The 57,671-nt window shown below is 72.4% G+C and carries 42 protein-coding genes (2 of these 42 only partly in view); 27 read left to right on the top strand and 15 right to left on the bottom strand.

Going from position 1 to position 57,671, the window contains the following annotated elements; genetic code table 11:
• Positions 1-1,227 carry the 5' portion of a transglycosylase domain-containing protein gene (locus PS271_RS23370; RefSeq protein ID WP_398384336.1) on the bottom strand. 705 nt of this gene lie to the left of the window's left edge, so only the first 1,227 of its 1,932 coding nucleotides appear in the window; it begins with the start codon at positions 1,225-1,227; its stop codon lies off the left edge, out of view.
• Between the two features lie 301 nt (positions 1,228-1,528).
• On the opposite strand from PS271_RS23370, the gene PS271_RS23365 reads away from it, so the two are divergent.
• Positions 1,529-1,942, top strand: a complete 414-nt coding sequence (locus PS271_RS23365; RefSeq protein WP_398384334.1) for a BlaI/MecI/CopY family transcriptional regulator — start codon at positions 1,529-1,531, stop codon at positions 1,940-1,942.
• Between the two features lie 192 nt (positions 1,943-2,134).
• Here PS271_RS23365 and PS271_RS23360 read toward each other — a convergent pair whose 3' ends face one another.
• From PS271_RS23360 to PS271_RS23345, 4 genes are all read right to left on the bottom strand, one after another.
• Entirely contained in the window at positions 2,135-3,961 is a 1,827-nt protein-coding gene (locus PS271_RS23360) for a phospholipase C (RefSeq protein ID WP_398384333.1), read from the bottom strand.
• Positions 3,962-3,979: 18 nt separating this feature from the next.
• A complete protein-coding gene (locus tag PS271_RS23355) occupies positions 3,980-5,197 on the bottom strand; it encodes a Dyp-type peroxidase (protein WP_398384332.1) in 1,218 nt (405 codons plus the stop codon).
• Positions 5,194-6,372 carry an imelysin family protein gene (locus PS271_RS23350; protein WP_398384330.1) on the bottom strand — a complete coding sequence of 393 codons (1,179 nt, stop codon included), beginning with the start codon at positions 6,370-6,372 and terminating at the stop codon, positions 5,194-5,196. Before PS271_RS23350 ends, PS271_RS23355 begins: the two co-directional genes overlap by 4 nt.
• Before the next feature lie 748 nt (positions 6,373-7,120).
• Positions 7,121-7,843 (bottom strand): NERD domain-containing protein, encoded by a 723-nt coding sequence (locus PS271_RS23345; protein WP_398384329.1) that lies wholly within the window; start codon positions 7,841-7,843, stop codon positions 7,121-7,123.
• Between the two features lie 264 nt (positions 7,844-8,107).
• On the opposite strand from PS271_RS23345, the gene PS271_RS23340 reads away from it, so the two are divergent.
• Positions 8,108-9,700, top strand: a complete 1,593-nt coding sequence (locus PS271_RS23340) for an alpha/beta hydrolase (RefSeq protein WP_398384328.1) — start codon at positions 8,108-8,110, stop codon at positions 9,698-9,700.
• 153 nt (positions 9,701-9,853) lie between these two features.
• On the opposite strand, the gene hemQ is transcribed toward PS271_RS23340, so the two are convergent.
• Complete coding sequence (gene hemQ / locus PS271_RS23335; RefSeq protein ID WP_398384327.1) at positions 9,854-10,570, bottom strand: hydrogen peroxide-dependent heme synthase; 717 nt, start codon at positions 10,568-10,570, stop codon at positions 9,854-9,856.
• A 5-nt stretch (positions 10,571-10,575) separates the two neighbouring features.
• Positions 10,576-12,036 carry a protoporphyrinogen oxidase gene (gene hemG, locus PS271_RS23330; protein ID WP_398384325.1) on the bottom strand — a complete coding sequence of 487 codons (1,461 nt, stop codon included), beginning with the start codon at positions 12,034-12,036 and terminating at the stop codon, positions 10,576-10,578.
• Positions 12,037-12,243: 207 nt separating this feature from the next.
• On the opposite strand from hemG, the gene PS271_RS23325 reads away from it, so the two are divergent.
• The 8 genes from PS271_RS23325 (at position 12,244) to PS271_RS23290 (ending at position 20,116) form a co-directional block, all read left to right on the top strand.
• Positions 12,244-13,437 carry a thiolase family protein gene (locus PS271_RS23325; RefSeq protein ID WP_398384323.1) on the top strand — a complete coding sequence of 398 codons (1,194 nt, stop codon included), beginning with the start codon at positions 12,244-12,246 and terminating at the stop codon, positions 13,435-13,437.
• A gap of 96 nt (positions 13,438-13,533) precedes the next feature.
• Positions 13,534-14,724, top strand: coding sequence for a 4-hydroxybenzoate 3-monooxygenase (locus tag PS271_RS23320; RefSeq protein WP_398384321.1), 1,191 nt, complete (start codon positions 13,534-13,536; stop codon positions 14,722-14,724).
• A 54-nt stretch (positions 14,725-14,778) separates the two neighbouring features.
• Positions 14,779-15,546: a protocatechuate 3,4-dioxygenase subunit beta gene (pcaH, locus tag PS271_RS23315; protein ID WP_398384320.1), complete on the top strand. Its 768-nt coding sequence runs from the start codon at positions 14,779-14,781 to the stop codon at positions 15,544-15,546.
• Complete coding sequence (gene pcaG, locus PS271_RS23310; protein WP_398384318.1) at positions 15,546-16,091, top strand: protocatechuate 3,4-dioxygenase subunit alpha; 546 nt, start codon at positions 15,546-15,548, stop codon at positions 16,089-16,091. Before pcaH ends, pcaG begins: the two co-directional genes overlap by 1 nt.
• Before the next feature lie 41 nt (positions 16,092-16,132).
• The gene (locus PS271_RS23305) at positions 16,133-17,509 is read left to right on the top strand and encodes an FAD-dependent oxidoreductase (protein WP_398384317.1); all 1,377 of its coding nucleotides are present in this window, start codon (positions 16,133-16,135) and stop codon (positions 17,507-17,509) included.
• Positions 17,510-17,676: 167 nt separating this feature from the next.
• Positions 17,677-17,796 carry a keywimysin-related RiPP gene (locus PS271_RS23300; RefSeq protein WP_398384315.1) on the top strand — a complete coding sequence of 40 codons (120 nt, stop codon included), beginning with the start codon at positions 17,677-17,679 and terminating at the stop codon, positions 17,794-17,796.
• 14 nt (positions 17,797-17,810) lie between these two features.
• Positions 17,811-19,694, top strand: a complete 1,884-nt coding sequence (locus PS271_RS23295; RefSeq protein WP_398384313.1) for an asparagine synthase-related protein — start codon at positions 17,811-17,813, stop codon at positions 19,692-19,694.
• On the top strand, positions 19,691-20,116 hold the full coding sequence (locus tag PS271_RS23290; RefSeq protein ID WP_398384311.1) for a lasso peptide biosynthesis B2 protein: 426 nt from the start codon (positions 19,691-19,693) through the stop codon (positions 20,114-20,116). Before PS271_RS23295 ends, PS271_RS23290 begins: the two co-directional genes overlap by 4 nt.
• A 73-nt stretch (positions 20,117-20,189) precedes the next feature.
• On the opposite strand, the gene PS271_RS23285 is transcribed toward PS271_RS23290, so the two are convergent.
• Positions 20,190-20,546: a hypothetical protein gene (locus tag PS271_RS23285; RefSeq protein ID WP_398384310.1), complete on the bottom strand. Its 357-nt coding sequence runs from the start codon at positions 20,544-20,546 to the stop codon at positions 20,190-20,192.
• Between the two features lie 386 nt (positions 20,547-20,932).
• Here PS271_RS23285 and PS271_RS23280 point away from each other — a divergent pair, with 386 nt between their 5' ends.
• Complete coding sequence (locus PS271_RS23280; RefSeq protein ID WP_398384308.1) at positions 20,933-21,835, top strand: nitroreductase/quinone reductase family protein; 903 nt, start codon at positions 20,933-20,935, stop codon at positions 21,833-21,835.
• A 9-nt stretch (positions 21,836-21,844) separates the two neighbouring features.
• On the top strand, positions 21,845-22,447 hold the full coding sequence (locus PS271_RS23275; protein WP_398384307.1) for a nucleoside deaminase: 603 nt from the start codon (positions 21,845-21,847) through the stop codon (positions 22,445-22,447).
• A gap of 18 nt (positions 22,448-22,465) precedes the next feature.
• On the opposite strand, the gene hemE is transcribed toward PS271_RS23275, so the two are convergent.
• Positions 22,466-23,530: a uroporphyrinogen decarboxylase gene (gene hemE / locus PS271_RS23270; RefSeq protein WP_398384306.1), complete on the bottom strand. Its 1,065-nt coding sequence runs from the start codon at positions 23,528-23,530 to the stop codon at positions 22,466-22,468.
• 90 nt (positions 23,531-23,620) lie between these two features.
• Between hemE and PS271_RS23265 the strand changes: the two genes are divergently transcribed.
• The 5 genes from PS271_RS23265 to PS271_RS23245 all read left to right on the top strand — a co-directional run bounded on the left by PS271_RS23265 (position 23,621) and on the right by PS271_RS23245 (position 30,897).
• Positions 23,621-24,340 (top strand): DUF3000 domain-containing protein, encoded by a 720-nt coding sequence (locus tag PS271_RS23265; protein ID WP_356273847.1) that lies wholly within the window; start codon positions 23,621-23,623, stop codon positions 24,338-24,340.
• An 827-nt stretch (positions 24,341-25,167) separates the two neighbouring features.
• Complete coding sequence (locus PS271_RS23260; protein WP_030369345.1) at positions 25,168-25,830, top strand: response regulator transcription factor; 663 nt, start codon at positions 25,168-25,170, stop codon at positions 25,828-25,830.
• Positions 25,831-25,986: 156 nt separating this feature from the next.
• On the top strand, positions 25,987-27,264 hold the full coding sequence (locus PS271_RS23255; protein WP_398384304.1) for an HRDC domain-containing protein: 1,278 nt from the start codon (positions 25,987-25,989) through the stop codon (positions 27,262-27,264).
• 286 nt (positions 27,265-27,550) lie between these two features.
• Positions 27,551-28,771: a thiolase family protein gene (locus PS271_RS23250; RefSeq protein ID WP_356273855.1), complete on the top strand. Its 1,221-nt coding sequence runs from the start codon at positions 27,551-27,553 to the stop codon at positions 28,769-28,771.
• Positions 28,768-30,897 (top strand): 3-hydroxyacyl-CoA dehydrogenase NAD-binding domain-containing protein, encoded by a 2,130-nt coding sequence (locus PS271_RS23245; protein ID WP_398384301.1) that lies wholly within the window; start codon positions 28,768-28,770, stop codon positions 30,895-30,897. The genes PS271_RS23250 and PS271_RS23245 overlap by 4 nt, the downstream gene beginning before the upstream one ends.
• A 48-nt stretch (positions 30,898-30,945) precedes the next feature.
• Here PS271_RS23245 and PS271_RS23240 read toward each other — a convergent pair whose 3' ends face one another.
• A complete protein-coding gene (locus tag PS271_RS23240) occupies positions 30,946-31,155 on the bottom strand; it encodes a DUF397 domain-containing protein (RefSeq protein ID WP_398384299.1) in 210 nt (69 codons plus the stop codon).
• Positions 31,139-31,975, bottom strand: a complete 837-nt coding sequence (locus PS271_RS23235; protein WP_398384297.1) for a Scr1 family TA system antitoxin-like transcriptional regulator — start codon at positions 31,973-31,975, stop codon at positions 31,139-31,141. The genes PS271_RS23240 and PS271_RS23235 overlap by 17 nt, the downstream gene beginning before the upstream one ends.
• A gap of 136 nt (positions 31,976-32,111) precedes the next feature.
• On the opposite strand from PS271_RS23235, the gene PS271_RS23230 reads away from it, so the two are divergent.
• Both PS271_RS23230 and PS271_RS23225 read left to right on the top strand, forming a co-directional pair.
• The gene (locus tag PS271_RS23230; RefSeq protein ID WP_398384295.1) at positions 32,112-32,291 is read left to right on the top strand and encodes a hypothetical protein; all 180 of its coding nucleotides are present in this window, start codon (positions 32,112-32,114) and stop codon (positions 32,289-32,291) included.
• Between the two features lie 70 nt (positions 32,292-32,361).
• Complete coding sequence (locus tag PS271_RS23225; protein WP_398384293.1) at positions 32,362-32,967, top strand: mycothiol-dependent nitroreductase Rv2466c family protein; 606 nt, start codon at positions 32,362-32,364, stop codon at positions 32,965-32,967.
• 37 nt (positions 32,968-33,004) lie between these two features.
• On the opposite strand, the gene PS271_RS23220 is transcribed toward PS271_RS23225, so the two are convergent.
• Positions 33,005-35,875, bottom strand: a complete 2,871-nt coding sequence (locus PS271_RS23220) for an NACHT domain-containing protein (protein ID WP_398384291.1) — start codon at positions 35,873-35,875, stop codon at positions 33,005-33,007.
• 248 nt (positions 35,876-36,123) lie between these two features.
• Entirely contained in the window at positions 36,124-37,149 is a 1,026-nt protein-coding gene (locus PS271_RS23215; RefSeq protein ID WP_398384289.1) for a hypothetical protein, read from the bottom strand.
• 222 nt (positions 37,150-37,371) lie between these two features.
• On the opposite strand from PS271_RS23215, the gene PS271_RS23210 reads away from it, so the two are divergent.
• The 5 genes from PS271_RS23210 (at position 37,372) to PS271_RS23190 (ending at position 43,096) form a co-directional block, all read left to right on the top strand.
• Positions 37,372-39,609, top strand: a complete 2,238-nt coding sequence (locus tag PS271_RS23210) for a HAMP domain-containing protein (protein ID WP_398384287.1) — start codon at positions 37,372-37,374, stop codon at positions 39,607-39,609.
• A gap of 3 nt (positions 39,610-39,612) precedes the next feature.
• A complete protein-coding gene (gene pgsB / locus PS271_RS23205; protein WP_398384285.1) occupies positions 39,613-40,890 on the top strand; it encodes a poly-gamma-glutamate synthase PgsB in 1,278 nt (425 codons plus the stop codon).
• Positions 40,887-41,369, top strand: coding sequence for a poly-gamma-glutamate biosynthesis protein PgsC/CapC (locus PS271_RS23200; RefSeq protein ID WP_030365939.1), 483 nt, complete (start codon positions 40,887-40,889; stop codon positions 41,367-41,369). The genes pgsB and PS271_RS23200 overlap by 4 nt, the downstream gene beginning before the upstream one ends.
• A 25-nt stretch (positions 41,370-41,394) precedes the next feature.
• Complete coding sequence (locus PS271_RS23195) at positions 41,395-42,483, top strand: NlpC/P60 family protein (RefSeq protein WP_398384282.1); 1,089 nt, start codon at positions 41,395-41,397, stop codon at positions 42,481-42,483.
• A 97-nt stretch (positions 42,484-42,580) separates the two neighbouring features.
• Positions 42,581-43,096, top strand: a complete 516-nt coding sequence (locus tag PS271_RS23190; RefSeq protein ID WP_398384280.1) for a nuclear transport factor 2 family protein — start codon at positions 42,581-42,583, stop codon at positions 43,094-43,096.
• A 49-nt stretch (positions 43,097-43,145) separates the two neighbouring features.
• Here PS271_RS23190 and PS271_RS23185 read toward each other — a convergent pair whose 3' ends face one another.
• Complete coding sequence (locus PS271_RS23185; protein WP_398384278.1) at positions 43,146-45,215, bottom strand: tachylectin-related carbohydrate-binding protein; 2,070 nt, start codon at positions 45,213-45,215, stop codon at positions 43,146-43,148.
• Positions 45,216-45,719: 504 nt separating this feature from the next.
• Between PS271_RS23185 and PS271_RS23180 the strand changes: the two genes are divergently transcribed.
• Positions 45,720-55,493 (top strand): restriction endonuclease fold toxin-2 domain-containing protein, encoded by a 9,774-nt coding sequence (locus PS271_RS23180; RefSeq protein ID WP_398384276.1) that lies wholly within the window; start codon positions 45,720-45,722, stop codon positions 55,491-55,493.
• A gap of 15 nt (positions 55,494-55,508) precedes the next feature.
• A complete protein-coding gene (locus tag PS271_RS23175; protein WP_398384275.1) occupies positions 55,509-55,874 on the top strand; it encodes a hypothetical protein in 366 nt (121 codons plus the stop codon).
• 252 nt (positions 55,875-56,126) lie between these two features.
• On the opposite strand, the gene PS271_RS23170 is transcribed toward PS271_RS23175, so the two are convergent.
• On the bottom strand, positions 56,127-57,215 hold the full coding sequence (locus PS271_RS23170; protein ID WP_398384274.1) for a PLL family lectin: 1,089 nt from the start codon (positions 57,213-57,215) through the stop codon (positions 56,127-56,129).
• 163 nt (positions 57,216-57,378) lie between these two features.
• Here PS271_RS23170 and PS271_RS23165 point away from each other — a divergent pair, with 163 nt between their 5' ends.
• Positions 57,379-57,671: the 5' portion of a PIN domain-containing protein gene (locus PS271_RS23165; protein WP_398387016.1), read on the top strand. Its footprint extends 88 nt past the window's final position; only the first 293 of its 381 coding nucleotides appear in the window; its start codon is at positions 57,379-57,381; its stop codon lies beyond the right edge, outside the window.

Below are 57,671 nucleotides of genomic sequence, written 5' to 3'. Positions count from 1 at the left end.
GCCGTCGTAGACGGTGGACGCGGAGACGGGCGTACGGGGCTTGCCGCGCTCCAGCTGCACGCCGTCGCGCAGGGCGGCCGCGTAGACGAACGGTGCGAAGGCGGTGCCCGCCGGGACGACGGAGGAGTTCGCGTCGTTGAACCCCTGCTTGAGGTAGCCGGGGCCGCCGTAAAGGGCGACGATGCGGCCGTCGGTGGTGACCGACGCCGCGCCGATGCGCACGTCCTTGTCGGCGTCGCGCTTCTCGGGGTCGAGGCGGCCCTTCACCTCGTCGGCGGCCTTCGTCAGCGCCGCCATGGACGGCTTCTCGAAGGTCGTCCGGATCTGGTAGCCGCCCAGGTCGAAGTCCTTCTCGGTGACGGGCGTGTGGGCGCTCACGTACGCCCGCGCCGTGTCCACCAGATAGCCCGTCTGCCCGGTCAGGCCGGCCGGCTTGGGCGGGGCCTTGGGCTCCGGGAAGGTGGTGTAGCGGGCCCGCTCCTCCTTCGACAGCTTGCCGGTGGCGACCATCCGGTCCAGGATCCACTTCCAGCGCTCCACCGCCCGCTCGTGGTTCTTCGGGCCCATCGCCGGGTCGTAGAGGGCCGCGCCCTTGAGCAGCGAGGCCAGGAAGGCGCCCTCGCTCGCGTTGAGCTGCGAGACGTCCTTGTCGTAGTAGGCGTGGGAGGCGCGCTGGATGCCGTACGTGCCGCGGCCGAACCAGCTGGTGTTGAGGTAGCCCTCCAGGATGTCGTCCTTGCTCATCCGGTTGTCCAGCTTGATCGCGATGAACATCTCGGTGAGCTTGCGCGTGAAGGTCTGCTCCTGGTTGAGGTAGGCGTTCTTCACGTACTGCTGGGTGATCGTGGAGCCGCCCTGGGTGCTGCCGCCGGTGATCATCTTGGAGACGGCGCGGACCATGCCGCTCGGGGAGACGCCGCTGTCGGAGTAGAAGGTCTCGTTCTCGGCGGCGAGGGCGGCCCAGCGCACCTTCTCGGGGACCTTGTCCAGGTCGGTGTCCTGCCGGTTGACCTCGCCGGTGCGGGCCATCTCCGTGCCGTCGGCCCAGTAGTAGACGTTGTCCTGCTGGGTCGCGAAGGCGTTGAGGTCGGCGGGTATGTCCGTACGCGCGTACATGATCGCCACGAGTGCGGCGACGGCGCCCACGACGGAGGAGCAGAGGCCGAGGACCTGGCGCCAGGACGGTATCCAGCGGCGCCAGCCGCTGCGGCCGGGGCGGGGGTACACGGGGCGGAGGCGGCTCAGCCGGTTCAGCCGGGCCGCCCGGGCGAGCCGGCTCAGGCCGGCGAACCCGCTCTTGCGGGGGGCGGCGCGTCTACGGCGGGCAGGGCCGGAGGACCGGCTGCCGGCCGGAGCGGATAGTTTCCGGGCATGCGTGGCACGCGCCCCTCTTCGTCGCCCTTTTCGTCGTTCGAACACCGCTCGACCCTATGGGGTGCGCACCCATAGCGTAATGTTTTACTTCCTTGTAAAAGCATTAAATCTTGGGTCATACCCCGCGAAACAAGCGAAGGACCGCCGGAACACCATGGAAACAGCCACACCGCCCGTCGTGGTGCGCCTCCCCCGACGCCGCGCGAACGGGGCGCTGGAGGGCGAGGTCCTCGCCGCGCTGCAGCGGGCGGAGGGGCCGCTGACCCCGCGCGAGGTGCAGGCGCGGCTGTCCGGCGAGCTCACGTACAGCACGGTGGTGACGATCCTCTCCCGGCTCCTCAGCAAGGAGGTCCTCACCCGGACCCCGCGGGGGCGCGCGTACGCGTACGCACCGGTCACGGACGAGGCGGGGCTGGCGGCGCGCCGCATGTGCCGCATCCTCGACGGCCTCCCGGACCGCGAGGTGGTCCTGGCCCGCTTCGCCTCGGAGCTCCCCCCGGAGGACGCCCTCCTCCTCCGAGCGGTCCTGTCGGACGGCCTCGGCATCGTGATCCCGTCCCCGAGGTAGGGAGGGCGCCCGGCGGCCGGGAGCAGCCTCCTTGCCGCAGGCAAGGAATGTCCGCCGCGACGGCGAAAAACCACGACGGCGCACCCCGGCGGTGCCGGAACCACCCCAGGTCGGCTCGGCGCCGCCGGACGCCGCCGTGGTGGTTGATCACCGCCGCGGCGGAGGGATGTCGCGGGAGCCGGAGATCGCACGTCACACCCTGCGTCGTGCGCGGCGGCGCAGCAGCAGCGCCGTCGCCCCGCACGTCACGGTGCTGGTCGCCGCCAAGGCGACCGGGTCGGTCGGGTCGTCGTCCGGGGCGTCGCCGTCGACGATGTCCGTCATCACGGGATCGACCTTGCGGATGTCGCCGACCGACCGCACCGACCCGTCCGCGTTCAGCAGCACCCGCTTCCCGTTCGGGTGGGCGAAGTCGAACATGCCGAGCAGCGAGCCGGCGCGCGTGTCGAAGGACGAACCGCCGACCGGGTCGGTGTCCCAGTTCCACTCGATGAACTTCAAGATCGACGTCTGCTCGGTCGGCGTGTGGTCGATCGCGTTGACCTTGCTGTAGGGCGAGATCACGAGCAGCGGCTGCCGCGGCCCCGGCCCGCACCGCCCCGCGTGCCCGCCGGCCGCCGCGGGCGCCGCCCGGCAGGCCGGCCCGTCCAGACTCTTGCCGTGCGGGCCCTTGCCCGCGAGCCGGGAGCCGTTGCGCGGCGCCGCGTAGGCGTGGTCGTACCAGCCGTCGGAGTCGTCGTAGGCGACGACGACCGCGGTGTCCTTCCACTGCGGCGCGTTCTGGATCTTGTTGATCCACTCCACGAGGAACCGCTGTTCGTCGAGCGGCCCGGAGTAGCCCGCGTGCCCGTCCCGCGCGGCGGGGGCCTTGAGGAAGCTGACGGCGGGCAGCCGCCCCGCGCGCAGGGCGGCGTCGAAGTCGGTCAGGTCGTACTGGTGGTTCGCCCGCCCGGCGTGGCCGATCTCGGCGACGGAGCGCGGCGGGAGGTGGTGCGGGTTGGCCGTGGAGCGGTAGTACTGGAACGGCTCGTGGTGCGGGCTGTAGTCGATCACGCGCGCGCCGCCCGCGTTGGTGTGCGTACGGCCGGAGCAGCGCGCGTGGTGGCCGGGCCGGCCGTCCCAGGGGGTGCTGGGGCGGAAGCCGCCCTGGAACCAGCCCCAGGAGACGTCCTCGTCGGTGAGCACGTCCCCGATGGTGCGGCCGGTCATCTCGGCGAGGGGGCTGTGCCCGCTGCGGTCCTTGTTCGAGCAGTCGTCGTAGGCGGGCTCGGGGTCGGCGAGGACCGTGCCGACGCCGTCGGCGTCCGGCGCGGTCACGACGCGTGGATCCGGCGAGGCGGTCCGCTCGGGCCGCTCCGTGCCGGAGGCGGGGTCGGTGGAGACGACGCCGTGGGTCTGCCCGGAGACGAGGTTGAGCGCCCCGGGCGTGGACGGCCCGTACGTGGTGCTGAAGGAGCGGTCGTTCAGGGCGTAGTGCTGGGCGTAGTTCCACAGGGCGGTGACGGTGTTGCCGTCGTAGTAGTCCATGACGAGGCCGGGCTCGCCGAAGAGCCGGCCCGAGCACTTCCCGGAGTCGGTGTTCTGCACGTAGCGGTCGGCCTTCCCGCCGTTGGCGGCGTACTGCTCCGGGCCGTAGGAATGGTTCTGGTCGCAGGTGAGGGCCTGCCGGGCGGACAGCCGGCGCGGCGGGTACTGGTTGGGGTTGCGTTGCAGGAGCCCCGCCGTGCGCAGGTTGTCGACCTTGGCGGGGGTGCCGCGGGCGGCGGTGAAGCGCGTGCCGTCGGTGTTGGCGGCATGCGGGTACGTGGCGAAGTAGTGGTCGAAGGAGACGTTCTCGTCGAAGACGACGACGAGGTGCTCGACCGGGGACTCGGTCGCGCTCCAGTCGCCGGGGAGCGGGGAGCGGGCCGCGGCGGGGGACGCGCCGAGGACGGCGGTGGTGGCGAAGGCGGCGGCGAGGGCGGCGCCTCTTCTCGTACGGGTACGGGTACGGGTACGGGTGCGGCTACGGGTGCTCATGCGTGGTGGTCCTCCGGTTCAGGCCAGCAGGGCGCGGCCGTACCAGTCGGCGCGGTCCCGCACACCGGGCAGGGCGAAGAAGTACCCGCCGCCGAACGGGGTGACGTAGTCGGTGAGCGGCTCCCCTGCGAGGCGTTTCTGCACGGCGGTGAACTGGCGCACGGGGTCGCGCTGGTAGCAGCAGAAGAGCAGGCCCTGGTCGAGGGTGCCGTTGCTGTCGGTGCCGCGGTCGTAGCTGTACGAGCGGCGCAGCAGCCGGTGCGCCTCGCTGCCGGGGGTGCGGGGGTGGGCCAGGCGGATGTGGCTGTCGAGGGGGGTCACCTCGCCCGTGGGGTCGTGGGCGTAGCGGGGCGCGTCGCTCTCGCGGGCGCCGTCGAGGGGCGCGCCGGTGTCGCGGCTGCGGCCGATGACGCGCTCCTGCTCGGAGAGCGGGATGCGGTCCCAGAACTCCGTCAGCATGCGGATGAGCCGGACGACCTGGTAGCTGCCGCCGGCGGCCCACGGCGGCTCGCCGGCGTCCGGGCCGGTCCACACGAGGCGGTCCATGAGGCGGGCGTCGCGGGGATCGGGGCCGGAGGTGCCGTCCTTGAAGCCGAACAGGTTGCGGGGGGCGCCCGTGGGGCGGGGCGGGGCGGTGTGGCCGTTGATCCGCCAGCGGATCTGGAGCGCGCCGCGGGTGTGGCGGGTGAGGTCGCGCAGGGCGTGCAGGACGGTGTCGAGGCTGTCGGCGCAGAGCTGGACGGCGAGGTCGCCGTGGCACCAGGCGGGGTCGGGGTCGTCGTCAGGGAAGACGGGCATGGGGCGCAGCAGGCGGGGGGCGCGGCCGGCGAGTCCGTAGCGGTCGTCGAAGAGGGAGGCGCCGGCGGAGAGGGTGACGGCGAGGCCGCCGTCGGAGGGGAGGTCCGGGCCGAGGAGGCCGGAGTCGGGGGGCGGGGCGGTGATGCCGGTGGGGTCGGGGGTGCCGCCGGTGGTCAGGAAGCGGGCGCGGTCGGTGAGGGTACGCAGGAGGTCGGCGAGTTCGCGCCGGTCGGCGGCGGTGACGTCGAAGGAGGTGAAGGCGGTGGCGCGGGCGGGCGGGGTGAGGACGGCGGCCTGGTGGGGGCCGTGGAAGCGGGGGACCGCCGGGGGGCGGGGGGTGCCGGCGGCGGCCGGTGCCGCGAGGGCGCCGGCGGCGCCCGCGGCCAGGGCGCCGCGGAGGAGGCCGCGGCGCGGGACGCGGCGGGGGACGGGCCTCACAGCGTCCTCCGGACGTCGCAGAGCGCGGCGACGGACGCGAGGCGCTCGGTGAGGTCGCCGACGGCGGCGTCGATGCGGGCCCGTTCCGTACGGCTGAGGCGGGACAGGGGCGTCCAGCCGCCGTGGTGGGCGTGCGCGTGGGCGTCGAGGGTGCGGGCGAGGCCGCCGAGGCGGCGGTCGAGGGCCGGGAGCTCCGGGTAGCGGGTGCGGAGGAAGGGGCGGAGGCGGTCCAGGACGGCGCGGGTGGCGTCGACGTGGGCGCGGGCGGTGGCGAGGCCGGTGCCGCTGCCGTAGTCGGTGCGGCCGGTCAGTTCGGCGCGCAAGGTGTCCTCCAGGATCTCGTGCGCGCGGCGGCCGAGGTCGGCGGGGTCCATCCGGGTGCCGGCCCAGGCCGTGCGCAGGGCGCGGACGTCGCGGGCGAGGCGGTCGGTGGCGGGGATGAGGGTGCCGGGGCGCTCGTGGTGCCAGAGGCCGTGTTCGACGCGGTGGAAGCCGGTGAAGTCCGGGTCGCGCAGGCCGCGGGGCAGGCCGGCGGTGGTGCGGTCGACGGCTGCGCCCGCGTCGCCGAAGGCGTCGTAGGCGGCGCCGAGGCGGGCGTAGGCGAGGTGGGCGGTGAGCCAGCGGGTGCGGGCGGTTCGGAGGTCGCCGGTACGAACTGCTGCGTGGACGGCTGCGCGCAGGGCGTCTGTCGCTGCGGCGAGGCGGGTCATGCGGGTGGTCACCCAGTGCTGGTAGTCCAGGGTGGGCGGGATGAGGTCGTGGGCGGTGAGGGGGACGGCGGCGGGGGCGAAGCCGGCAGCCGTGCGGCCCGGGATGCGGACGGCGGGGCCGGTGACGGGGTCGGCGTCCTCGCCGAAGCACACGAACGCGTACGTGCCGGCGCCGAGCCGCGCTCGCATCGTCCGGACGGCCCCGGGCGCGATCCCTTCGGCCTCGCCGAACACGGCTCCTGTGCGGGGGTCGGTGAGCTGGACCTCGGCGGCGGTACCGGAGGTGTTGTGCAGGGTGAACGTGTGCGTACCGGGGCGGGGGTGCCGGCCCCAGCCGTGGCCGCAGCGGTGCGGCGACGCGTCGACGCGGTCGCCGGGGGGCTCCGCCCCAGCGCACCCGGCAAGGGAGAACAGGGCCCCGCCGACGGCCACAGCGGCGACGCGCGCCACCCGACCACGCCTCATCGACCGCCTCCTCCATCCCGTCCGTCCGGCACCGCCGGACACCGCCGCGGTGGTTGCACACCGCCGCGGCGGACAGTTGTTGCGCGGCAACAGCGCACGCTCAGCGGAGCGCAGCAATCACAGGAGCCGACGCCCACACCACGCCCTCCGGCACCGCCGCGGAGGGCCTTGCCGCCTCAACAATCCAAAGCACCCGCACCTCCCACCCGCCGCAACGGCGCGCAACCAACAACCACCATCCCGGCGGTGCCGAACCAGCCGAGCCTGTAGGGCACCGCCGGACACCACCGCGGTGGTTGCACACCGCCGCGGCGGAAGGAGCGTTGCCACCGCAACAGCGCAGGAGCCGACTCCCACACCACGTCCTCCGGCACCGCCGGACACCACCGCGGTGGTTGCTCGCCGCCGCGGCGGAAGCGACGTTGCCGCAGCAACAAGTGCGGGAGCCGAAGCCCGCACCACGTACCACCGGCACCGCCGGGCACCGCCGCAGCGGATACGGCCGCCAGGCCGTATCCGCCCCGCGCCCGCGCAAAGGCAAACGCGGTCGAGTTACAGGGCGGCCGCCGCGCGCGAGCGCGTCCGGCGGTGGGGCGCCCCGGAGGGAGCCCCTCATCCCCGAGCGTCCGCCGGACACGACGTACCGCACCGCAGCCACCCCGTGGTCCTCGACCGCATGATCAAGGCTAGGGGCGGATCGCCGCCCCGGTCGGGAAATACGCCCATACGTCACTCGTTTGACGCACCGTCACGCCCACAGCCATACCCGCCGGTTCCGCGCGACCGTATGGACCCGCCGCGAGCGATCAGGGTGCAGCACCCCGCCGAACGCACCCAGCCCCGGCACGTCCCGCTCCCCCAGCACCCGGACGTCGTCCAGCTCCGGCGAGACCTCGACGCTCCGCGCGCCCACGAGCACCAGCACCGGCCGCACCTGCACCAGGAACCCGCAGCCGCGCGAGAGGACGAGCGACGCCCGGGCCGCGTCGTGCCGGGCCTCGCGGACGTACGGCTGCGGATGCCGCTCGCGGTCCGTCCGCACCTCCGACACCCCGACCCGCACCCGCGCCCGAGCCGCCGGCCGTGAGGCGATGCCGAAGACCCCGCCGGGCCCGATCAGCAGGTGGGAGACGATCGCGTCCCCCGGCAGGACGATGGAGTGCACCACGTCCCAGCCGCCGCCCGCGAGCCCTTCGAGCGCCGCGCCGACGCACTGCTCGGCGCCCAGCGCCCGGCGCCACGCGTCCTCCACGGGCCGCCGCCCGAGCAGCCGGGCGAGCACGAGGCGAGCGCGGCCGGACGGCCCGGCAACGCCGGAGCCGTCAAGGCGAGCGCGGAGCGTCTCGCCGGGCCGGTTCGGCGCGAGGTCGTCGTCGGGCGGCAGGAACAGCCGCTCGGGGTCGAACTCCTTGCCGTTCGCGCTCCTCTTGCCGTCCGGCCGCTCCCGCACGCAGACCACCCCCTCCGCCATACTGCCGCAGAAGCGCGGGAACCAACCCGTCCGGCGGACCGTTCCCCTGACAGAGGCCCCGCGACATCCCCCCGATCGCGGGGCCTCGTCCATTCCCTCCCCGGCGCGCGCCCTTGGCCCGTCCGGCCGCGCCGCTTGGCCCGTCCGGCCGTATCCGGCCTCATCCGGCCCCATCGCGGCGACACCCGCCCCCGGTGCTTTACATCGTCAAACACCCCACGAATCATCCCTTTTGTCACATTAAATGCCGGGAAGGGATGGTCAGTGAGAGCACTCACCTTGTACGGAGCCCTGGGATCGCTGGTGCTCACCACGCTCGCCGTCGCCCCGGCCGACGCCATCGCCCCGGACCGCACCCACGCGCCCGGCGGCTACGCCGAAGCGCTCGGCGCGGAGGAAGCCGCCCGGGAAGCCGCCTCGGCGGGCATCCGCTTCGGCACGTGCCCCGAGGCGGAGGGCCTGCCCGAGCCCTTCGAGTGCGGCACCGTCTCCGTCCCGCTGGACTACGCCCACCCCCACGGCAAGCACATCAGCCTCACCGTCAGCCGCGGCCGCGCCACCGGCCCGGAGTCCGGCCGGCAGGGCGCGCTCGTCTACAACCCCGGCGGCCCGGGCGGCTCCGGCATGTTCTTCCCGCTGCTCGCCGCGATCCCGCAGTGGCAGAACCTGGCGAAGGCGTACGACTTCGTGGGCTACGCGCCCCGCGGCGTCGGCCGCTCCGCGCCCCTGTCGTGCGTGTCCCCCGCGAGCTTCGTGAAGGCCCCCACCGACGCGCCGGAGCACCCCTCCCCCGCGTACAAGCGCAAGAAGGTCGCCGAGGCGCGCGCCTACGCGCAGAGCTGCGCGCGCCTCGGCGGCTCCGATCTCCAGCACTTCACCAGCCTCAACAACGCCCGCGACCTGGACGTCCTGCGCGCCGCGCTCGGCGAGCGGCGGCTCACGTACATGGGGGCGTCCTACGGCACGTACTTCGGCGCGCTCTACGCCACGATGTTCCCGGGGCACGTGCGGCGCATGGTCTTCGACAGCGTGGTCGACCCCGACCCCAAGAAGATCTGGTACGGCAGCAACCTCAGCCAGTCCGCGGCGTTCGAGACCCGCTGGAGCGACTGGCGGCGCTGGGTCGCCCGGCACGACCGCGTCTACCACCTGGGGCGCACCGCGAAGCGGGTGCTCGCCTCCTACGAGCGCGCGAGCCGCCGGCTGGCCCGCAAGCCCGCGGGCAAGGTCGGCCCCGGGGAGCTCCAGGCCGCGTTCCTCCAGGTCGGCTACACCGACAGCTACTGGGCACGCAGCGCGAGCGCCCTCTCCGCCTACCTGCGGGGGGACGCGAAGTCGCTGCGCGCCCTCGCCGAGCCGGACGCGAACGGCGCGGTGGCCGCTGAGAACTCCAACGCCGTCTACACGGCCGTCGAGTGCAACGACGCGCGCTGGCCGCGCTCCTGGAAGAAGTGGGACCGCGACAACACGCGGCTCGCGCGGCGGGCGCCGTTCGAGACGTGGCAGAACGCGTGGATGAACCTGCCGTGCGCCTTCTGGAAGGCGCCGTCGCAGCGGCCGCTCGACGTGCGGGCGGCGCGCGGCGCGCTCCCGCCGACGCTGCTGCTGGCGGCGGAACGGGACGCGGCCACGCCGTACTCGGGCGCGCTGGAGCTGCGGCGGCGATTGGCCGGCTCGGCGCTGGTGACCGAGCGGGGCGCGGGCACGCACGGCATCGGCGGCGGCCCGAACACCTGCGTGAACCGCCACCTGGAGAACTACCTGCTGAACGGCGCGGTCCCGGCCCACGACGCGTCGTGCGCTCCGCGCCGGGAACCGACGGCGCGGGCGGGCAAGAACCCGGCCCACCGGCGGTAGCGCCTGGCCGGCGCGGCCCGATCCGGTCTACGGCCCCGCGGGGCACCGCCGGGGGCCACGGCCCGTACGGCACCGCCGACCACCTACGACATGGTTTCTCGCCGCTGCGGCGGAAGAAAGATGCCGCTGCAACGGCGAGAAGCCGGTACAGGACTACGCCAGCCCCGCCACCAGGTCCGCGACCGCCTTGCGGCGGCCCGTGTAGAACGGGACCTCCTCGCGGACGTGCATGCGGGCCTCGGACGCGCGCAGGTGGCGCATGAGGTCGACGATGCGGTGCAGGTCGTTCGCCTCGAAGGCGAGGATCCACTCGTAGTCGCCCAGGGAGAACGAGGCGACCGTGTTCGCCCGGACGTCCGGGTAGCCGCGGGCCATCTTGCCGTGGTCGGCGAGCATGCGGCGGCGGTCCTCGTCGGGCAGCAGGTACCAGTCGTAGGAGCGGACGAAGGGGTAGACGCTGACGTAGTCGCGCGGGGTCTCGTCGGCGAGGAACGCCGGGATGTGCGACTTGTTGAACTCGGCGGGGCGGTGCAGCGCCATGTTGGACCACACCGGCTCCAGCGCACGGCCGAGCTTCGTCCGCCGGAAGAGGCTGTACGCGTCCTGGAGGGCGTCCGAGGTCTCGGAGTGCCACCAGATCATGACGTCGGCGTCGGCGCGCAGCCCGGAGAGGTCGTACGTGCCGCGCACGGTGACGTCCTTCTGCGCGAGCTGCGCGAACAGCTCCTCGACCTCGTCGGCCCAGCCGGCCCGGTCCTGCGGCAGGACGTCGCGGAGCTTGAACACCGACCAGAGGGTGTAGCGGATGACCTCGTTGAGGTCCTTGGCCTTCTTGCCGGCGTTCGGGATCTTCTGCGCGTCGTCAGTCATGGTTCCTATTCTCCCCTGCCGTCCCCGGCGCCCTCGGCCAGGGTGGCGAGTACGGCGAGTACGGCGTCGGCGGCCCGGTGGGCGCTGGAGACGCAGGCGGGGATGCCCACGCCGTCGTAGACGGCGCCGCACACGGCCAGGCCGGGCACGCGGCCGACGGCCTCGCGGATGCGGGCGACGCGGTCCAGGTGCCCCACGGGGTACTGCGGCAGGCCGCCGTCCCAGCGGGTGACGCGCGTCTCGACCGGGGCGGCCGCGAGGCCCACCGCGTCGCCGAGGTCCTTGAGCGAGGCCGCCACCAGCTCGGCGTCCTCGCGTTGCAGGAAGGCCTCGTCGCCGTACCGGCCGATGGAGGTCCGCAGGACGAACAGCCCGGGGCCGGCGTCGGCGTTCCAGCGCCATTTGTTGCTGCTGAAGGTGGAGGCCTTGATCGTCCGGCCGTCGACGGGCGGGACGAGGAAGCCGCTGCCGTGCAGCAGGCCCTCCACGTCGGAGCGCCGGAAGGCCATGGTGACCAGGGCCATCGAGGCGTACTCGACGGCGGCGAGCCCGTCGGCTGCCGCGGGCGCGGCGCCGCGCAGGAGCCGCGCGGCCTCGGCGGCGGGCGCGGCGAGGACGACGGCGCCGGCGGTCAGGGTCCGCTCGCCCGTGCGGACGGTCCATCCCGTGCCGTCGCGGCGGAGCTCGTCCGCGCGCGTACGGGTGAGGATCTCGCCGCCGGCGGCCCGTACGGCGTCCGCGACCGCGAGCGGCAGCCGTCCGACGCCGCCCTCGATGCCCATGAAGACGGGGCCGGTCTGCTGCCGGGCGGCGGCGCGGGCCTGGAGGTCGCGGACGCCTTCGCCGAGGGAGCGGTGGGCGCGGGCGGCCTCGAAGAGCGGCGGGGCGGCGGCGCGCAGGGAGATGCGGTAGGCGTCGCCCGCGTAGACGCCGCCGAGGAGCGGTTCGACCAGCCGGTCGACGACCTCGCGGCCCATGCGCTCGGCGACGTACGTGCCGATGGCGACGTCCTCGCCGGGGTCGGTGTGCGGCAGCTCGGCGTCCCGGGCGACGCGCGCGAGGCCGTCGGCGGACAGGATGCCGGAGGCGGCGAGCGGGGCGAGGTCGCCGGGGACGCCCATGGTGTGGCCGGTGGGGAGGGGGCGCAGCTCGCCGCGGGTCCAGAGCATGGCGGTCGCGGCGGGCGGCTGCAAGGAGTCGCCGAGCCCTGCGGCCCGGGCGAGCTCGACGGCTTCGGGGCGCCGGGCGAGCACCGACTCGGCGCCGAGGTCCACGGGCATGCCCGCGATCTCGCCCGCGTGGAGCTTGCCGCCGACGCGGTCGCTGCTCTCCAGGAGCGTGACGCGGACGCCCGCGCGCGCGAGCCGGAGGGCCGCGGCGAGGCCCGAGATCCCGCCGCCGATGACGACCGCACGCTGCCTGGAGGAGGCCGCCGCGGAGACGGCCGGGGAGTCCGCTGCACTCATGGGACCACTCTCTCAAACGGCCTCAAACGCCCCTCCGCCGCCCTCCGCCCACGCCCCGCCGCGCCTCCCGACCGACCGATCGGCCGGTTGCCCATTGACAGCGGCCGGAGGCAGCCCGAAGACTCGGCAGCGGCCGGCCAGGACAGCAGTTCAGGAACAGCAGTTCACACGGCGGCCCCGGTCGCGGGGCCCCGCGGGAGGAGTGCCATGAACGACCGCATCCGGGACGTCTACGTCGTCGACGCCGTGCGCACCCCGGTCGGCAAGTACGGCGGGGCGCTCGCCTCCGTGCGCCCCGACGACCTCGCCGCGCATGTCGTCCGCTCGGTCGTCGGCCGCAGCCCCGCGCTCGACCCGGCCCGGATCGACGACGTCGTCTTCGGCAACGCCAACGGTGCCGGCGAGGAGAACCGCAACGTGGGCCGGATGGCCGTGCTGCTGTCGGGGCTGCCGGTGACGGTGCCGGGCGTGACGGTCAACCGGCTGTGCGCCTCGGGCCTGGAGGCCGTCGTCCACGCGTACCGGACGATCGCCCTCGGCGACGCGTCGGTGGTCGTGGCGGGCGGCGTGGAGTCCATGACCCGCGCGCCCTACGTCCTGCCGAAGCCCGAGCGGGCCTTCCCCTCGGCCCACCAGGAGCTGTACTCGACCACGCTCGGCTGGCGGATGACCAACCCCGCGATGCCGGAGCGGTGGACGACGCCGCTGGGCGAGGGCGCCGAGCTGATCGCGGACAAGTACGGCATCACGCGCGAGCGGCAGGACGCCTACGCGCTGGCCAGCCACCGGAAGGCCGCGCGGGCGTGGGCGGAGGGCGCGTACGACGCCGAGGTCGTCCCGCTGCCGGGCGTGGAGCTGCCGCGGGACGAGACGATCCGCGACAACACCTCCCTGGAAGCCCTCGCCCGCCTGAAGCCGGCCTTCCGCAAGGACGGCGGCACGGTCACGGCGGGCAACGCCTCGCCCCTCAACGACGGCGCGGCGGCGCTGCTGCTGTGCGATGAGGAAGGGCTGCGCGAGACGGGCCGCGAGCCGCTCGCGCGGATCCGGGCGTCCGCGGCCACCGGCATCGAGCCGGAGCTCTACGGGCTCGGGCCCGTGGAGGCCGTGCGGCGCGTCCTCGCCAAGGCCGGGCGCTCCTTTGCGGACGTGACATATTTCGAGCTCAACGAGGCCTACGCGGCCCAGGTCCTGGGATGCTTCGAGGAGTGGCCGGACCTCGACACCGGGATCGTCAACCCCCGTGGCGGCGCGATCGCCATCGGCCACCCGCTGGGCTGCTCCGGAGCGCGCCTCGCGGGGTCGGTCGCCCACCAGCTCGCCGCGGCGGGCTCGGGCACGGGGCTGGCCGCACTGTGCATCGGCGTGGGGCAGGGGCAGGCACTGGTCCTCGAACGCTGAGGGCCGCGGTCCTCGAAAGCCGGGGGCCGCCCGCCCGGAATCGCGCGCACGCCGAGGACGCGTACGGCGCTCGCTCTCCGGGGAGGTTGCCCGCACATGCGTACCACCGTCGGCATCATCGGGGCCGGGCCGGCCGGCCTGCTGCTCGCGCGGCTGCTGCACCAAGCGGGCGTGGACTGCGTCGTCCTGGAGGCCCGCGACCGCGCGTACGTCGAGCGGCGGCAGCGCGCCGGGATCCTCGAACAGGGCTCGGTGGACGTCCTGCGGGCGTGCGGCGCGGGGGACCGCCTGGACCGCGAGGGGCTGACCCACCGCGGCTTCGAGCTGCGCTTCGAGGGCGAGGCGCACCGCGTGGACCTGCCGTCCCGGACCGGCGGCCGCACCGTGACGATCTATCCGCAGACCGAGGTGGTCAAGGACCTGATCGCCCTTCAGCTGGCGGGCGGGCCGCCGCTGCTGTTCGGCACGCGGGTGGTCGCCGTCGAGAAGGCCGACGGCGAGCAGCCGCTCGTCCGCTTCGTCCGGGGAGGGCAAGAGGGGCGGGGCGGCCAGGAGGGCACGCTGGAGTGCGAGTTCGTCGCGGGCTGCGACGGCTCGTACGGGGCCTCCCGCCGCGCCCTGCCCGCGGGTGCGGTGCGGATGCACGCGCGCACGTACCCGTACGCGTGGCTCGGCATCCTCGCGGACGTGCCGCCCTCCAGCGACGAGCTGCTGCTCGCCGGCCACGAGCGGGGCTTCGCGCTGCACAGCATGCGCTCCCCCACCGTCTCCCGGCTCTACCTCCAGGTGCCCGACGGCACCGACCCGCGCGACTGGCCGGACGACCGCATCTGGGACGAGCTGGACGTCCGGCTGGCCGCCGGGGACTGGCGGCTGCGGCGCGGCCCCGTCCTCTCCAAGTCGGTCAGCGGCCTGCGCAGCCAGGTGATCGAACCGATGCGGTACGGGCGGCTGCTGCTCGCCGGGGACGCGGCGCACATCGTGCCGCCGAGCGCCGGCAAGGGCCTCAACCTGGCCTTCGGGGACGTCGTCACCATGGCCCGGGCGTTCACGCACTGGCACCGCACCGGCTCGGCCGCGCTCCTCGACCGGTATTCGGACAACTGCCTGCGGCGCGTGTGGCAGGCGCAGTTCTTCTCGCACGAGCTGACGACGATGCTGCACGCGGCGCCGGGCGCCGACGCGTACGACCGCGCCATGCAGCTGGCGTGGCTGCGCCGGGTCACGGGCCCCACGGCGGCCGCGGCGGAACTGGCCGAGAACTACGCGGGCGCGCCGCTGGTCTGACCTGACGGCAGGCCGGGCGGGATCACCGGGGACGCCCCGGGGTAGGTCAGGGCCATGGCTCTTTCTGAACCCGCACCTCATCCCCCGCAGGAACAGACGCAGGAACAGACGCAGGAGCAGATACACCCCGCAGACGCCGGGGACAGCGCCTTCGCCGCCGCGCGAGCCGTCGCCCTCCGCGCCCCGCTCAGGCCGGCCGTACCCGTGCCCCTGCCCCTCGCGCCGGGGACCGCCGAGCTGACCGGCCCCGTCTTCGGGGCCGCCGACGTCGGGCCCCTCGACCACGACCTCACCCGGCAGCACCACGGCGAGCCGATCGGCGAGCGCATCGTCGTCGCCGGGCGGGTCACGGACCGCCGGGGCCGCCCCGTGCGCGGCCAGCTCGTGGAGGTGTGGCAGGCCAACGCCGCGGGCCGCTACGCCCACCCGCTCGACCGCCACCCCGCCCCGCTCGACCCCCACTTCACCGGCGCGGGCCGCTGTCTCACCGGCGACGACGGCCGCTACCGCTTCGTCACGATCCGGCCCGGCGCCTATCCGCTGGGCAGCCCGGACGACGCCTGGCGCGCCTCCCACCTGCACTTCTCGCTCTTCGGCACGGCGTTCACGCAGCGGCTCGTGACCCAGATGTACTTTCCCGGCGACCCGCTCCTGCCGGCCGACCTGATCCGGCGCACCGTCGGCGACGCGGCGGGCCGCGCCCGGCTGGTCAGCACTCTCGACCGCACGCTGGGCGAACCGGGCCGCTCCCTCGGCTACCGCTGGGACATCGTCCTGGACGGCCCGTCCGCCACCTGGACCGAGACCGGAGGGGCCCGCTGATGCTGCTGCCGCCGACCCCGTCCCAGACCATCGGCCCGTACTACGGCACCGCCCTGCCCTTCCCGGGCGGCGGCGACGCGGCCCCGGCCGGTCACCCCGCCGCCGTGACCCTGCACGGCCACGTCCGCGACGGGGAGGGCGCGCCCGTGTCCGACGCGCTCCTGGAGTTCTGGCAGGCCGCCCCGGACGGCTCGCTCACCGGCGCGCCGGGCAGCCTGCGCCGCGACGGGGCGACGTTCACCGGCTGGGCCCGCGTGCCCACAGACCGGGACGGGCACTACGTCCTGCGCACGCTGCGGCCGGGCGGCGCGCCGTACCTGGCCCTGTGCGTCCACGCGCGCGGGCTGAACCAGCACTTGTTCACCCGGGTGTACGTCACCGAGCCGCCGCCCGGAGGCGACGCCCTGCTGGCCGCGCTGCCGGCTGACCGGCGCGCCACACTGCTGGCGAGGCCCGAGGCCGGGCGGCGGGAGACGTACCGCTTCGATGTGAAGCTTCAGGGAGAAGGCGAGACGGTCTTCCTGGACTGGAGTGCAGGAGACTGACGGGAACTCACAAAGGGTTCCGGGACCGAGAGGAGCGGCGTATGGCCGCACAGCGGCTGGTGGTCGTCGGGGGCGACGCGGCAGGCATGTCCGCCGCGTCCCGGGCGCGCAGGCTCATGAAGCCGGACGAGCTGGAGATCGTCGCGTTCGAGCGCGGCCGGTTCACGTCGTATTCCGCGTGCGGCATCCCGTACTGGGCGGGCGGCGTGGTGGACGGCCCGGACGAGCTCGTCGCCCGGACGCCGGAGGAGCACCGCGCCCGCGGCATCGACGTACGGATGCGCACCGAGGTGACCGGGCTCGACCTCGACGGGCAGCACGTCCTCGTGCGTGACCTGGAGTCCGGGGAGGAGCGCCGGCACGGCTTCGACCAGCTCGTCCTCGCGACCGGCGCCCGCCCCGTCCGGCCGCCCCTGGAGGGCATCGACGCGCCGGGCGTGCACGGGGTGCAGACGCTCGACGACGGCCGGGCGCTCGTCGACGCGCTGGACGGCGGCGCGGCCGGCCGCAGGGCGGTGGTGGTCGGCGCGGGGTACATCGGCGTGGAGGCGGCGGAGGCACTCCACCGGCGCGGCTGGGCGGTGACGGTGATCGAGCGGTCCTCGCAGCCGATGGCGACCCTCGACCCCGACATGGGGGCGCTCGTGCGCGACGCCATGACCGGCATGGGCATCGAGGTGGTGACGGACACCGAGGTCACCGCCGTACGGACCGGCCCGGACGGCCGGGTCCGCGCCGTCGCCACGGCCGGCCGCGAACACCCTGCCGACGTGGTCGTCCTCGGTCTCGGTGTCCGCCCCGAGACGGTTCTGGCCCGGGAGGCGGGCCTGCCGCTGGGCGCGTCGGGCGGGCTGCTCACCGACCTGGCGATGCGGGTGCGCGGCCACGAGAACGTCTGGGCGGGTGGCGACTGCGTGGAGGTCCTCGACCTCGTCTCCGGCCGCACCCGTCACATCCCCCTCGGCACGCACGCCAACAAACACGGCCAGGTCATCGGCACCAACGTGGGCGGCGGCTACGCGACGTTCCCCGGCGTGGTGGGCACGGCCGTCAGCAAGGTCTGCGACCTGGAGATCGCCCGGACCGGCCTGCTGGAGGCCCAGGCGCGGGCCGAGGGCCTGCGCTACGTGACCGCCACCATCGAGTCCACGAGCCGCGCCGGCTACTACCCCGGGGCGCGCCCGATGACGGTGAAGATGCTCGCCGAGCGCGGCACGGGGCGGCTGCTGGGCGTGCAGATCGTCGGGCGCGAGGGCGCGGCGAAGCGGGTGGACGTCGCGGCGGTGGCCCTCACCGCACGCATGACGGTGGATCAGATGACCGCTCTGGACCTGGGGTACGCCCCGCCGTTCTCGCCCGTGTGGGACCCGGTGCTGGTGGCGGCCCGCAGGGCGGCGGCGGCCGTCAAGGACGCTTGAGAGGGCCTGGGGAGCGACCGGGGACGCAATGCGACACGCACGAAAGCCGGAAAATTCACCCGATTGTGCGTATGCCCGGACACTTGCGCATTCCGGAATTACGGCGTGATGCTGACGACAGGCCCCAAAGGGAGGCCTGAACTCCGGTCAGGACCGAGGTGAATCCCGTGGACGAGAAGAAGACCTACGAATCGCCCGAGCTCATCGAGATCGGCACCTTCGAAGAGGACACGCAGGGCTGGTGGGGCAATCGGTGGGACGGCTTCAACGGCTGGCGTGACTGGTAAGGGCGGGTAGCGGGATGTCCGGCCGCAGTGCGCGCTGGTTCGCGGTGCTGCCCGACAGCGAAGCCGGCAGCATGGCGGCCGGACTCCTGCGCCCCCTCGCCGCCCGGTCCGTCCACCATGCGTCGGGACGGCCGTGGCTGCTGGGCCACTGGAGCGCGGACGAGGTCGTGGTCGGCGAGGCGGGCAGTGCGAGGCTGGCGGTGATCGGGCAGTGCCCGGTCACCGCAAGCCGGTTGAACCGGCTGGCCGCGGGGCTCGGCACGGGCATGGCGCACCTGGACCGGATCGGCACGGTCCTGCCGGGAAGCTTCCACGCGGTGGCCGCGGCGGGCGGCAGGCTCCGGGTCCAGGGCAGCGCGTCGGGGCTCCGGAGGGTCTTCTTCACGCCGCTGGCGGGCACCGTGGTGGCGGCCGACCGTTCCGACGCCCTGGCCCGCCTGACCGGAAGCGGTCCGGACCGGCAGTGGCTCGCGGCCCGGCTGCTGGACCAGCCGGTGCCGCATCCGGCGGCCGACGCCCCGCCGTGGCAGGGGGTGCGGGCGGTGCCGCCGGGTCACTGCCTGCTGATCGAGGCCGACGGGCGCGGCCGCACCGCGCGCTGGTGGCATCCGCCCGAGCCGGAGCTGCCCCTGTCCCGGGGCGCCCCGCTCCTGCGCGACGCGCTGGCCACGGCGGTGGCGTTCCGCGTCGAAGCCGCGGAGGCCGCGGGAACAACGGGCCCCGGCCCCGGCATCGGCTGCGATCTGTCGGGCGGCCTGGACTCGACGTCGCTGTGCTTCCTGGCCCACCGGCACCGGCCCGGCCTGACCACGCTGACGTGCACCGGAGCCGACGAGAGCGACGACGACGCGGCGTGGGCCGACCTCGCCGCCCGCGACCTGCCCGGCGCCCGGCGCCTCGTCGTGACCCCCGGGCAGCGCCCTCCGCAGTTCGCGGACCTCCTGCACCCCGCCGGCACCGACGAGCCGAACCCGGGCCTGCGCGGCCAGGCCCAAGTGCTCGCGCTCGCCGGGCTCCTGGCGGCCGAGGGCTGCCGCGTACGGCTCAGCGGGCACGGCGGCGACGAGGTGGTGTGGGCCCGCCGCGCGTACCTCCACGACCTGGCGCGCAGCCACCCGCGCACCTGCTGGCGGCACGCTCGCGCCCACCGGATCCTGCGCCGCTGGTCCGGCCGCTCCGTCCTGGACATGCTGCGGGACCGCCGGGACTACGGCACGTGGCTCCGTGACCAGGCCGCGGCCCTCACCTCGCCGCCCGGCCGGGACGGCCCTTCCGGCTGGGGCCCGGACCTGCGCATGGTCCCGTGGGCCACGGCGGAAGCCGCCGAAGCGGCCCGCGTCCTGCTCGGCGTGGCCGCGGAGGACGCCCGGCCGCTCGCGGGCTCGCGCGGCCGGCACGAGGCCGTCGTGCTGGCGCAGACCGCCGGCCGCTGCTCCCGCATCGACGGACAGGTCGTCGCGGGCACCGGCCTGACCGCGGCCTACCCCTTCCTCGACGACCGCGTGCTGGAGGCGTGCCTGGCCGTGCGCCTGCACGAACGCACCACCCCCTGGCACTACAAGCCCCTGCTGACGGAGGCGATGCGCGGCATCGTCCCCGATGCCGTGCTGCGCCGCACGACCAAGGCGGACACGGACGCGGAGGTCTCCGCGGGGTTCCGCCGCCACCGCACGGAACTGCTCGCCCTGTGCGACGACCTCCTGCTCGCCCAGTACGGCCTGGCCGACGCCGCCCGGCTGCGGGCCGCCGTCGCCGAGGCGTGCGCCGAGGGCGTCGTACGCCCCGCGCTCGTACAGACCCTCGCCACCGAGGCGTGGCTGCGGGCGGCGGCGGGCGGCACGGGCAGGGCACGCGCCGCCGGCGTCGCGGGTTCGGGGACGTGGACGGTGCGGGCATGAGCGGCCCCGTCGTCCTCCCCCGGGGCCCGAAGCCGCCGCTGCGCGAGCGGGCCGCGGCACACGTGGCGATCGGCGCGGCCCGCCTGATCGCCCGCCTGCCGCCCCGTCACGTCCGCGCCCTGCTGGGCGCGCTGCGCACGGGGGCCGTCCCCGCGACGTACGACCAGGCGCTCGCCGCCCGCACCACGGTCACCGGCACCAGCCCGCACTGCGCCGGCCCGTACTGCGTGCCCCGCTCCCTGGCCACGGCGCTGCTCTGCCGGCTGCGCGGCACGTGGCCCACCTGGTGCACCGGGGTCCGCACGGGCCCCTTCGCCGCGCACGCCTGGGTCGAGGCCGGCGGGCGGCCTGTGGGCGAGCCGGCCGGCTCGGGCTGCTTCAGCACCCTGGTCTCGGTCCCGCCGCGGGAGCGCAAGGGGTAATCACCCGGACGGCAGTGCGCCCCGGGCAGGGATCCCGCCCGGGGCGCACTGGATGGTCCATCCACGTCCTGGGTCAGCGCCACTGCTTGATGCAGGCGCTGGGGACCCAGCCCCGGTGCCCGCCGTAGCTCAGGATGACCCAGCTGTTGTCCTTCTTCCCGCAGAGGTTGTAGGACTGGCCGCTGATGCCGGTGCCGGTCGGGTCGCAGCCGCGGCCGGACTTGCCCTTGGGGAGCAGGCCGACGGCTGTGGCGTTCAGCTTCCGGTCCGTGCGGATCTTCACGCTCTCCAGCGCCGTCAGGGTGTCGTAGCTACAGGACGCGGCGGCGGAGACGCGCGCGTCGGCCGCGGCGACGCCGCCGGTCAGGACGGCGCCGCCCGCGAGAACGGCGGCGGTGACGGCGGTGGCCGCCAACTTCCTTATGTGCATGGGGGTTCCCCGTCGTGGTAGGTAACGGTGATCACCACGCTATCCAGGCATGAGCATGACATGCAAAGCGACGCGTACACCCGTCGCTCTCCGGTTTTGACGCGAGCCGGACCGGCAGGTGTAATGAGCAACGTGGCGCGTGGCGCCGGCCAAAGAGAAGTGGGCCGGCCGGCAGCCGGGCGACCACCCGTAGTGCAGGGGTCCTTCCCGTGAATTCACCCTCCGCAGGCTGAGCCTGACGCAAGCGGCGCGCTCGTACGCGCACGCCCGGCGCTCTGTGCGCCCTTTTCTTCCTTGCCTCCGCTTCGCGCGGATCCCCATCTCCAGGAATGCGCACGCCCATTGACGGCGGCCGCGATCCTGCACTTCCCGGAAAGCCCACACGCATGTCTTCCTTCAACCAATCCGTCATCGACGAGTTCCGTGCCAACGGCGGAAAGGTCGGCGGCCCGTTCGAGGGCGGCGATCTGCTCCTGCTGACCACCACGGGCGCGAAGTCCGGCACGGAACACACCACGCCGCTCGGCTACGTCCGCCACGGCGGACTGCTGCTGGTCGTCGGCTCCAACATGGGCGCGCCCCGGCACCCCGACTGGTACCGGAACCTGCTGGCCCACCCGCTCGTCCAGGTGGAGATCGGGACCGAGCGGTACGGCGCGGTGGCGGTGCCCGCCGAAGGGGCGCGACGCGACCGGCTGTTCGCCCATGTGGTGAGCGCGGCGCCGGGGTACGGCGCGTACCAGGCGAACACCTCGCGCCGTCTGCCGGTCGTGGTCCTGGAGCGCACCGGCAGCACCGACGCGCCGCCGGTCAGGACGCTCGCCGACAAGGTCATGGAGGTCCACACCTGGCTGCGCGCCCAGCTGAAGCACGTACGCGCCGAGGTCGAAGCCCACTTCGCCGCCGCGCCGGGCGACGAACGGCGGATTCCGGGGCTGGGGTTGCAGATCCGGCAGCACTGCCTGGCGTTCTGCCAGTCGCTGGAGTTCCATCACGCCGGCGAGGACCAGCACTTGTTCCCCGCGATGGAGGCCCACCACCCGGAGCTCGGCGCCGCCTTCGAGCGACTTCGGGCCGAGCACCGGACCGTGGCGCGGTTGCAGCAGGAGCTGAGCGCGCTGCTGGCGGACATCGCGGGCGCCGACCCCGTACGCTTCCGCGCCGAGCTGGAGCGGATGTCGGAGGAGCTGACGGCGCACCTCGCCTACGAGGAGGAGATCCTGCTCCCGCCGCTCGCCGGGATCCCCTTCCCGCCCCGGGTCCTGTCCCGGCCGTCACCCGCCTGCTAGAAAGCCCGGGTGACTTCTTCCGACTCGTCGCGCCGCCGCTTCCTTTCAGGGGCGGCGGCCGCAGCCGGCGGCGCCCTGCTCGCCGCGGCACCCGAAGCCCGGGCCGAAACCCGTACCCGTACGCCCGCCCGTGTGCGCGTCCGGACCGGCACCTGGCCGCCGGGCCTGGAGGCCGCGGTCCGCCGCGCCATGCCGGACGCCGTCGACTACGCCCGCGCGGCCGGCCGGTGGCCCTACGGCGCGGTGCTCGTCGACGTCGCCGGCGGGAACGTCGTGACCGGGGCGAGCAACGACTCCGGCCACGACCCCACGGCGCACGCCGAGGTCGCCCTGCTGCGCAAGGCGGCCGCGGCGGGCCTGCACCTCCCGGACCACGCCGTGGTCACCACGGCCGAGCCGTGCGCGATGTGCGCGGGCGCGCTCCTGTGGAGCCAGGTGCGGGCCGTCGCCTACGGGACGTCCGTCGAGAAGCTCATCTCGTACGGGGTCCCGCAGATCGACATGTCCTTCGCCGAGATCGCCGGCAGGTCGCTCCTGCCGCGTCCCCCGGCGCTGGCCGGTGACGTCCGCTGCGACCTCACCGACCCCCTCTACCGCGACCTGATGCGATAGCCGGCCTCAGCCGGCAGATCAGCGGGCCGTGCGCTCGTGCACGTACTCCACGAGGCGCGTCAGCGCGTCCGGGTCCGTGTTCGGCAGGACGCCGTGGCCCAGGTTGAAGACGTGGCCCTCCAGTCCGGCCGCCGCGTCCAGCACCTCCTGGGCCTTCGTCTCGACCGCGCCGCGGCCCGCGAAGAGCACGGCCGGGTCGAGGTTGCCCTGGAGGGCCTTGCCCGGGCCGACGCGGCGGACGGCCTCGTCCAGCGGGACGCGCCAGTCGACGCCGACGACGTCCGCGCCGGCCTCGCCCATGAGGCCGAGGAGCTCGCCCGTGCCGACGCCGAAGTGGATGCGGGGCACGCCGTGGTGCGCGACCGCGTCGAAGACCTTGGCCGAGGCCGGCATCACGAAGTTGCGGTACTCGGCCGGGGCGAGGGCGCCCGCCCACGAGTCGAAGAGCTGGACGGCGGAGGCGCCGGCCCGGATCTGGACGTCCAGGAAGGCGGACGTGATGCCGGCCAGGCGGTCCACGAGGTCGGCCCAGAGCTCCGGGTCGCCGTACATCATGGCCTTGGTGTTCTCGTACGTGCGCGAGGGCCCGCCCTCGATGAGGTAGCTCGCCAGGGTGAACGGCGCGCCCGCGAAGCCGATCAGCGGGGTCGCACCGAGCTCGCCGGTGAGCTGGCGGACGGCCTCGGTCACGTAGGGCACGTCGGAGGCGTCGAGCGGGCGCAGGCGCTCCAGGTCAGCGCGGGTGCGGACCGGCTCGGCGACGACCGGGCCGACGCCCGGCTTGATGTCCAGGTCGATGCCGACGGCCTTGAGCGGCACCACGATGTCGCTGAAGAAGATCGCGGCGTCGACGCCGTGCCGGCGGACCGGCTGCAGGGTGATCTCGGTGACGAGGTCGGGCCGCATGCAGGAGTCGAGCATCGCGATGCCCTCGCGCACCTTGCGGTACTCGGGGAGCGAGCGGCCCGCCTGCCGCATGAACCAGACCGGAGTGTGGGGCACCGGCTCGCGCCGGCACGCCCTCAGGAACGCCGAGTCGTGTGCGGCGGTACGGCCTGTCTGCTGCTGGCTGCGCTCACTCATGCCCCAAATCTTCGCACGGGCCGAACGAGTGACCCGCCCGTGTGGGTGTCCTACCCGGAACCGCGCTTCGTTCCGCCTAGTCTTCCGGGCATGGCTGCGGCGCAGGGACACCTCTCGGACGGTCCGGACGACGCGGATGGGGAGGGCTCCCCGTCCGTCTTCCGGCAGGCGGTCGCCGGGCTGCAAGGGGTGCGCCTGCGGCCGGAGATCGAGCTCGACGCGACGCCGCCGCCCCAGCGGCTCGCCCCCTTCTCGTACGCGCTGGAGGCCGCGGTCGTCGTCGACGACCAGGAGCTGGCCGACGGCCGGCTGATCCTCCTGCACGACCCGGCCGGGCACGACGCCTGGGGCGGTACGTTCCGGCTCGTGACGCTGGTGCACGCGGACCTGGAGCCGGAGATGGCGGCGGACCCGCTGCTCCCCGAGGTCTGCTGGTCCTGGCTCACGGGCGCGCTGGAGGCGCGGCGCGTGCCGTACGCGGCGCCGAGCGGGACGGTCACGCGGGCCGGGTCCCACTACTTCGGGGGCCTCTCCGACCGGGAGCCGTCGACGCGGATCGAGATCCGGGCCTCCTGGTCGCCGGTCCCGCCGGCGGCGGCGAAGCCCGTACGGGCGGTCCGGGGCGGGAAGGGGGGCGGCGGCGGCCCCGCCGCGGAGCCGCCGGAGGAGGCGGGGGTGCCGGACACTGCGGCGCACCTTGCCGCGTGGTGCGACCTGCTGTGCCAGATCGCGGGCCTCCCCCCGGGCGGCGCCCCGGACGCGGGGGTGGTCACCCTCCCCCAACGGCGCGACCCCCAAAGCCGCCGCTAGGCCGCGGCGCGGCGCAGCCCGGTCAAGGATGCGCAGCATCCTTGAACCCGCCGCGACGGCGACCAGCCACAGCGGCGCTGTCCGGCGGTGCCGTACGAGCCGAGGCGGGCCCGGCACCGCCGAAGACGTCCACTTCGGCTGATCACCGCTGCGGCGGAAATGAAGGGCCGAGGCCCCTTCACCGGCGAACCGCAACGCCGAACCCGCGGCGGATCGAAAGGGCCAGGCCCCTTCACGGCCGACCCCAGCCGGCACAGGCCGGTCAAGGATGCCCCGCATCCTTGAACCCGCCGCGACGGCGACCAGCCGAAGCGGCGCTGTCCGGCGGTGCCGTACGAGCCGAGGCGGGCCCGGCACCGCCGAAGACGTCCGCTTCGGCTGATCACCGCTGCGGCGGAATTGAAGGGGCCGGGCCCCTTCACAGCCGGTCCAGCCGGTCCAGGACGCCCCGCACCCTTGGAACCGCCGCCGCGGCGCTCCGCCGCAACGGCGCACCCCGGCGGTGCCGGAGCCACCCGGACCCGTACGGCACCGCCGAACCCGTACGCACCGCCAAGCCCCGCGCAGCGGACCCCGCGGAACGGTCACCCGGATGCCGTATCCATGACCGAATTCGCCCGCTCGCCGACACCGTTTCGGTCGGCAACCTGATCGGTTGCCGACCGTTCGCATCCGAATTGCCCGAATTGTTACTCACCAATTCGTGATCATTCCCTAAAGCCGGGACGCTTCGGTGCCGAAGAGGCTTGTGACCCTTCCCATACGGATTACCCCGGCTTACCCCCAAAGCCGGAACCGTCCCCCCGCCACTCCCCCCTGGAGGCTTGGTGTCCGTTCTCCTCGAGCAACCTGCGAGCCTCGCCTACCGGCCCAATAAACCGACGGCCATGGTCGTCGTAGCCGACCCCCGTGTCCGCTCCACCGTCACCCGGCACCTGTGGGCACTGGGCGTGCGAGACGTGATCGAGGCGTCGTCCATCGCGGAGGCCCGCCCCCGCGTCGGCAATCCGCGCGACATCTGCGTGGCCGACGTCCACCTCCCGGACGGCTCCGGGCTGACCCTCCTGTCCGAGACCCGGGCCGCGGGCTGGCCGAACGGCCTGGCCCTGTCCGCCGCCGACGACATCGGCGCCGTGCGCAACGCCCTCGCGGGCGGCGTGAAGGGCTACGTCGTCACCGGCACCCGCACCAACCTCGGCGTTCCGGGCCGCCCCGGCGCCGCCCCCATCGGCTCCGCGGCCGCTGCCCGGCTGCACCGCCGCCCGCCCGGCGCCCCCGGCCACCCCGGCGGCTACCGCGAGCTGTCCGGCCGCGAGGTCGAGGTGCTGCGGCTCGTCGCGGAGGGCCAGTCCAACAAGGCGATCGGCGTGTCGATGGGCCTGTCCGCCCTCACCGTCAAGAGCCACCTGGCCCGGATCGCCCGCAAGCTCGGCACCGGCGACCGCGCCGGCATGGTCGCCGTCGCGCTGCGCACCGGCATCATCCACTGACGCCCGCGCCGCCCCCGGCCGCACCGCACCACCACCCCCTCGCCCTCCCCCTCATCCCTCTCCCCCGCCCCCTCTCCCCCGCCGGCCCCACACGCCGCGCCCGTCGACGGGACGTTCCGTCGGCGGGCGCTTGCCATACACAGATACCCTTGACCGGTGACCGACGCCCAAGAAACCGCAGCAGACACACCACTGCGAACCACCGGGGGCGGCCCCCCGGACGACGTCGTTTCGGCGCCGATCCCCCTACTGGAGCCACGCGAAGGCATCCCGCCGGTCGTCGCTGACAACGATGCCCTCGCGGCGGTCGTCGCCGCGTTCGCCGCCGGCACCGGCCCCGTCGCCGTCGACGCCGAGCGCGCCTCCGGATACCGCTACGGCCAGCGCGCCTACCTCGTTCAGCTGCGCCGCGAGGGCGCGGGTAGCGCGCTCATCGACCCGGTCGGCTGCCCCGACCTGTCCGCGCTCGGCGAAGCCATCGCCGACGCCGAATGGGTGCTGCACGCGGCCACCCAGGACCTGCCGTGCCTGCGCGAGATAGGGATGACGCCGACGCGGCTGTTCGACACCGAGCTGGCCGGACGGCTCGCCGGGTTCGCACGGGTGGGTCTCGGAGCCATGGTGGAGAACGTCCTGGGGTACGCCCTGGAGAAGGGCCACTCCGCCGTCGACTGGTCGACCCGCCCCCTGCCCGACCCCTGGCTGCGCTACGCCGCCCTCGACGTGGAGCTCCTGGTCGACCTGCGTGACGCCCTGGAGGCGGAGCTGGAGCGGCAGGGCAAGCTGGAGTGGGCCCGCCAGGAGTTCGACGCCATCGCCTCCGCGCCGCCCGCCCCGCCCCGCAAGGACCCCTGGCGCCGTACGTCCGGGATGCACAAGGTGCGCAGGCGCCGCCAGATGGCGGTGGTGCGCGAGCTGTGGACCGCCCGTGACCTGGTGGCACAGCGGCGCGACGTCTCGCCGGGCAAGGTGCTCGGTGACGCCGCGATCGTCGAGGCCGCGCTGAACCTGCCGCCGAACGCCCACGCGCTGGCGGCCCTGCCCGGCTTCGGGCACCGCATGAGCCGCAAGCAGCTGGAGCAGTGGCAGGCGGCGGTCGACCGCGCCCGCGCTCTCCCCGACGCCGAGCTGCCGCAGCCCGGCCAGCCGCTCACCGGCCCGCCGCCGCCGCGCGCCTGGGCCGACAAGGACCCGGTGGCCGCGGCCCGGCTGACGGCGGCCCGTACGGCCGTGTCCGCGCTCGCCGAGCGCCTCACGATGCCGCAGGAGAACCTGATCACGCCGGACACGGTGCGCCGCCTGTGCTGGGAGCCACCGAAGGCGGCGACGCCGGAGGCGGTGGCGGAGGTCCTCTCCGCGCACGGCGCCCGCCCGTGGCAGATCGAACAGGTGACCCCGGTCCTGGTGAAGGCCCTGACGGAGGCCGCCGCCTGACGGCCCTCCCACCGTTTGCCGGACGGCCCCGGCCCCCTCTCCGGGGGCCGGGGCCGTCCCGTTTCCCTTCCGCCGCCACGGCGCGCGACCACCGCGAACCCCACCGCCCGCACCGAACCCCCAGTAGCCCCCTCCGCACACGGAATGTGACCTTCGCCGCTCCCCGCCAGGGGACTGGGCAACATAGTTACCCGTAAGTAGCATGGCCGTGAGCCCCGCGCCGTGGCGTAGCCCGTGTATCCGGCATGCCCAAGCGCAGCGATCCCGCACATGGAGGAGAGCCAACGTGCCTCGTACCGCTAGGGACGTCGTATTCGTCGACGGCGTCCGCACCCCGTTCGGCAAGGCGGGCCCGAAGGGCATCTACCACGAGACCCGCGCCGACGACCTCGTCATCAAGTGCATCCGTGAGCTGCTGCGCCGCAACCCCAACCTGGACGCCGCCAAGATCGACGAGGTCGCCATCGCCGCGACCACGCAGATCGGCGACCAGGGCCTGACCCTGGGCCGCACGGCCGGCATGCTCGCGGGCCTGCCGCAGACCGTGCCCGGCATGTCCATCGACCGCATGTGCGCCGGCGCGATGACCGCCGTGACGACCGTCGCCGGCGGCGTCGCCTTCGGTGCGTACGACATCGCCCTCGCGGGCGGCGTCGAGCACATGGGCCGCCACCCCATGGGCGAGGGCGTGGACCCGAACCCGCGCTTCCTCTCGGAGCGGCTGGTCGACGACTCCGCCCTCGTCATGGGCATGACGGCGGAGAACCTGCACGACCGCTACCCGCAGCTCACCAAGGAGCGCGCGGACGCGTACGCGGTCCGCAGCCAGGAGAAGGCCGCCAAGGCGTACGCCGACGGCAAGATCCAGGCCGACCTCGTGCCGATCTCCGTGCGCCGCACCACGCCCGAGGGCGGGGAGCTGGGCTGGGGCCTGGTCACGGCCGACGAGCCGATGCGCCCGGGCACCACCATGGAGGGGCTGGCGAACCTCAAGACCCCGTTCCGCCCGCACGGCCGGGTCACCCCCGGCAACGCCTCCGGCCTCAACGACGGCGCCACCGCCTCGCTGATCGCCGCCGAGGACGTCGCGCGCGAGCTGGGCCTGCCGGTCCGCATGCGCCTCGTCTCGTACGCGTTCGTCGGCGTCGAGCCCGAGGTCATGGGCTACGGCCCGATCCCGGCGACGGAGAAGGCCCTGGCCAAGGCCGGCCTGACCATCGACGACATCGGCCTCTTCGAGCTGAACGAGGCGTACGCGGTGCAGGTGCTCGCGCTCCTGGACCACTACGGCATCGCGGACGACGACCCGCGCGTCAACCAGTACGGCGGCGCCATCGCCTTCGGCCACCCGCTGGCCTCGTCCGGCGTCCGTCTGATGACCCAGCTGGCCCGCCAGTTCGAGGAGCAGCCGCACGTCCGCTACGGCCTCACCTCGATGTGTGTCGGCCTCGGCATGGGCGGCACGGTCATCTGGGAGAACCCCCACTTCGACGGAGGCACCAAGTGAGCACCACCGCTGAACTTCTCAAGGGTGCGGCGGAGCTGTTCCCCGACGAGGTCGTGACGCAGGCGCACGTGCGCCACTTCGACCTCCCCTTCGGCGCCGGGCGCTTCGCGCTCATCACGCTGGACAACGGCCTGGACCACACCAAGCCGACCACCTTCGGCCCGCAGTCGCTCGCGAACCTGGGCGTCGCGATCGACCAGGTCGAGAAGGAGGCCGCCGAGGGCTCCATCACCGGCATCGGCCTCACCGGCAAGCCGTTCATCTTCGCCGTCGGCGCCGACCTCAAGGGCGTCGAGCTGCTGAAGAAGCACGAGGACGCGCTCGCCATCGGCAAGGGCGGCCACGACGTCTTCAAGCGTCTGTCCTCCCTCGCCGTCCCGACGTTCGCGTACTACAACGGCGCGGCCATGGGCGGCGGCGTCGAGGCCGGTCTGCACTGCACCTACCGCACCGTCTCGCGGGCCATCCCGGCGTTCTCCCTGCCCGAGGTCTTCCTCGGCCTGGTCCCCGGCTGGGGCGGCTGCACCCTGCTGCCGAACCTCATCGGCGCCGACCGCGCGGTCTCGGTCATCATCGAGAACTCGCTGAACCAGAACCGCCAGCTCAAGGGCAAGCAGGTCTTCGAGCTCGGCATCGCCGACGCGATCTTCGACGGCGCCGACTTCCTGGAGCAGTCCCTCCTGTGGACCGCCCGCGTCCTCAAGGGCGACGTCCAGGTCGACCGCGCCGAGATCGACCGCGGCGAGGCCTGGGACCAGGCCGTCGAGCGCGGCCGCTTCATCGCCGACTCCAAGGTCCACGGCGCCGCCCCGGCCGCCTACCGCGCCCTGGAGATCATCTCCGCGGCGAAGAACGGCGACCTGCGCCAGGGCTTCGACGCCGAGGACCAGGCCCTCGCGGACCTGATCATGGGCGAGGAGCTGCGCAGCGGCATCTACTCCTTCAACCTGGTGCAGAAGCGCGCCAAGCGCCCGGCCGGTGCCCCCGACCGCTCGCTGGCCCGCCCCGTCACCAAGGTGGGCGTCGTCGGCGCCGGCCTGATGGCCTCCCAGCTCGCGCTGCTCTTCGCGCGCCGCCTGGAGGTCCAGGTCGTCCTCACCGACATCGACCAGGAGCGCATCGACAAGGGCGTCGGCTACGTCCACGGCGAGATCGACAAGCTCCTCGCCAAGGGCCGCATCGGCAACGACAAGGCCAACCGCCTCAAGGCCGCCGTCACCGGCTCCCTCGACAAGGCCGCCGGCTTCGGCGACGCGGACTTCGTCATCGAGGCCGTCTTCGAGGAGATGGGCGTCAAGCAGCAGGTGTTCGCCGAGGTCGAGGCGGTCGTGCCCGAGCACACCATCCTCGCCACGAACACCTCCTCGCTGTCCGTCACCGAGATGGCGTCCAAGCTCAAGCACCCCGAGCGGGTCGTCGGCTTCCACTTCTTCAACCCCGTCGCGATCCTCCCGCTGCTGGAGATCGTCCGCGGCGAGAAGACGGACGACGCCTCGCTCGCCACGGCCTTCGCCGTCGCGAAGAAGCTGAAGAAGACCGCGGTCCTGGTGAAGGACGCCCCGGCGTTCGTCGTCAACCGCATCCTCACCCGCTTCATGGGCGAGATCCAGAACGTCATCGACGAGGGCACGCCGGTCGCTGTCGCGGAGAAGGCCGTCGAGCCGCTCGGCCTGCCGATGTCGCCGCTGGTGCTCCTGGAGCTCGTCGGCCCCGCGATCGGCCTCCACGTCTCCGAGACGCTGGCCGGCGCGTTCCCCGACCGCTTCAAGGTCTCCCCGAACCTCGCCGCCGTCGTGAAGGCCGGCAAGCGCGGCTTCTACGTCTACGACTCCGGCAAGCCGGAGCTGGACCCCGAGGTCGCCGCGCTTCTGGTGCAGGGCGACTCCGTCCTGACGGAGGAGCAGGTGCGCGCCCGCGTCCTGGAGGCGGTCGCGCAGGAGATCGGCCTCATGCTGGACGAGGGCGTCGTCGCCGAGGCGCAGGACATCGACCTGTGCCTGATCACCGGCGCGGGCTGGCCCTTCCACCTGGGCGGCATCACGCCGTACCTGGACCGTGAGGGCGTCTCGGAGCGGGCTGCCGGCCGGCGGTTCCTGCCGGTGGGCGTCGCGAGCGTCCCGGCGTAACGCGCTACGAGGGCCGTACGGGGTTTCCCCGTACGGCCCTCGTTTGCGTTAGGCGTCGCTGTTGCGGACTGCGGTGACGAAGGCGGCCCAGGCCGCCGGGGAAAAGGCAAGGACGGGGCCGCCGGGGGTTTTGCTGTCGCGGACGGGGACGGCGACCGGGGATGCGGATGGCGCCCATTCAAGGCAGTTGTCACCACCATCACCGCTGTAGCTGGACTTGGCCCATTCCGCGCGGGATATGTCAGGGACGGTGCTCATCGGGTAATGCCTCCATGACGGACCTGATGAATGCCGCCGAGTCTGTCGGCGACAGGGCGCTTGCGCTCAGGAGATCGTAAGCGCGTTCACGTGTGACGAAGTCGGCCGAGTCTTCGAGCAGGGTCCCGGTGGAGATCGACTCTTCGTAGGCGACTTGCGTCCCATCGTGCAGAGTCATCAGTGTCAGTGTGCCGCCCACCAGACCGTGACCGCCATGGGAGAACGGCAGCACCTGCAAGGTGGTGGTCGAGGTGAGGGCCAGCCCGGCCAGGCGGTCGAGTTGGGTACGCATGACCTTCGGCCCGCCGAACGAACGCCGGATCACGCCTTCGTCAAGGATGAAGGAAAGGTCCGGCTCCGGGTCCTCCCGCAATTGGGCCTGACGTGACATTCGGACCGTCACCAGTTCCTCGATCTGCTCGTGCGTCGCCCGTGGGTTGTACGCCTCGAACAGAGCCCGCGCGTATTCCTCCGTCTGCGCCAGGCCCGGGACGATCTGTCCGGTGTACTGCTGGATCAGGCGCGCCTGCGTCTCCAGCTCCATTCGGCGCCGGTACTTGTCCGGATGGATCTCTTTCCGAGCGAGCTGGTACAACTCGACGAAAATGCCATCCGTGCCGAACTCGGCGTCCAACAAGGCCGGAAGCTCCGGCGGCGGCATGGACTCCGCCGTCTCCACTCGCGCAAGGTGGCTCTTGCTGAAATTCACCAACTCGGCGAGCCGCTCCAGGCTCATGCTGCCGCGATACGCACGCATCTTCGCGCCGAAGAGGTGCCGGGCCGACCGGTCGGGTGTCAGCGTGCGTGGTCGTGCGGGCATGCACGTACCCCCTATCTCCCCTGCTCACGCGGGGGACATCAAGTCCTGGTGGTCGAGGACTCCGCCCAGCAACCCTAGTTACCCGAAGGGGAGTTGCCCGCTGGCAACGAGCAAGACACAACGGAGGCCGGACACAGTGAACGCCCGTACGAATGCGCACCCGTACGACGACGAAGCGGGCAACCGCACGGCAACGTGCCTGACGTGCGCCGTCCTCGTCATGAAGCGCGCCGCAGCCCTCCGGGAGAGCCCCACCGCGGTGGAGGAGGTCGAACGCAAGCGCAGGGAGCATCTCCGGCAGGGGTGCAAGCCGTAGGGATTGGCCCACGATCCGCGTGGGGAAGTGGACCTGCCCACCGGTCCACCCCCCTCGTACGCTCATGGTCATGACACACACCGTGGACTTCTACTTCGACCCCGTCTGCCCGTTCGCCTGGATCACCTCCCGCTGGATCCTGGAGGTGGAGCAACACCGCGACCTCGACCTGCGGTTCCGCGTCATGAGCCTGTCCGTACTCAACGAAGGCCGCGCCGACCTGCCGGAGCGCTACCGCAGACTGCTCGACGTGGGCTGGGGCCCGGTGCGCGTGTGCACCGCCGCGGCGCAGGAGCACGGGGAGGACGTGTTGCGCGACCTGTACACCGCGCTCGGCACGCGTATCCACACCGAGAACGGCGAGGTCTCCGACGAGCTGATCAGGAAGGCGCTGGCCGACACCGGCCTGCCGGAGTCACTGGCGGACGCGGCCCGCTCGACCGGCTACGACGAGGCCCTGCGCAAGAGCCACCACGAGGGCATGGACCCGGTCGGCGAAGAGGTCGGCACGCCGACCATCCACATCGACGGGATCGCCTTCTTCGGTCCCGTCCTGACCGCGATCCCGCGGGGCGAGGAAGCCGCCCGGATCTTCGACGGCGTGCGGCTGCTGGCCGGCTACCCGAACTTCTTCGAGCTCAAGCGCACCCGTACGGGCGGCCTGGACTTCAGCTGACCGGGCCGCCGGCCGGAATTCAGCCGACGGGCACCGCTCACGGCACCGGGGCCGGGGCCGCCCGGCGGTCCTCGTCATCGGCCGCTCCCGCGAGGCGCTGCTGGAGCCGCAGGTGGCGGAACTCGTAGTGTGCGCCCGACTGGCGCAGCACCCCGCGCCGGTGGGCCTCTTCGAGGAAGGTCATGAGCCGCCAGGGCGCGCGCCCGGTGACGGCCAGCCAGATCCGGGCCGTAGCGAGGCGGCCCCAGGCGCTCAGCGCGAGCGCGGACGTGCCGACGGGCACCCACAGTTCGGTGTGCATGGTGCCCAGCGGGCTACCGTTCCCGACCAGCGGGATCAGCGCCAGGCAGACCCCGCCCGCGAGCACGGCGGCGATGGCGCTGCGCGCCGCCGTGGCAGCGCGGTCGGTGCGCAGGGTGCTCTGCGGTCCGGCGGCCCGGAGCGTGTCGGAGGGGATGCTCAGAGCGCGGTAGACGCCCGAGGCGCAACCTCCGATGGCGCCGATCAGGACGCCGAACTCGGCGAGCGGGACCACGACGTCGCCGATGACGGCCGGTGCGCTGCGGTACGCGAGCCACAGCCGGACGCCGTGCGGCAGTTCGGAGACCACGTTCCAGGCGTCGGCGGGAGGGCGGCCCGCCGTGAGGAGCACCGGCCCGTCGTGCTCCATGCGGATGCGGACCGGCTGGTGGAAGGGCTGCGGCGTGCGCCCGTTGTACGCGATGCCGCCGTGACGCGGCACGGCGAGCGGCTTGGCGTGCGGGCCGCGGGGCAGCAGCTCGCCCGCGTACGGCTTCGAGGAGTCGACGGTGCGGATACCGTCGGCGGACACCCGGGCGTACCAGCCGTCGATCCGCTGACCGTCCGTCAACGAGGGAGCCGACCGGACCTCGTACGCCGCGCATGCCCCCACGATGCCTCCGACGACCGCGGAAGAAGCCACCCCGATGAGCGAGCAGACGAGGAACCCGCGCAGGACACCGGTTCCGAAGCCGCGGAGAACGGCAGCGGGGCCGGTGAAGGGGGCTGCGGCCCGTTCACCATGACGCTGTCCGGCCAGGAACAGGAGCAGGCCCGCCACGAGACAGATCAGGGCCGGGACGACGAGCCGGATGGCCAGGAGTACCGGTCCGGCGGCGGCGAGGCCGATCGCCAGCACGCGGACGGCCCCGGGGCCGCTCGTGCTGCCGGCCCACGGCAGGCCCAGCGGGGGCGGGCGCCGCGACAGCCCGGCGACGGCGAAGAGCATCGACAGGATCAGCCCGAAGGCGCATCCGTTGAAGAACCAGATGGGCCGGGGCGTGATGGCGTCCCCCAGTCGCAGGCCGAAGAGGGGCGGGGACAGGAAGCCGGCCACCGCGGCGAGGGGCGCGGCGACGGCGGTCAGCGTCACCGCCATGCGGGCCAGCCGGCGCGGCCCTTGCGGGGTGTCCGCCGTTGCGGGCAGCAGGCAGGCGAACCCGCAACTCAGGCCCAGGAGGATGCCTGTGAGGTGAAGGACCATCGACAACCGGCTGTCCCAGTTGCCGACGACTCCCCTGCCGTACCAGGCCAGGGGCACCAGCAGCGCGGCCGTCGCGAGGAGGGCCGTCAGGGCGGGGCCGATCACGCGCAGCGCCTTCGGCATCGCGTCCGGCAGCTCCCACCAGGCGAGCCGCCACGTGCCGCGCTGCCGGTCGTGGCCGTCGAGGTCGCGGGCGAGGCGGCGGAGCCAGCGGTGGGCCGCGTCCGGCCGCCAGGTGGTTCCGGGCGCATCACCGAAGGCCGCCGGCACGAAGGCGTCCAGCAGGTGTTCTTCGATGCTCTCCGCCGTGGGAAAGCGTGCTGCGTCCAGGAGTTCGGCCGGGTCGCGGGAGGTGTCCCCGTAGACGGTGCGGGCCAGGGCCACCATCAGCGGTGTGCCCAGCACCTCGGTCAGCGGCCCCGGGGGCGCCTGCAGCACCGGTGTCCACAGGGTCGAGCCCCGGCCGTCCGGCCGCGCCGTGCGTTCCAGGTAGTGGCGTGCCGTACCGAAGTCGAGCCGTCGCAGCTCGACGACTTCCGCGGCGGTCAGGACGTCGCCGGCGTGTACGGCGCGGGTCCAGGCGGTGGTGCGGCAGGTGAGCAGGACGGGCAGCCGTTCGTCCAGCTCCGCGTTGAGCCTCCGCATCGCCTCGCCGTGCGCGGGCGGGGGAAGCTCGTCGAAGCCGTCGAGGACGGGCAGCACGAGGCCGGCGTCCAGCAGTTCCCGGGCCAGGGTGCCGTCGCCGGACGGGGCGGCCAGCGTCCGGTACTCCGCGGCCAGCCGCTCGGCCAGCCACGCGCGCAGGGTGAGGGCCTGCGGATTCCACCCGGCCAGCGGGAAGAGCACGGGCACCGGGCCGCCCGGCTGCCGGGCGGCGAGCGTGCCGAGGACGAACTGTACGGCGAGGATGCTCTTCCCCGCCCCCGGGCCGCCCAGGACCACCAGCCGGCGCGACGGCACTGCGGCGAATGCCTGGACGACGCGGCCGAGCCGCTGATCGCCGTCGCGCGGCGGGGGCAGCGGGCCGCGGTGGACGTTGCCCTGGTGGTCGGCGAGCGGCGGGCCGACGCGGGACCAGCGGACGCCCAGCGGTTCCGGGTCCTGGAGGCGGCGCAGCTGCGCCTCCGCCGCCCACTGGCTGCGCACCGCTTCGGCGAGGGCGTCGGCCGCGCGCCGTCTGCGGTCGGCCGGGTCCGGGGAGTCGCCGTCCCCGATGCCGGTCAGGAGATCGGCGGCGAAGGCGAGCGCCGAGACCACGGCCGAGACCACGGAGATCCACGTCGCGGTCCCGGGACTTTCGACGTCGCCCCGCCACAGCACGACGGCCAGCGTGACCAGAGCCGCACAGGCCAGCCCCAGCCCGATGCGCCGTTGCACGCGCGTCCGGCGCAGTGGCGACCCCATCGGCTCCCACCCCCGCATGCGATTCCCTCCCGCCCCGGGCGGGCGGCGCCGGCCTCCCGGTCCGGGCCGGGCGGCACGGGAATCAGATAACCCCTCCCCCTCGGCGCCCGGGCGGAAAACACCGGAAGGCCACCCGGCGGAGCGAATCGCTGGGGGAGCGAATCATCAGGGGCCGTGAGTCACCAGGGGCCGTGAGTCACCAGGGGCCGTGAATCATCAGGAGCGTGAATCACTAGCGCAACGAATCGTCAGCCGCGCCCCGTCCCCCACTTCCCCACAACCTCCACCAGCGCCCGTACCGCCTTCGCGACCAGCCCGTCGTCGTCCCGGAGCCGCCGGTTGTGCTCGACGTGCACGAACGGCACGCCGGCCTCGCCCGCGTACTCGCCCTCCACGTTCGTGCGGCCTTCGAGGCGGCCGCAGTAGCGCTCCCAGACTTCGCAGACGCGCATGCCCTGCGCGCGGTACGCCGTCGCGAGGCGCCGCGCGGAGGGGAGGCCCGCTTCGCCGCTGCCCGGGGAGACGACGACGTCGTAGTCGGGCAGGCTGCTGTCGGCGAAGCCGTGGACCTGGACGGCGGGGAGGCGGCGGTCGGCGAGGGAGTCGGAGACGGCGGCGAAGACGGAGTCGCGGCGGTGGGCGACGTCCGCGGCGTCGGGGCCGGCGCCGGAGTCCACCGCGCGGTGGGCGCCGGCGAGGACGAGGACGCCGCCGGGGGCGCCGCGCAGGAGGCCGACGCCGAGCTGCTCGGTGCGCTGGTCGGCGGAGGGGTGCGGGACCTGGACCTGCCAGCGGGCCGGGCCGCGCAGGTCGGCGTAGATGCGGCCCCAGCCGCGGCGGACCTCGCCCTCGTGCGTGGCGTCGGCGATCTCCGCGTAGTGGGCGCCGCCCCCGCTGTCGACGAGGGTGTGGACGGCGTACCCGACACCGGAAAGCCGGCGCGCTGCCGCGGCGCGGTCGCCGTCGAGGAGGGCGCGGACGCCTTCGGCGATCGCCCGGCGCTCGCGCTCGGTGGGGACGCGGTAGCTGCCGTCGGCGGTCATGCCGGCCGCGTAGTCGGTGATCCGGCGGCCGAGATCGACGGCCCCGGCGGCGTCGGGGGCCGCCTTGTGCGCGGCGGGGGCGTCTTCCCGGCCGGGCGCCGACGCCGCCGTCGGGCCGCCGCAGCCCGTGGCCCCGGCCAGGGCCAGCGCGCCGAGCAGCACGCAGGACAGCACCGTGCGTGCGGTACGTGCCGTGCGGGCGGCGCTACGGGGGGCCGGCTGGGTCGTCATGCGGGCAAAAGTACCCCGGGAGCAACCCCACCTCCTCGCCCCTACTCCAACTGCGTCCGCAGCGCACGCATATGACACACGTGCCGTCGAGATTTTGTCGATACTTTAACTTCCACTTAGAATTCTGCGGTTCCCGTTAGTTCATCCTGATGTGCGGCAAGCGGAACAAGGTATTCCGCCGACCCGGCAATGCCGAGCCGCGGCCGAAAGGAATACCCAGGAATGCCGCTGTCCGCTCCGCGCGGCGCGCGCCGGCGCAAGCTGCGCCGTCGCGCCGACATGCCTCTCCTCGGCGGCGCCCGCCCGCCGATCGCCGCACTCCTGGCGCTCCTGCTGCTGGTCGCGGGCGCGACCGCCCTCGTACTCGGCGATCACGACCGGTCCGCCGTCGACAAGGCCGTCCTCTCCTCGCAGCAGCGGGTCGCGGAGGACGGCGCGCTCGCTCTGCGGGCCTCCCTCGACGAGAGCGTCACCGACCTCCAGCGCGCCGCCGCGCTGTTCGCCGGCCCCGAGGCCGTACCCGCCGACACCGTCCTGGACAAGCTCGGCAAGGTCTACAACAAGTGGCGCGGCCTCGCCGTGATCGACCCCGCGAACGGCACCCTCCTCGCCGCCCGCGGCGAAACGATCCCGCTGGCCGACACGCTGGCGAACAAACAGGACAACAAGGACAGCGGCGCCCCCGCCCCCCGCCTCGTCAAGCTCCCCTCCGGCGACACCCGCATGCTCGTCACCGCCGCCCTCCGCGGCGGCGACAAGCCGCGCCTCCTCGTCGCCTCCGGCACCCTCAACGTGCCGGGCATCTCCACCGGTGAGAACCGCTCCCTGCTCGTCGTCGACTCCGCCGGCACCGTCCTCGCCAAGGACGGCCCGTCGATCTCCCGCACCGCGTGGGCCAAGCGCGCCGCGAAGACGGCGGCAGCGGCCTTCACCAAGACCCCCGAGCCCGGCGGCCACCCCGGCGCGAGCGGCAACCTCATGGGCGGCACGGACAAGCACCGCACGGCCGTGGGCTACGCCGCCGCCGGCCGCGCGCCCGGCGAGAACAGCCCCGCGGGCGGCCTCGGCCTGTCCGTCGTCACCTCGGTCAAGGTCACCGAGGACGCCAAGGCGGTACGCACCCAGGCCTTCGGCCTCGTCGCCGCCGCCGTCCTCCTGCTCCTCGCCGTGCTCGTGACCTGGATCCTGGTCCGTACGGTCCAGCGCCCCCTGATCCACCTGTACCTGGAGAGCCGCCGCCTCGGCCGCGGCGAGCTCGACCGCCCCGTCCGCTCCTTCCGCGGCCGCGAACCGGCCCGCGTCGGCGCCGCCCTGGAGAGCCTGCGCGGCCAGCTCCTCGGCGGGCGGCCCACCCGTACCGGCCGGGCCCGCGGCGGCATCAGCACCCGTACCACCGTGATCGTCTGCGGCGTGGTCCTCCTTGCCTGGGCCGCCCCGCTCCTGCTGCTGCTCAACCGCGCCGGCAGCGGCGTCACCGTGCCCAAGCAGCTCGTCGAGGACCAGCGGCGGCGTACGGACACCGCCGCCGACCGCGTCCGCAAGGCCCTCAACGAGGGCTGGGCCGACGTCGCCTCCGTCGCGCAGATCGTCGGCGCGGGCAGCGGCAAGGAGGACGGTAAGGAAGGCAGCACAGAGCAGGCCGATACAAGCAGCGCCACCAAGCCCATCCTCCAGACCACCCTGCGCGAGCACCCCCGCTATCGCTCCGTCTACGTCCTCGACGCCGACGGCAAGGTCCTCACCCGCGCCGGGGCCGCACCGCGCCACCCGGCCGGGCACAAGCCGTACGCGGACTCCGTGGCCCAGCTCAACACCTCCGGCAAGGAGCCGGCCGTCGCCGCCTACGCGGCCGTGCCCGGCGGCAAGGGCCGCACCGTCGTCGGCGAGTACGACCCGCAGTTCCTGATCTCCATGGTCACCCGGCCCGGTCTCGGCCAGGTCTGGCTCGTGGACGACAAGCACCGTGTCCTCGCCGCCGACCGCCAGCACGGCTTCCGCGCCTTCTCCAAGCTGCCCGGCCGCCACCTCGACGACCTCGCCACCAAGGCCCGCAAGGACACCAACGGCACCTCGCTCCTGCACCGCGCGAGCGGCGGCTCGTCCCTCGCGGCCGCCGCGGCCTTCACCGGCGGCGGCGCCGTACGCGACCTGGGCTGGCAGGTCGTCAGCGAGCAGCCCGCGTCCTGGCTGGAGCTGCCCGAGTACACCGCGCAGCGCCACACCATGCTCGCCGGCCTGCTCGGCGTGACCGCCGCCGTCGCCTGCCTGGGCTGGCTGCACATCATCGTCATCCGCCCGCTGCGCACGCTCGCGGACCAGGCCGAGGCGCTGGCCGGCGGCGACCGCAAGACCGTGCTGTTCCCGCAGCACCACGACGAGGCGGGCGCGGTCGTCCGCAACCTCGAACTGATCCGGCAGCAGCTGCGTACCGCCGAGCGACCGCCGGCCGGAAGGAACTGACGCGTGCTCTTCCTCTACACGGTCCTGGTGATCTGCTGTGCGATCGTCCTGGTCGCGGGCGTGATCGAGCAGCGCCGGCACTTCACCAACCTCGACATGATCCCCACCCGGGTGCTCATCAACGGCATCCGCGGCAAGAGCTCCATCACCCGGCTGTGCGCGGGCGCGCTGCGCGGCGGCGGGCTGGTCACGGTCGCCAAGACCACCGGCACCGCGGCCCGCTTCATCCACCCGGACGCCACCGAGGAGCCCGTCTACCGCAAGTTCGGCATCGCCAACGTCGTCGAGCAGATCGGCATCGTGCGGCGGGCCGCCGCGTACCGGCCGCACGCGCTGGTGATCGAGTGCATGGCCGTCATGCCGGCCCTGCAAGAGGTCAACCAGACCAAGCTGATCCGCTCCACCATCGGCGTGCTGTGCAACGTCCGCGAGGACCACCTGGCCGAGATGGGCCCCACCCTGGACGACGTCGCCCGCTCGCTGAGCCGCTCCATGCCGCACGGCGGGATCTGCGTCACCGCCGAGCGCGACCGGCTGCACATCCTGCGCGAAGAGGCCGCCAAGCGCGACTGCGAGCTGATCGCCGTGGACCCGGAGACGGTGACCGACGCCGAGCTGCGCGGCTTCAGCTGGTTCACGTTCAAGGAGAACGTCGCCATCGCGCTCGCCGTCGCCGAACTCCTCGGCGTCGACCGGGCCACCGCCCTCCAGGGCATGTACGACGCGCCGCCGGACCCCGGCGTGCTCTCCGTCGAGCGCTACCGCACCCCCGAGGGCACGCCCTTCCGGTTCGCCAACATCTTCGCGGCCAACGACCCCGAGTCGACGCTGATGAACGTCGAGCAACTGCTCGGCCTCGGCGCGATCGACCGGCCCCTGCACGTCCTCATCAACTGCCGCCCGGACCGCGTCGAGCGCAACGGCCAGATGGGCGAGCTGATCCCGCGCCTCGCCCCCGAGTCGGTCTTCCTGATCGGCCACCCGACGAAGAGCGCCGCCGACGCGATCCCCGCCGAGTGGCGCTCGCGGATCACCGACCTCGGCGGCGACCGCCGCGACCCCGCCGAGCTCGAACGGGAGATCCTCGGCCGGCTGGGCCCGGGCGCGTCGCTGATCGCCATCGGCAACATCCACGGGCAGGGCGAGCTGCTGCTGGAACGGCTGGCGGAACTGCCGGCGGACGAGGAACCGGCGCAGGAACAGGAACACCGGTCGGCAGCACCGGACGAACCCCCGGTGTACGTCCCGACCTACATAGATCCCACAGGAGACTTCCGTTGATCCCCGCCGTCCTCACCCCGGAGATCGCCGCCATCGGGATCGCCCTGGGCCTGCTGTTCTCCCTGGTCTGCTACCTCACGACCAACCTCTCCCCCGGCGGCATGATCACCCCCGGCTGGCTGGCCCTCACGCTCGTGGAGAGCCTCCAGCGCGCCGCCATGGTCGTCGGCATCACCGTCCTGACGTACCTGGCCACGCTGCTGCTCCAGCGGTACGTGATCCTCTACGGCAAGCGGCTGTTCGCGGCGGTCGTACTGACCGGTGTCGTGCTCCAGGCGACGCTCTACGTGATCCTCCAGCAGCAGTTCCCGCTGATGTACGCGAACCAGACGCTCGGCTTCATCGTCCCCGGCCTGATCGCGTACCAGCTGGTGCGCCAGCCGCGCGGCGCGACCCTGCTGGCCACCGGCACGGTCTCGCTCGCCAACTACGTCGTCCTGACCGCAGGCATCCTGCTGGGCTTCATGCCCACCGCCTGAGCCTTCCCGACCTACGGAGCGCAGCATGAAAAAGGACCGGAAGAGGGCCAGGAAGAAGATGATCACCGGCCGCCACGCCCTGCACACCCTGGTCGTACTGGGCCTGCTCGGCACCAGCGCGTACCTCACGGTGGAGCTGCGCGAGCAGCAGGACGGGACGGCGCCGCCGGTCCAGTCCGTCTCGGGGGCGGGCACGGGAGCGGCGTCCGGCGGCAAGCCCGCCGCGGGCGAGCGCCGCTTCGAGCGGCTGGCCAGCCCGGCCCGTACGGTGGTGCGGGCGGCGGACGGCGGCGTCCTGGCCACGTTCACCGACGGCGCCCGCACCGCGGTCCTCACCGGCGCGAGCCGTACGTTCACCGAGCCGAAGTACACGGACGCGAAGGTGACGACGGACAGCTGGGTGCGGCTGCTGCCGGAGGCGTGGAAGGAGGGCGCCGAGAAGGCGGCCTGGTTCAAGGACTGGTTCAGCACGTCCCTGGGCAGCAAGGAGCCCGACATCTTCGCCTTCGCGATGGAGTACCTCGAGGGCGCCCCGCAGAAGAAGGACGCCCGCGGCATCCCGTACTCCGGCGACGCCCAGTTCGGCCCGCTCAACCCCAACGGCTCGGTCGCGGGCGACCTGCGCCTGGAACAGTCGGACTTCTACGACTACCTCGGCATCCCGTACCGCTTCCGCGACGGCACCGTGGAACAGCCCGAGGCGGCGCGCTTCCGCGCGATGGACTGCTCGGGCTTCGTCCGCACCGTCTTCGGCTACCGCGCCCGGTACCCCCTCCTGGCCAAGGACATCAAGGGCGACGGCCTCCCCCGCACCGCCAACGGCATGGCCCGCCTCTCCCCCGGCGTCCCCGTCCTGGAACTGACCGGCAAGCGCCCCGACGCCACGGACCGGCTGCAGCCGGGCGACCTGGTCTTCTTCGACATCGACAAGCGCACCGGCGAACGCCTCGACCACGTAGGCATCTACATGGGCCTCGACACCGACGGCAAGCCCCGCTTCATCTCCAGCCGAGAAGAAGCCAACGGCCCCACCTTCGGCGACAAGGGCGGCACGGCCCGCCTGGACGGCAACGGCTTCTACGCGGCGGGGCTGAGGAGCGCGAAGCGCCTCTGACGCCGCCTCAGCAATACCTTCCCAAATATTCCGTTTGCCGGAACTCCGTGTCAGACTTGCCCGGTTCACAGGTGGTTCGCGACAGAAGTGGGAGACCGTGCCCGAGCAGGTGAAGTCCTCGTCCGGAGAACGGATCAGCCGTGCGGCTCGCAGTGCCGGTACGCGGCTGTGGTCGACCCGCAGGCGCCGGCTGACGACGGTCGGCACGGCGGCCGCCCTGGTGGCGGCCGCCGTCACCGGCTTCCTGTTCTTCTGGGAGAGCGACCCCGGAGCGGAGCCCGGGGCCAAGGGCGCTCGCAAGCTCGTGATGGCGTACATCGACGCGCTGGCCGACGACGACATGCGCGAGGCATGCCGTCTGATGCATCCCAAGGTGGTCTCCTCCATGGCTCAGGCCGAGGGCGGCTGCCCCGGAGCCATGCGCGCCCAGATCGGTGACCGGCTGAGCGGCAAGGAACGGGGCAGGATCGGCGGCATCGACGTCCACGAGGCCCGGGTCGAGGGTGGAGGCAAGGTCGCCCGCGTCGAGGTCAGCTCCGGGCCGAAGGAAGCCAGGAAGAGCACCGTGACGGTCGAGCGCACCGATGGGCACTGGCGCATCCTGGAGGACTGAGCAAGCCGTGCGAGGGGTGGGCGGGAAGCATGCCTCCCGCCCACCGCCGCTACCGGCCTTCCGTCACCACCGGCTTGCCGTCGCGGGACTTGGCGACGATCCCACCGGTGAACACCGGGTCGGTCGGAGCGCCGCGCTTCGACCTGGCGAGGGAACGGGGCTGGACGCTGCTGCCGTCCGCGTCGGAGAGCCAGTACATCCGCTCCAGTCCCTCGGTGTCGATGTAGAACACGGCCCACTGACCGTCGGCGAGCTGCACGACCGCGGGGTCGGTCGCCGCCTGCTTGGAAGCCACAAGGCTCCACCGGCTGAAGTCGCCGTCCGGGCCCAGCTGACGGCCGTAGTGGACGTAGCCCTTCTCGTCGCGCACAACCACCCCGAGCGACTTGTCCTGGTTGACGGCGACCGCCGGTGAACCCGTCGTCTTCACGCCGGACAGTACGGTTCCGTCACCGAAGAAGCCGTTGAGCGGGAGCTTGGTGTCCGCATCGGTACGAGTGGACTCCTTGGCCGTCCAGATCTCGCCGTCCTTGGTGCGGGCGAAGGCCATGACCTTGCCGTCGGCCCCGCGCGCCGCGGCCGGCGTGCCGCCGAGGCCGCTCACATCGGAGGCGCCCCAGACCCACCAGCCCTCGCGCTTGGCGTCCGCGCGGTTCATGCCGAGGCGGCCCTGCTTGTCCAACCCGAGGATGAACGGGCGGTCGGCGTTGGCGTCCACCGAGGCGACCTGGCCCGTACCGGCGAAGGACGACTTCTCGTACCCGGCGGGCATGGAGGAGTAGGCGTCCCGGGTGCGCCACGGGATGAAGTTGTCGCTGTTCGGGCTCTGCTGGTTCAGGTACCACATCTTGCCGTCGCGATCGAAGGCATGGACACCGACGATGCCCTGGGTGCTCCTGGAAACGGTGGGCGCGCCGGTGAAGTCGCCGCCGAGGTCCGTCAAAGCGGACCAGATTCCACCCGCCTGACGCTTCGTCATCCAGATGTGTCCGTCTTTCCCGAGGACGAAGGCCATCGGGGTGCCGTCCGCCTGCTCCATGACGACCGGCTGGTCGACGAAGTCCCGCGCGCCGGGCACGGTGCTGTAGGCCACGGTGCCCAGGTCCCTGGGGTCGCGCTGGACGCCGTTTATCAGCCAGCCGCGCTCATCGACGTAGAACTGCTGGATGAGCTTGTCGCTGCCCTGCCGGATCGCTGCGGGCATGTTGGGCCGCGGGGCGACGGGGGCCTTCGGGGGCTGCGCCGGAGTCTTGCAGGCGTCCGTGGACATGGATATTCCGTGGAACGTCTCGAAGTTCCAGCCGGCCTTGCGGCCCTTGGTGTCGACCCAGGAACCGGCGTTGATGTCGTAGCGGAACCAGTAGAGCGAGCCGTCGGCGTACAGGCCGTAGAGGGTGCCTCCGCCTGCCGATCGGATCTCCCGGAAATTCTCCCAGCCGCCCATCCATGCCGGCGCCTTGAGCTCGAGCCACTGCTGGCGCTCGACGTCGTAGCGGTAGCGGTACATGTCCTTGCCCTGGCGAGCGAAGAGCAGCCCGTCACCGGCGGCGACGACGAGGTTGTACCCGCCCCAGTTGCCGGTGTCGATAATGCGGCCGTTGCCGGGCATCGGAGCCCCGGTCTTCTCGTCGTAGCGGTATATCCGCAGGGTGCCGTCGTCGTGGACGGCGAAGATGTTGCCGCGTTCGTCGACGGTGACGCGGTTGCGGTGGGTGGCGCCGTTGAGGAAGGCGCCCCAGCCGCTGTCGATCTTCTCGCCCGGAGGCGTCCCCCAGCTGTTGGTGGCCGGATCGTAGCGGTGACGGTACAGGCCGCCGTCGGGGTTGATGCTGTAGATCCAGTTACCGGGGCCACCGAGGGTGATGCGGGGAGATCCCCACCCGCTTCCGTCGATCCGCTTGCCGATCACAGGCCAGTTGAAGGATCCCTGCGCGGCGTCACCGTGGGTGAAGAGCTCCAGCTTCCCGTCAGTGGCCGCACCGTACAGCTGGGCTTGGGGCCGGCAGGTCACCTGGGAGACGGCGGCGGGGGCGGGCGGCACCGCGTCCGCCACGGCGGCGGGGGCGCACACCAGTCCCAACGGCAGGGCCGTGATGGCTGCGAGGGTCAGTGCCGCCATGCGGGCGGCAGACGGGCGGGGGCGACTCAGAGGCATCGAGGGGCGCTTTCTGACGGGGCGACAAGGCCCGGCCGGGGCCGAGGTGCTGGCCGGAGGACGGTGGGGCGGGATGCATGTAATCACACGCCATGTGCCTACCTTTGAGGAAGTTACGCTCGATGAGCGTCGAGGGCGGCAAAGCACCCATAACCCCTGTTCCCGATTTCAGAGTGTAGTCACCACGGTTCCAACTGCCCGAACCTCTTGCATACCTGATCTTTACTCAGATAAAACATCGTCTCAATGCCCGCCATCTCATGGTTGTGGCTTCCTGTGGCGACCTATGCCCATATGGCGATGCATGTCCATATGCAGGCTCGCCACCTCCAGGTCGATGGGTGGGGTGTGTTCTCCGTGTTCCTTGGCAGTCGGCGCTCCGGGTCCTCCGGCGCGCGTCGCCGCCGCGGTGCCTTCAGGCACCGCGGCTTCTTCGCTACCAGACCGGGGGCACGCAGAGCGGTCGCGTTGTCAGCCGCGATGCTGGTGTTCGCCGCCACGGCGCCCTCGGAGGCCGTGAGCCGGCCGGAGTCCGAGCCCTCGCTACCGGGCGTCAAGGGCCACACCAAACGCCCCGAGGGTCAGCGCTGGGGCAGTGCGGCAGGTCTCGATCACCTCGAAGGCGCCTCAGGGCCGGTCAAGGCCCGCGGCCCGCAGACCCTGCACGGCAAGTACGCCGTGGAACACCCGGAGATACCCGAGGCCACCGCCCGCAACGAGGCCAAGATCGCGGCCGCCGCCGGCAAACAGATCAAGGGCTACGACCCCAAGAGCAGCAGCGAAATCACCAACAAGCGCTCGGAGTTCGAGCGCACCTTCAGCAACCCCGACGGCTCGGAGACGACCCAGTTCTCCAAGGAACGGCTGAACTACCGGGCGGCCGACGGCAGCTGGAAGCCGATCGACGCTGCTCTGGTGCCCGCGGGCGGCGGCAGCGCCGGGGGATGGCACAACTCCTCCGACAGCCTCGACATCCGCCTCGCGGCACGGGCCGACGCCAAGGACCTGGCCAGGCTCGTCGTGGACAGCGATCACGAGGTCTCGTTCGGCCTCGACGGGGCACGGCGTTCGGCCGGTCGGACGGACGAGAAGAACAAGTCCGCGGTGACCTACCCCGACGTCCTCAAGGACGCCGACCTGGAGCTGATATCCAGGCCCGGCGGCCTCAAGGAGAACATGGTCCTGCGCTCCAAGGAAGCGCCGCGCAGTTGGCTCTTCCCGCTGCGGACCAAGGGCCTGGCCGCCTCCCTGGACAACGGCGACGTCGTCCTCAAGGACTCCGAGGGCAAGCAGCGCGTGCGGATCCCGCACGGCTACATGGAGGACTCCAAGGTCCACCCGGAGTCCGGCGACGGCGCGATATCCACCAAGGTCGGCTACCGGCTCGTCGAGCACGACGGCGGGCAGGCGCTGCGCGTGGACCTCGACGGCGACTGGCTCGCCTCGCCGGACCGGGTGTTCCCCGTGCGGGTCGACCCGCCCATGGTGGAGCCCATCGGCGCCTCCTCGAGCATGTACGTCGAGAAGTCCGGCAGCAACAACTGGAGCTCGGCCTCCGAGGACACCCTCAAGGTCGGCGCGGTGAGCGACGGCGGCACCAGCCGGGCCGCGAGCTACCTCGCCTTCCCCAACGTGGCCTCCAAGCTGCGTAACCACAAGATCTTCGGCGCTTCGCTCAACGTCCTCAACTACTGGTCGGCCTCCTGCCGTCCCCGTGAGGTGAACGTCCACCCGGTCACCGAGTCGTGGACGGCCGGCAAGGGCCACACCTACCCCGGTCCCTCCTTCGGCCCGAAGATCGCGGGCTCCTCCTTCGCCCACGGCTTCATCGGCGAGGGCCAGTCCGACTCCGCCTGCCCCGCCGCCTGGGAGGCCATGGATCTGGGTACCAAGGGACGCGACCTGGTCGAGGACTGGGCGAACGGGACCCGCCCCAACTACGGCCTGACCCTGCGCGGCTCCGACTCCGACACGCTGAGCTGGAAGAAGTTCTCCAGCACCAACAGCGCCAACCCGCCCTCGCTCTACGTCACGCACACGCCCTACGACGCGAAGTACTCGGTCGAACGTGCCAACCCGGAGCCGGCGGTCAGCCGTAGCCAGGACGGCAAGGTCAAGATCAAGGTGACCAACCTCGGCGCCGAGACCTGGACCCCCCAGACCTACGAGCTGGGCTACCGCGCCTACAAGGGCGGCAAGCTCGTCAAGCAGGCGTCGTCCGCTCAGCTGCCCAAGGACGTGCCCCGCGGCGCGAGCGTCACCCTCGACGCGACGATCGAGAAGGGCGACCCGGGCGAGTACCTGATCGACTTCTCCATGATCCGCAAGGGTCTGACCTTCTTCACCGACGCGGGCATCGCCCCGGTGCGCATCGCGCTGAACGTGCTGGCCATCCCGCCGGTCGTCGACGCCTTCCACCCGGCCAACGGCTACCAGTCCCAGACGCTCACGCCGGAGTTGTGGGCCAACGCCCGGGACATGGACAAGACCGGGCAGACGCTGCAGTACCGCTACGAGGTCTGTGAGTCCGGCAAGGACGGCAAGCCGAAGGACTGCTTCTTCTCCGACTGGTCCCCCGACCGCAGCTGGGTCGTCCCGGCCGGCAAACTGCGCTGGTCCAAGACCTATCTGTGGCGCCCCTGGAGCAGGGACAACGCGGCCGTCAGCCCCGAGCTGCCGTACGCCACCCTGCTGACCGCGGTTCCCCAGCCGGTCATCACCTCGCACCTGGCCGGTTCGCCCTACGGTTCCTCGGACAAGCCCTTCGACCCGCAGGTCGGCAACTTCGCCAGCGCGGCGGTCGACGCATCGGTGGCCACCATCGGCCCGGAGCTCACCATCGCCCGGACCTACAACAGCCTGGACCCGTCCAGGAACCACGTCTTCGGCGCGGGCTGGGCCTCGCGCCTCGACATGAAGGTGACGCCGGACGACGACGGAACCGGCAACGTCGTCGCCACCTACCCCGACGGCCAGCAGGTCCGGTTCGGCCGCAACCCCGACGGCTCCTTCGCCGCCCCCATGGGCCGTGACGCCGCCTTCACCACCGTCAAGGAGGGCGGCTGGCAGCTCACTGACAAGAATGGCGTCCGCTACACCTTCCGCGCCGACGGGCTGCTCGGCACGGTCACCGACGCGAGCGGGCTGGCCCAGTCCTTCACCTACACGGACGGCAAGCTCGTCCAGCTCCGCAACGAGGCCAGCAAGCGAAGCCTGTTCTTCCAGTGGACGGGTGACCACATCACGGCAGTCGGCACCGACCCGCTGCGCATCAGCCCGCTGACCTGGACGTACGAGTACGACGGGGACAAGCTCGCCAAGGTCTGCTCTCCCGAGAAGACCTGCACCCAGTACGAGTACGGAAAGGGCTCGCACTACCGCAGCGTGGCCCTGGACTCCGGCCCCTACGCCTACTGGCGCTTCGGTGAGGACGGCGGCGACGACGCCGTCAGCCAGGTCACCGTCAACCAGGGCAAGGACCGGGCCCAGTACGTCGACGTCACCCACGACGCCACCGGCCCGCTGAGCGGCACCTCGGACAACGCGGCCGGCTTCAACGGCACCTCCTCGCGCGTCGACCTGCCCGAGAACCTGCTGAACCTGCAGCGCAGCCTCGCGGTCAGCATGTGGTTCCGCACCTCCGGCAACGGCGTGCTGCTGAACTACCGCTCCGACAAGCACAACGACAGCAACGACGGCACCAGCGCGCCCGTGCTCTACATCGGCGCGGACGGAAAGCTGCGCGGACAGTTCCGCATCGGCCGCATCTCGCCCATCACCACCGGAACCGCCGTCAACGACGGCCAGTGGCACCACGTGGTGCTGTCCTCGGACGGCGCCCGGCAGACCCTCTTCCTGGACGGCAAGCGCCACGGCAGCCTGGATGCACCGGTCAACCACGGCAACCAGCGGTTCGCCGAGATCGGCTCCGGCTACGCCTACGACTGGCCCTCCCCGCCCGCCAAGGGCGCGGTCTACTTCAAGGGCGACATCGACGAGGTCGCCGTCTACCACAAGCCGATCGGCACCGCCGCCGCGCAGTCCCTCTACACGGCCCGCGAGCAGGCTGACCAGCTCACCAAGGTGACGACACCCGGCGGCCGCACGGCCGTGGAGGTCTCGTACGACACCTCCGTCGACCGCGTCGACAAGCTGACCGACAACAACGGCGGCCAGTGGCAGCTGGGCGTCCCCGTCACCGGCCTGTACGGCAAGGAGCTCATCCGCACCGTCCAGGTCACTGACCCGAAGAACCGTCGGCACTTCTACGACTACGACCCGCTGGCCGGGCGCGTCATCCGCTACGTCTCGCCGCTGCGCGACAAGCCGGTGGAGCCCCAGAAGCCCCGGCCCACGACCTCTCCGACCCCCGGTACCGAGGGCGGCATATTCGAGGGCGGTGTCGTCGGCGACGGCAAGCCCCCGATGGACTATCCCGACCCCGAATTCGTCGGCGGCGCCGTCAACGCCATGGGCGTCCGCAGCTTCGGCTACGACGACAAGGGCTTCCAGAACCGGGTCATGGACGAGAACGGTCATGCACTCGACATGACCTACGACGACCAGGGCAACGTCGCGACGCGCAAGACCTGCCGCGACCTCGATGACTGCCAGACCACGTACTACTCGTACTACTACGACGAGAAGAACCCGGTCGACCCGCGCAACGGCAAGCTCACCGAGTCCCGCGACGCCCGCTCGGCCGACGCTACGGACAACACCTACCGGACGACGTACTCCTACGACGCCCGCGGCGAGCTGACCGAGCAGACCGCACCGGACGGCCGCAAGGCCACCCGTGTCTTCACCACCGGATCGGACCCCGCCTTCAACAACGAGGGCACCGCTCCGGCCGGCCTGCTGGCGTCCATGACCGACGCCAAGGGCAAGACGACCAAGTACTCCTACTTCGCCAACGGCGATCTCGCAGAGACCACCGACCCGGCGGGCCTGATCACCCGGTACACCTACGACCGCCTGGGCCGCAAGCTCACCGAGACCGACATCAGCGACTCCCAGCCCAAGGGCGTGACCGTCAGCTACACCTACGACGGCCTGGGCCGGACGGTCGGCACGACCAAGCCCGGGGTCAAGAACCAGGTCACCGGCGCCACGCACACCGCGCGTACGACCGTCGAGTTCGACCAGGACGGCCTGGTGCTGCGCTCCGAGGTAGCCGACACCACGGGCGGCGACCCCACCCGCGAGACCCGCACCGAGTACGACGACTCCGGCCGCCCCGTACGGGTGACGGACGCCGAAGGCGGCGAGACGAGCTTCGGCTACGACGCGCTGGGCAACCGCGCCTGGCAGGTCGACCCGAGCGGTACCCGGACCGAATTCACCTACACCCCGCGCAACAGCGTGGCCGAAATACGGGTGCGCGACTGGCGCGGCGACCCCGAGGAAGCGCCGAAGGACGGCGGAGAGAAGGTCCTCGTGACCGACTCCTACGCCTACGACATGGCCGGCCGCATGACCCGGCACACCGATGCCATGGGCCGCACGCGTGCCTTCAGCTACTACGACGACGGGCTCAGCAAGGCCGTACGAGCCGTGGGCGTGCGCCAGCCGGACGGCTCCACCCGCGACATCGAGCTCGAACGGAACACGTACGACGCCCTCGGCAATCTGATACGCAAGGCCACCGGCAACGGCACGACCGTCACTGCCTACGACTACGACGTCTCCGGCCGTACACAGAGCATCACCACGGACCCGGGCCGACTCGACCGCAAGGTCAGCTACACGTACGACGGCGCGGACAACGTGACGCGCGTCGTGCACACGGGCAAGAGCTCCAACGTCCAGTTCTCCAACAGCAACTCCGAGGTCGTCGACTACACCTACGACGCCGCCGGCCGGGAGCTCAGCGAGACCACCCTCAACGGCAAGGACCGGCTGACCACGACGTTCATGCGTGACCAGCGCGGTCTGCTCCTCTCGGAGACCGAGCCGCGCGGCAACGCCGAAGGCGCGGACGCGGAGGCCTACACCACCACCTACACCTATGACGAGCTCGGCCGTCAGGTGACGGTCACCGAACCGGCCGCCGACGCGGAGAACGGCGACGGCGACGCCAAGGCCGTCAAGGTCCGCCCGACCACGACCACCGGCTACAACGCCTTCGACGAGGCGACCCAGAGCAAGGACCCGCAGGGCCGCGTCTCCTCCGTCACCTTCGACAAGGCCGGCCGTCCCACGACCAGCACCTCCCCGTCGTACACCCCGCCCGGGGCCTCCGAGCCGATCACTCCGGTGAGCCGCAACGAGTACGACGAGGCGGGCCGGATCACGACGACCACCGACGCGCTCGGCAACGTCAAGCGCTACCGCTACGACCAGCTCGGCCGGATGGTCCAGCGCGAGGAACCGCGTTCCTCGAAGCTGCTCGGCCTGGTGACCGACCCCGGCAAGAGCGTGCCGGCCGGTGCCGGTGCCGTGTGGTCGTACACCTACTCCCGCACGGGCGAGACGCTGTCCGTGACGGACCCCACCGGGGCCCGGACCGAAACCACCTACGACGACCTCGGCCGTCAGCGCACGGCGACGGCAGTGGAGCGCAAGTCCGACCAGACCCGCTACTTCACCACCGCCTTCACCTACGACGACGCCGACCGGCTGATCGCACAGACCGCGCCCAGCGGCGACACCACGCGCTTCACCTACGACGCGCTCGGCCAGCTGACGGGCACCGAGGACGCCGCCGGCGTGAAGACGCAGACCGGCTACGACATGTCCGGCCGCGTCATCCGCAACAGCGACGCCCTGGGCCGCACCGTGCGGCAGGACTACGACCAGGCCGGCCGGATGACCGGTCAGCTCTGGCTGGACAAGGACGACCGCCCGCTGCGCAACCGCAGCTTCCGCTACGACCAGGCGGGCAACCCCACCAAGTCCACCGACGCCAAGGGCAAGACGACCAGTTACACCTTCGACCCGCAGAACCAGCTGGTGAAGCAGGACGAGCCGGTGTCCGCCGGCAAGACGATCACGACCAGCTTCGGCTACGACGTGAACGGCAACCGCACCCGCTTCACCGACGGGCGAGGCAACAGCACCCGCTACACCTTCAACAGCCTCGGCCTGCCCGAGTCGGTGATCGAGCCGGAGACCAAGGACCACCCGGCCCCGGCCGACCGTACCTGGACCACCTCCTACGACGCCGAGGGCAACCCGGTCCGGCTCACCGAGCCCGGCAAGGTGGAGCGTCAGCGCACCTTCGACCCCAGCGGTCTGCTGCTGCAGGAGACCGGTTCCGGGGCCGAGGCCTCGACTCCCTCCCGCATCTACGAGTACGACGCGGCCGGCCGGATGACTTCCGCCGGCGCCCCCAAGGGAACAAATGTCTTCCAATACAACGACCGTGGCCTGCTGACCTCCGCGAAGGGCGGCTCCGGCGACGCCACGTTCGGCTACGACGAGAACGGCCGCCTGCTCACCCGGGTCGACGCTGCCGGAACGGCGGTGTTCTCCTACGAGAAGGGCCGGCTGAAGTCCCTCAAGGACGCGCGGTCACAGCAGCTGTTCTCCTACCGCTACGACAAGTCGGGCGCGCTGGAGGGCATCGACTCCCCCGGGGTGAACCGCACCTTCGGCTACGACGCGCTGGGCCGTCAGGTCTCCGACATCACCAAGTCGACCGGTGGGACGACGCTGGCCTCGTTCGAGTACGCCTTCGACGACAACGACCGTCTGGTCTCGAAGAAGACCACGGGCACGGCCGGCGCGGGTGAGCAGAAGTACGCCTACGACGACGAGGGCCGCCTGACCTCCTGGACCGACAAGGACGGCAAGACCACGGGCTACTCGTGGGACGACGCCGGCAACCGGGTCCAAGCGGGCGAGCGCAAGGCGACGTACGACGCGCGCAACCGGATGCTGTCGGACGGTGAGGCCACCTACGCCTACACCCCGCGCGGCACCCGGAAGTCCGCCACGACGTCCGGCCTGACCGAGGAGAGCCGTTTCGACGCCTTCGGCCAGCTGGCGAAGCAGGGCGAGATCTCCTACCAGTACGACGCCCTCGGCCGCTTGGTCGACCGCGACGGCACCCAGCACACCTACGCCGGCCTCGACGACGAGGTCGTCACCGACGGCCGCGGTGTCTACAGCCGGGGCCTGACCGGCGAGCTGATCTCCGTCACCCAGGACGGATCCACGCGCCTCGCGATGAGCGACCGTCACGGCGACGTCGTCGGCACCCTGAACGTCAACGACACCAACCCGACGAAGCTCACGTCCTCGACCGCCTTCGACCCCTTCGGCCGCACCACAGCCACCCAGGGCGACCAGGTCGCCATCGGCTACCAGGGCGACTGGACCGACCCGTCCACCCAGCAGGTCAACATGGCCGCCCGCTGGTACGACGCCGGCTCCGGCTCCTTCACCTCCCGCGACAGCTACACCCTCGACCCGAACCCCTCGTCCATCCGCGCCAACCGCTACACCTACGGCGACGGCGACCCGGTGGACAACGTGGACCCGACGGGCCACTGGAGCATCGGCGGGGCCCTGAAGAAGATCGGCCGGAAGGCCGCGTCCGCCGGCCGCTACATCGAGCGAAAGGCCTCGCAGGCCTACCACTATGTGGAGCAGAAGGCCTCCCAGGTCTACCACTACGTGGAACGGCAGGTCTCGCGGGCCTACCACTACGTGGAACGGAAGATCTCCTCCGGCGTCAACTGGATGCGGCAGAAGATCTCCTCCGGTGCCCGGTGGCTGGGCAACAAGATCTCGTCCGGTGCCCGGTACATACGTAACCAAGGTGCCCGCATCTACAAATCCGCGGCACAGATCTATCGCGAGAGCCGCCAGTACATCAGCGACAAGGCGCGGTCGGCGAAGAAGTTCATCGCCACGCACAACCCCATCCCGGTCCTCGCCAAGGCACTTCGCCCGGTCTACGCGGGCATGAAGACCGTGGTCTCGGCGACGATCCACGCCCCGGCGCTGATCGTCCAGGAGACCAAGCAGATCGTCCAGGACGTGGCCAAGGTCGCCACCGAGGTCACGAAGATCATGGCCGACGTGAGCGCCAAGATGGTCTCCGCGGTTGACTCGGCGATCACGGCGGTCTCGGAGTTCGCCCAGACGGCGGCCCCCTACCTGAAGGCCGCGCTGGACTTCGCGGGCGAGGTCACGGGCATCAACGACGCGATCGCGTGCGCCACGAAGGGCGATGTCGAGGCGTGCCTGTGGACCGTCGCGACGGTCGGCAGCATGTTCGTCCCCGGCTCGACGGCGGCGGTCCGCGGGGCGAAGCTCGCACGGGGCGGCGCGAAGGTGGCCCGCGCGGGGAAGGCCGAAGGGAAGGTCGCGAAGGCCGCGGAAAAGGTCGAGGACGCGGCGGGCGCCACCTGCGAGAAGCCCCCGAACAGTTTCACGCCGGAAACCCCGGTCCTGATGGCCGATGGCACGACCAAGCCCATCAAGGACGTCAAGACCGGCGACAAGGTCCTGGCGACTGACCCAACAACAGGAAAGACGGAAGCTCGGGCTGTTGACGACGTCATCATCGGCAACGGTGAGAAGCACCTCGTCAAGCTGACGGTCGACACAGACGGCGACAAGGGCGACGCCACCGGCACCATCAACGCGACCGAGGGCCACCCGTTCTGGCTGGAGGACCAGAAGACTTGGGCTAAGGCCGGCGAAATCAAGCCGGGCGCGCTGCTTCGGACTTCAGCGGGCACGTGGGTCAAGGTCACGGCAACGCGGGCGTGGACAGCGGTCCAGCAGGTGTTCAACCTGTCGGTCGGCGCGATCCACACGTACTATGTACTCGCGGGCGGCACACCGGTCCTGGTACACAACACCAACACGGGCTGCCCGACATCTTATGCGTTGTCGCTGAAGACTGGGGCTCCGAAGGGTAGCGGCGCGAATCAGGCCTACCAGATTAGGCAGGTTGGTTCGACCGAATACCATGCCACGGGTGGCGGTACGCAAGTTTGGGCTGACGGTCTCGATATCAACACTTCCGAACTTCTGGATGCCAAGTTTGTTAGCAATCCGGGGCGGAGTCCCTTTGTGCCGGGCGGGAAGGTCCCAGGATTTATCCAGGCGAAGATCGATGCCAAGATAGGCGATGAATTCTCACGATACGCGGCGGTGATCAACGATTCTGGAAATCCATTGACGGGATTGCGCGTCATCACCAACGAATCGGGGGCCGTGCCATACTTTAGGGGCCTGATGCAGCAGCATGGGGTACCAGGCTCTGTCGTCTTGAGTCCATAGGAAAGGATCAGGTCAGTGACGTACCTAGCCGTCTTTGAGGACCAGAGTTGTGGTGTTCGACGCTCGGATCTGATCGCAGCATTGGAGCGCGACTGGCCGACCGCTGTGATCCATGAGCGCCAAGGGTCACAGGAGTCCAGGGATGTGGTTTGGTCTTACACAGACGATAGCCAGGAGCTTGAGGGCTACTCCCATGTGGACGGAACTTGCATTTACCTCGATTCCCCCCTCGGTTTGGCCGCTAGGTTTGCGCTCTGGTTCCGAGGCTTGGTGCCCGCAGATATTGATCTGGTGTTCTGTGATGATGGGTACAGCTTCGGCGGGAGCATCGAGATGGGCATGAGTGTTGATGACGTGAGCGCCATCGCCGCTGATTCCTGATAACTCTCCTCGGGGCGTGATGGGAACATAGAGTCGCGTTTCTCTGCGAAACGCAGAGGCCCCACCGGATTGCTTTCCGGTGGGGCCTCTGCGGTGTCTGACGGCAGTAGTTGACGGCAACGTCAGCGGACGAGCACTGCGGCGGGCGGATCGTCACGGGCGTCGTCAGCGGGGTTGAGGGCGTCTATGGCTTCGCATTGGAGACGGGTCTGACGTGGACCCCAGCAGCGTCCGCCCATCGACCGACTGTGCCTACAGCCGCTGCCATCCGCCCAGGGCTAGTCCGCGTTCGCCGACCCGCTGCCGCGCCACCCGCAGGCGGCCGTCCGTGCCCAGCACAGCCACCGTCACACGACCAGCCGCGTCAAGCGCCAACGCCGGCGCCCCCGCGAACTCCTCCCCCGTCTCCGACCACTGCGCGGCGAGCGTCTCGTCGCCGCTGGGGCACACCGCGACGGCCGGGAGGCCGGAAGCGGCCCGCTGGGCCAGCACCGTGCACTCGTGACCGTCGAGAACGGCCCGCAGCACGGCGACGGGGCCGCTGCCGGTGCCGCCCACCGAGACGGTGACAGGCTCGACGTCGGCATCGGCAGAGGCCTCCGCGGACACCGGCTCGGGGACGAGCGTCTGGAGCTCCCCGTCCGCCGCGTCACGCCAGAAGTGCGTGACGCGGTCCTCGCCGGTGACACCCGAAGCGGAGGAGCCGGACGCCGGCTTCGCGGGGACGTTGCGTACGCGCCGCACCGGCCCGCCCGCCTGCTCCTGCCGCCAGCGCAACACGAATTCGGCCGCGGGGGCGATCAGTTCGACGCGCCCGGCGGGCGTGGCGACGGCGGTCAGGCCGTCGAGGACGTGACTGCCCTTCATATCGGCCCAGGGGCCCCAGATGCCGCGCGCGTCCTGCCGGCGCCCGCACACCCCGCCGCCGGAGTTGCGCACGAAGACGTGCAGCCCGGCGGAGTCGACGGCCGCCGCGGGGGCGCCGATCTGGGCCGAGCGCTGCCAGTCCTGGCCGTGGGGCGAGCCGAGGGAGCGCCAGTTCGTCGGCGGGCGGCCGGACTGGAACTGGGTGGCGTAGACGATGTCGGTCTCGGTGCGGTCGTCGACGTCACGGCGCCGCACGCCGACCAGGTGGACGTAACCCTTCGGGCCTTGCGCTATGGACAGGCACGGCTCCAGGCCGGGCACCGCCAGCAGCTCCGGGCCCGTCCAGTCGGGGCCGCCGGGCCGGGTCTCGGTCCAGCGCACGACACCGCCCTCGGCCGGCGCGTAGGCCGTCAGGCGGCCGTCGCTCCCCCTCAGTAGCCAGCCGGTGACCGGGGTGGCCGTACGCACTGCCATGACTCGCTGCCAGCCTTTCTCGCATGCGGCTCTCGCCTCGGCCTCGGTCGCACTGCGCTCAGAGCGCTCGGAGCCCGTTTGTCGACCCTCGACAATAACATCGTGGCCGGTCAGGACATCCGGCCACGGTGGCCGGGCGCCGTGCGAGGCTGTGGCCATGACCATGAACACTCTGCTCGTCGTGGACGCCGCGAACGTCGTCGGCTCGGTGCCGGACGGCTGGTGGCGCGACCGCCGCGGCGCGGCCGAGCGGCTGCGGGACCGCCTCGCGGGGTACGCGGCGGCCGGTTCGCGCGCGCTGTTCGCGGACGGGCCGGAGGTCGTCCTGGTGGTGGAGGGCAAGGCGCGCGGCGTCGCACCGGTGCCGGGCGTACGGGTCGAGGAGGCGTCAGGCAGCGGCGACGACGCGATCGTCGAGGTGGTGGCGGCGCGGGAGCCGGGACGGCGCTGCGTGGT

This window comes from Streptomyces sp. SCA2-17 (assembly GCF_044336695.1).
Note: the sequence above shows the minus strand (reverse complement) of the source record. Positions and strands in the feature narration are given on the sequence as shown.

What these genes read in the sequence shown, in the direction of transcription:
- PS271_RS23365 (WP_398384334.1), top strand. Translation starts at nt 1,529, where the DNA reads ATGGAAACAGCCACACCGCCCGTCGTGGTGCGCCTCCCCCGACGCCGC.
- PS271_RS23360 (WP_398384333.1), bottom strand. Translation starts at nt 3,961, where the DNA reads ATGAGCACCCGTAGCCGCACCCGTACCCGTACCCGTACCCGTACGAGA.
- PS271_RS23350 (WP_398384330.1), bottom strand. Translation starts at nt 6,372, where the DNA reads ATGAGGCGTGGTCGGGTGGCGCGCGTCGCCGCTGTGGCCGTCGGCGGG.
- PS271_RS23345 (WP_398384329.1), bottom strand. Translation starts at nt 7,843, where the DNA reads ATGGCGGAGGGGGTGGTCTGCGTGCGGGAGCGGCCGGACGGCAAGAGG.
- hemQ (WP_398384327.1), bottom strand. Translation starts at nt 10,570, where the DNA reads ATGACTGACGACGCGCAGAAGATCCCGAACGCCGGCAAGAAGGCCAAG.
- hemG (WP_398384325.1), bottom strand. Translation starts at nt 12,036, where the DNA reads ATGAGTGCAGCGGACTCCCCGGCCGTCTCCGCGGCGGCCTCCTCCAGG.
- PS271_RS23325 (WP_398384323.1), top strand. Translation starts at nt 12,244, where the DNA reads ATGAACGACCGCATCCGGGACGTCTACGTCGTCGACGCCGTGCGCACC.
- PS271_RS23320 (WP_398384321.1), top strand. Translation starts at nt 13,534, where the DNA reads ATGCGTACCACCGTCGGCATCATCGGGGCCGGGCCGGCCGGCCTGCTG.
- pcaH (WP_398384320.1), top strand. Translation starts at nt 14,779, where the DNA reads ATGGCTCTTTCTGAACCCGCACCTCATCCCCCGCAGGAACAGACGCAG.
- pcaG (WP_398384318.1), top strand. Translation starts at nt 15,546, where the DNA reads ATGCTGCTGCCGCCGACCCCGTCCCAGACCATCGGCCCGTACTACGGC.
- PS271_RS23305 (WP_398384317.1), top strand. Translation starts at nt 16,133, where the DNA reads ATGGCCGCACAGCGGCTGGTGGTCGTCGGGGGCGACGCGGCAGGCATG.
- PS271_RS23295 (WP_398384313.1), top strand. Translation starts at nt 17,811, where the DNA reads ATGTCCGGCCGCAGTGCGCGCTGGTTCGCGGTGCTGCCCGACAGCGAA.
- PS271_RS23290 (WP_398384311.1), top strand. Translation starts at nt 19,691, where the DNA reads ATGAGCGGCCCCGTCGTCCTCCCCCGGGGCCCGAAGCCGCCGCTGCGC.
- PS271_RS23285 (WP_398384310.1), bottom strand. Translation starts at nt 20,546, where the DNA reads ATGCACATAAGGAAGTTGGCGGCCACCGCCGTCACCGCCGCCGTTCTC.
- PS271_RS23280 (WP_398384308.1), top strand. Translation starts at nt 20,933, where the DNA reads ATGTCTTCCTTCAACCAATCCGTCATCGACGAGTTCCGTGCCAACGGC.
- hemE (WP_398384306.1), bottom strand. Translation starts at nt 23,530, where the DNA reads ATGAGTGAGCGCAGCCAGCAGCAGACAGGCCGTACCGCCGCACACGAC.
- PS271_RS23265 (WP_356273847.1), top strand. Translation starts at nt 23,621, where the DNA reads ATGGCTGCGGCGCAGGGACACCTCTCGGACGGTCCGGACGACGCGGAT.
- PS271_RS23240 (WP_398384299.1), bottom strand. Translation starts at nt 31,155, where the DNA reads ATGAGCACCGTCCCTGACATATCCCGCGCGGAATGGGCCAAGTCCAGC.
- PS271_RS23235 (WP_398384297.1), bottom strand. Translation starts at nt 31,975, where the DNA reads ATGCCCGCACGACCACGCACGCTGACACCCGACCGGTCGGCCCGGCAC.
- PS271_RS23225 (WP_398384293.1), top strand. Translation starts at nt 32,362, where the DNA reads ATGACACACACCGTGGACTTCTACTTCGACCCCGTCTGCCCGTTCGCC.
- PS271_RS23220 (WP_398384291.1), bottom strand. Translation starts at nt 35,875, where the DNA reads ATGGGGTCGCCACTGCGCCGGACGCGCGTGCAACGGCGCATCGGGCTG.
- PS271_RS23215 (WP_398384289.1), bottom strand. Translation starts at nt 37,149, where the DNA reads ATGACGACCCAGCCGGCCCCCCGTAGCGCCGCCCGCACGGCACGTACC.
- PS271_RS23210 (WP_398384287.1), top strand. Translation starts at nt 37,372, where the DNA reads ATGCCGCTGTCCGCTCCGCGCGGCGCGCGCCGGCGCAAGCTGCGCCGT.
- PS271_RS23195 (WP_398384282.1), top strand. Translation starts at nt 41,395, where the DNA reads ATGAAAAAGGACCGGAAGAGGGCCAGGAAGAAGATGATCACCGGCCGC.
- PS271_RS23185 (WP_398384278.1), bottom strand. Translation starts at nt 45,215, where the DNA reads ATGGCGGCACTGACCCTCGCAGCCATCACGGCCCTGCCGTTGGGACTG.
- PS271_RS23170 (WP_398384274.1), bottom strand. Translation starts at nt 57,215, where the DNA reads ATGGCAGTGCGTACGGCCACCCCGGTCACCGGCTGGCTACTGAGGGGG.